Source organism: Bradyrhizobium sp. P5_C12 (assembly GCF_054049735.1).
Genome location: NZ_JBFULU010000046.1, coordinates 1 through 55,439, shown reverse-complemented (window position 1 = coordinate 55,439; position 55,439 = coordinate 1). Strand labels below are relative to the sequence as shown.

Below are 55,439 nucleotides of genomic sequence, written 5' to 3'. Positions count from 1 at the left end.
TGCGCAATTCGCGCCGGGTGAAGCCAGGCCGAACAAGCGTTACTCGTCCCTGACGACGATCATCCGCTAATTCGAACGGCTCACGCCGCCCGTTGGTGGCGATAGTCGTCAAGCACATCCCAGCGTCGTCCCGGCGAAGGCCGGGACCCATAACCACAGGGAGCAGTTTGGCGAAGACTCGTCGTTCGGTACTTCTACCTCACGCAATCGACAGATTCCGCGGTATGGGTCCCGGCCTTCGCCGGGACGACATCGAGGTTGTGGCGAACGTCGTTCTCCTACTCCCCCTGGATCCATTCCGCCACGCCGCGCCAGAGCGTGTCGCGGTGGTCGGGGCGGAAGAAGCCGAAATGGCCGATCGCCTTGGCGCCGATTTCGGATGGCTTCACCGTCAGCACCTCCGGCTTGATCGCGGTGAATCCGCTCACGAGCAGCTCGACCGCCGGTCGCGTCGCCCAGGGATCGTCGGAGAAGCACAGCGCGCGCAGCTCGCCCTTGAAGTTTGCAAAATTCTCCAGCGCCGGCAGCTTGGAATCGAACAGATAGCGCGGGCTGGACACCCACTCGGCCCATTGCAGGAAGACGCCCTTGGGCAGATCCTCGCCAATGCCGGCCCAGCCCGGCGCGTAGCCGAGCGTGTGGGCCAGCGGCACGCCGATAAAATTCATGAAAGCGTAGACGCGATATTTTTCCGGCGATGTCATCAGCCGCCAGGTCGCGGCCTGCGAGGCCAGCAGTATGGCGCGGGAGATCTCGGTGTTGTTCGCCAGCAGCCCCAGCGCCTGGCCGCCGAAGGAATGGCCGACATAGGCGAGCGGCAGGGTGTCGTACCGCTCGCGCATCCAGCGCACCGCGGCGGTGACGTCCAGCGCCGCCCAATCCGACATCGAGGCCTTGAAGCCGACCAGCGATTTCGGCTGGTTGTAGCCGACCATCGCCGGCTGCCGGGAGTCGCCGATGCCGCGATAGTCGTAGGTCAGGACCGCGCAGCCGCGATGGGCGAGATAGGAGGCAAAGCCGCGATAGATTTTTCGCGGCACGGCGGTTGCCGAATTGATCAGGACGGCGTGGCGCTTGGTGCCGCGCGGCAGGAACAGCGTGCCGGTCAGCGCATACCCGTCGGTCGCCGGGAAGCTGATCTCGTCGATGAAAACGTCGTCGCGCGCCGCGTCCATGGGTAGAAGCTGTCCTGGCCTGAGTTTCCTCTGGCTTCCAGCAAATGCGAATTCGGCTTTGCCCGCAAGGGTTTGCAGTGCGAAATGGATTTACAACTGGCGGGCGGGGGCCAGCCTGTGTATAAGGCGGCCCTCGCAACCCACAGATCAGGTTGTGCTTTTTGCTTCACGGAGAGATTGCGATGTCTGAGCGGTGGACGCCCGAGTCCTGGCGCAGCAAGCCGGTGCTACAGGTGCCCGATTATCCCGACGCCAAGGCCCTGGCCGACGTCGAGGCGCAGCTTGCGACCTTTCCGCCGCTGGTGTTCGCGGGCGAGGCGCGCAATCTGAAGAAGTCGCTGGCGCGGGTTGCGGCCGGCGAGGCCTTCCTGCTCCAGGGCGGCGACTGCGCCGAGAGCTTTGCCGAGCACGGCGCCAACAACATCCGCGACTTCTTCCGCGTGCTGCTCCAGATGGCGGTGGTGCTGACCTATGCCGGCGCAGTCCCCGTGGTGAAGGTCGGCCGCATCGCCGGCCAGTTCGCCAAGCCGCGCTCCTCGCCGACCGAAAAGATCAATGGCGTCGAGCTGCCGAGCTATCGCGGCGACATCGTCAACGACATCGCCTTCACCAAGGAAGCGCGCGTCCCGGATCCGCAGCGCCAGCTGATGGCCTATAGGCAGTCGGCGGCGACGCTGAACCTGCTGCGCGCCTTCGCCACCGGCGGCTACGCCAATCTCGGCAGCGTGCATCAGTGGATGCTCGGCTTCCTGAAGGATAGCCCACAGTCCCGCCGCTACAAGGAACTGGCCGACCGCATCTCGGACGCGCTGAACTTCATGCAGGCCTGCGGCCTCGATCTCGAGGCCCATCCCGAGCTGCGCTCCACTGATTTCTACACCAGCCACGAGGCGCTGCTGCTCGGCTACGAGCAGGCCATGACCCGCGTCGATTCCACCACCGGCGACTGGTACGCGACCTCGGGCCACATGATCTGGATCGGCGACCGCACCCGCCAGCTCGACCACGGCCATATCGAATATTTCCGCGGCATCAAGAACCCGATCGGGCTGAAATGCGGTCCGTCGTTGAAGGCCGACGAGCTCTTGAAGCTGATCGACGTGCTCAATCCCGACAACGAGCCGGGCCGGCTGACGCTGATCGGCCGCTTCGGCTCCGACAAGGTCGGCGAGCACCTGCCGAACCTGATCCGCACCGTGAAGCGCGAGGGCAGGGTGGTGGTCTGGTCGTGCGATCCCATGCACGGCAACACCATCACCTCCACGTCGGGCTACAAGACGCGGCCGTTCGACCGCATCCTGTCCGAGGTGAAGTCGTTCTTCGCGATCCACGCCGCCGAAGGCACCCATGCCGGCGGCGTGCATCTGGAGATGACCGGCCAGGACGTCACCGAGTGTCTCGGCGGCGCCCGCGCGATCACGGACGAGGATCTCAACGACCGCTATCACACGGTCTGCGATCCCCGCCTCAACGCCGAGCAGTCCATCGACATGGCTTTCCTGGTGGCTGAACTGCTGAAGCAGGAACGCGCCGGCAAGGCGAGGCCGATGCCGGCCGTCGCGGGGCTCTAAGACCTTGCTGCGGATCTGGAAGGCCACGATCAATTCCCGCAACGGGCTCGCCTTTGCGTTCCGCTCGGAGCAGGCCGTCCGCGAGGAGATCGTTGCGCTCCTGCTGTCGCTGCCGCTGGCCTGGTTCATCGGCTCGACCGCAGTCCGCGCGGTCGAGCTGGTCTGCGCCGTTGCGTTCGTGCTGGTGGTCGAGCTGCTCAACACCGCGATCGAGAAGCTTGCCGACCGCCTGACCTTGGATCACGACAAGCAGATCGGACGGGTCAAGGACATGGGCTCGGCGGCGGTCGGCGTCGCGCTCCTGATGGCCGGTGCGTTCTGGATCTTGGCCGTCATCGAGCGACTGGGTTTTCTCTAAAGCGCTCGCCGCGCTTTGGATTCTTGCTCTAGCCACTGAAATCGGACACGGGGCCGGCCATGACCGAACGTCTCGACGAATTCGCCGTCACGCTGGCCCAGCTCAATCCGACCATGGGCGACATCGAGGGCAACGCCGCGAAGGCGCGCGCGGCGCGCGCGCGGGCCAAGGCCGACGGCGCCGATCTCGTGCTGTTTCCGGAATTGTTCATCGCCGGCTATCCGCCGGAAGACCTCGTGCAGAAACCTTCCTTCCAGGCGGCCTGCCGCGCTGCGATCGAAGGCCTCGCGCGGGAGACGGCCGATGGCGGGCCGGCCATGCTGGTCGGCACGCCCTGGGTCGAGGACGACAGGCTCTACAATGCCTGCGCGCTGCTCGACGGCGGCCGCATCGCCGCGTTGCGCTTCAAATGCAACCTGCCGAACTATGGCGTGTTCGACGAGAAGCGGCTGTTCGCGCGCGGACCTGCTGCGGGTCCGGTCACCGTGCGCGGCGTGCGCATCGGCGTGCCGATCTGCGAGGACATCTGGCTGGAAGAGTCCGAGGACTACGAGAACGTGGTCGAGACGCTGGCCGAGACCGGTGCCGAGATCGTTCTGGTGCCGAACGGCTCTCCTTACGCCCGCGACAAGAACGACGTCCGCCTGTCGGTGGCGGTCGCGCGCGTCACGGAAAGCGGTCTGCCGCTGGTCTATCTCAACCAGGTCGGCGGCCAGGACGAACTGGTGTTCGACGGCGCCTCCTTCGCGCTCAACGGCGATCTCTCGCTCGCAGCCCAGCTGCCGGCATTCGAGGAGAGCGTCACCACGCTGCGCTTCGCCAGGAATGGCGAGGATTGGCGCTGCACCGGTCCGATCGCGACGCAGCCCGAGGGTGACCACGCCGATTACGCCGCTTGCGTGCTCGGCCTGCGCGACTACGTCGCCAAGAACGGCTTTCCCGGCGTGCTGCTCGGCATCTCCGGCGGCATCGATTCCGCGCTGTGCGCGGCGATCGCGGTCGATGCGCTCGGCGCCGACCAGGTGCACGGCGTGATGCTGCCCTATCGCTACACCGCACCACACTCGATCGCCGATGCCGGCGAACTCGCCGGACATTTGGGTATCCGCTACGAGGTTCTGCCGATCGCCGAGGCGGTCAACGGGTTCGAGACCATCCTCTCGGGCATCTTCAAGAACCTGCCGCCTGATATCACCGAGGAAAATCTCCAGGCCCGCACCCGCGGCACGCTGCTGATGGCGATCTCCAACAAGACCGGCCTGATGGTGATGACCACCGGCAACAAGTCGGAAATGTCGGTCGGCTACGCCACGCTCTACGGCGACATGAACGGCGGCTTCAACCCGATCAAGGACATCTACAAGACCCAGGTGTTTCGGCTGGCGGCGCTGCGCAATGCCTGGAAGCCCGACGGCGCGCTCGGGCCTGCGGGCGAGGTCATCCCGCCCGACATCATCACGCGCCCGCCGACGGCGGAGCTGCGCGAGAACCAGGCCGATCAGGATTCATTGCCGCCCTATGACGTGCTCGATGCCATCCTCGAGCGGCTGATCGAGCGCGAGGAGCCGCTCGACCAGATCATCGCCGCCGGCTTCGACCGCGAGACGGTGGCGCGCATCGACCATCTGCTCAACGTCGCCGAATACAAGCGCCGCCAGGCCGCGCCCGGGGTGAAGGTGACGCGCAGGAATTTCGGCCGCGACCGCCGCTATCCCATCACCAACCGCTTTCGCGACAAGGGCGAGCCGCTGCCCGCGCCGGACGACACGTTGGTGTCGCGCGGCAACGGCCGATCTGCGGACGCGTTTGAGGGGTAGCACCGGAGAGAGACGGGCGGTCTTGCCACACACCTATCTGTCATCATCCGCGACCCGGCTACGCCAAGGCTTCGCCGGGGCTGAGGTCCAGGAGCGCCGAAGCTTTAGCGTAGGCGGCAGGCGGATGATCCAGTACTCCGCGGCGGACGTTGCAGAAGCCGACTCCTGCCGCGGAGTACTGGATGCCCCGCCGGAGCCTGTCATCGGGCTCGCCGGAGGCGAGACCCGGTGGCGGGGCATGACAGTGGGGCGAGGCGCGAACTCACATGAGCGCTACGACGGGGTTGCGAAAAACATCACCCGCAGGAAGTGCGTGTACTCGGATTCGAGCACCATGATCGCAACAAATACCATCACCGCTATCGGCGGTGTCAGGATCGCATAGGCCAAGGCCAGCCGCTCCCAGGCCATGTGCATGAAGACGGCGACGATCAGGCCGGCCTTCAACACCATGAACAGCAGGATCAGCGACCACCTCAGATAGCCATGCAGGCCAAAGTAGTCGACGAGGTAAGAGCAGGTGCTGAGGACGAACAACCATCCCCAGACCACGAGATAGAGCTTGATCGGGTGCTGCTGACCCTTGGCGTGCACGGCTCCCGCAGCGACTGCGCCAGACGCCGGAGCGTGGAGATTTCCTTCCATGTGTATTGCCGCGTTTGCCATGCTCCGACCTCACCAAAGATAGAAAAATGCGAAGATGAACACCCACACGAGATCGACGAAGTGCCAGTACAGCCCGGTGATCTCGACGATCTCGTAATAGCCCTTGCGGCTCGTGAAAAAGCCACGCCTCTCGACATCGAAGTCTCCCCGCCAGACCTTGCGCGCGATCGCGATCAGGAAGATCACGCCGATCGTCACGTGAGTGCCGTGGAAACCCGTGATCATGAAGAAGCTTGAGCCGAACTGCGCCGCGCCCCACGGATTGCCCCAGGGACGGACGCCCTCCATGATCAGCTTGGTCCATTCGAACGCCTGCATGCTGACGAAGGTTGCGCCAAATGCCGCCGTGACCAGCATCAGGATTGCGGTTCTCGCGCGATCCCGGCGGTAGCCGAAATTGACGGCCATCGCCATCGTCCCGCTGCTGCTGATCAGGACGAAGGTCATGATGGCGATCAGGATCAGGGGGATGTGGTTGCCCCCGATGTTGAGGGCGAAGACTTCGCTGGGATTCGGCCACGGCACGGTCGTCGACATGCGTGCCGTCATGTAGGAGAGCAGGAAGCAGCTGAAGATGAAGGTGTCGCTGAGGAGGAAGATCCACATCATGGCCTTGCCCCAGGACACGTTCTTGAAGGCACGCTGATCCGACGCCCAGTCGGCCGCGATGCCTGGCCAGCCTTCAAGCCGGGCAGGCACTTGTCCGGTATCTCTCAGCGCGGTCTCGGCCATCTCGTCCCGTCCTTCCTAGCTCAGCAATTGGCGACAGATGTCGACGAAATCGTCGGTCCAGCCCGTCAAGAGACCGAGCAGGACCAGCCATACCAGCAGCAGGAAATGCCAGTAGATGGTGCAGAGTTCGACGCTCAGGCGCACCTCGCTTGTCCTTGCGCCTTGCTGCCATACCTTGGCTGTCGTCCTGCCCAGGGCCACCAGGCCACCGGTCAAATGCAGCCCGTGTACGGCGGTGATCAGGTAGAAGAAGGAGTTGGCCGGATTGGACGCGACGAAGTATCCGGCGACGCGCAATTGTTGCCACGCCAGGATCTGTCCGGCGAGAAACGTGATCGCCGACGCTCCGCCGACGATCAGGCCGACGATGACGCCGTCCATGTCGCTCCGGCGCGCGGCCATGTACGCCCATTGCATGGCGACGCTGCTCAGGACCAGCACGCCCGTGTTGAACCACAGCAGCTTCGGCACCGGCATCGTCCGCCAGTCCACCATGTTCATGCGCATGGAGTAGGCGCTGATGACGAGTGCGAACAACGAGCCGGCAACAGCGAGAAACACGCCAAGTCCGACCTTCGCTGCCGGCCAGGTCATTGTGTCCGTGCCGGGGAAGTCACCGACCGGACCTTCCTCCAGCCAGGGTTTGGCTGTCAGCCGTTGCTGCGAGAGCCACCATCCGACGATGACCGCGATGACAACCAGGAACAGGACAATGGCGCTCACGGAGCAGCTCCCTGAACGGCCCCCGTGCTCGCGGGCGGCACGTTCTGCGGAATGAAGTCCTGCGCCGCGCCCGGGACGCTGTAATCATAGGCCCAGCGATACACCACCGGAAGCTCCTTGCCCCAGTTGCCGTGCCCTGGCGGCGTCTCCGGTGTCTGCCACTCCAGCGACGTCGCCCGCCACGGATTGCCGCCCGAGGGCTTACCCCCGAACAGGCTCCAGGCCAGATTGAACAGGAACACCATCTGGGCGAAGCCCACTGTCAAGGCGACCACGGTGATAAAGGCGTTCAGCGAATGGGCCGACGACGGGATGAACGACGTGTCGCCGAGTTCGAAGTACCGCCGCGGAACTCCGAGCAGCCCGAGATAATGCATGGGAAAGAAGATCAGGTAAGCGCCGAGGAACGTAACCCAGAAGTGAAACTTGCCCAGCACGTCGTTCAGCATTCGCCCCGTGACCTTCGGGTACCAGTGATAGATCGCTCCCAGCACCACCATGATTGGCGCGACGCCCATCACCATGTGGAAATGCGCGACGACGAACATGGTATCCGACAGGGGCACGTCCACGACCACGTTGCCGAGGAAGAGGCCGGTGAGCCCGCCGTTCACAAAGGTGATGATGAAGCCGAGGGCGAACAGCATCGGCACCGTGAGATGGATGTCACCACGCCACAGGGTCAGCACCCAGTTGTAGACCTTGATGGCGGTCGGGATGGCGATGATGAGCGTCGTCGTGGCGAAGAAGTATCCGAAATATGGGTACATGCCGCTCACATACATGTGGTGTGCCCACACGACGAAGCTGAGAGCCCCGATCGCCACGATGGCCCATACCATCATGCGATAACCGAAAATGTTCTTTCGCGCATGCGTGCTGATCAGGTCGGAGACGATGCCGAAGGCAGGCAGGGCAACGATGTAGACTTCGGGGTGACCGAAGAACCAGAACAAATGCTGGAACAGGAGCGGGCTGCCACCGCCATATTTGCTCAGCTGCCCCATCTCGACGAGCGTGGGCATGAAGAAGCTGGTTCCCAGCAGACGGTCGAGCAGCAACATCACCGAGCCAACGAACAGCGCGGGAAATGCCAGCAGCGCCATGACGGTGGCGGTGAAAATGCCCCACACCGTCAAGGGGAGGCGCATCAGGGTCATGCCGCGGGTGCGGCCCTGCAGCACGGTTACCACGTAATTGAGCCCGCCCATGGTGAAGCCGATGATGAACAGGATCAGGGACGACAGCATGAGGACGATGCCCCAATCCTGCCCGGGCGTTCCGGAGAGGATTGCTTGCGGCGGGTACAGCGTCCAGCCGGCGCCGGTGGGGCCGCCGGGCACGAAGAAGGCCGAGGCCAGCACTAGGACCGCGAGCAGGTAGACCCAGTAGCTCAGCATGTTCACATAGGGGAAGACCATGTCCCGTGCACCGACCATCAGCGGGATCAGGTAGTTGCCGAAGCCTCCGAGAAACAATGCCGTCAGCAGGTAGATCACCATGATCATGCCATGCATGGTGATGAACTGGAGGTACTGGTTGGCATCGATAAAGGAGAAGGTGCCGGGAAATCCCAGTTGCAGTCGCATCAGCCAGGATAGAACCAGGGCCACGAGACCGATGGCCGAGGCTGTCAGCGAGTACTGGATGGCGATGACCTTGGCGTCCTGCGAAAAGACGTACCGCGTCCACCAGCTCCTGGGATGGTAGAGCTCGACATCAGGGACTTCGGCAGGCGGAATGTCTGCGATCCTGTCATACGGAATGTCGACCATAGAACTACCTCCTCGGTCGTTTCCACTCGGGCGGCGATGAACGCGCCTTACATGCCAAATCCTTCTTCGAGCGGCATAGTCCTACTCGCTGCCGGGCTTGTACGCCGCCTTCGTAACGTCGCTTCGACCTGACAATTCCGCAAACGTCTTCTGTTGCTCCAGCCAGGCGTGATACTCGCGCTCTTCGTCGACGATGACCTTGGCCCGCATCTGATAGTGAGCAGCGCCGCAGAGCTCCGCGCAGAGAACATCGAACGTTCCGGTTCGGATCGGTGTCATCCAGAAATAGGTCACCATGCCTGGAACCATGTCCATCTTGGCTCGGAATTCGGGCACGTAGAAATCGTGCAGGACGTCGACGGAGCGCAGCAGAACCTTGACCGGCTTTCCGACTTGAAGGTGCAGGTCGCCGTTTTCGATCACGAGGTCGTCTTGCCCATGCCGGTCGTCGCGATTGAGGCCCATCGGGTTGTCGGGGTTGATGTTGCGGACATCGGACGTGCCCAATCGGCCATCCTTGCCGGGGAGGCGGAAGCTCCATTGCCATTGCTGGCCCATGACCTCGACCTCGGTGGCGTCGGCAGGCACCGTCACGAACTGGTGCCAGACGATCAGGCCGGGTGCGAGCATGGCGGCGACGCCGATGCCGGTCCCGACACTGAGCCACCATTCAAGCTTCTTGTTTTCGGGATTGTAGTCCGCCCGTCTTCCCTCCTTGTGGTGGAAGCGGAAGACGCAATAGGCCATGAAGGCGATGACCGCGGTGAAGACGAACCCGGTGATCCAGAACGTGATGTTGATGGTGTGGTCGATATAGGCCCAGTTGGTGGCGATCGGCGTCCACCACCACGGGCTGTAGAGGTGAAACAGCACCGAGCCGATCGCGACCAGAAGCAGTATCAGTGCGACAGCCATCCTGATCCATCCTTGCCATCGAAGGCTGCGGATACGAATCCAGGGCGGAGCTCACGTGTCGCGATGGCGGACTCTTCTAGGATGACATCGATGCCATCGCCGCGCCTATTGCCTCGCCCATTCAACCGGTCGCGATATTCGAGAGAAGATCGCGGCCGCCAATCTTGCGGGCGTCTAGGCTTTTAAAATGATCCCCCGCGAACCCGGCGTCAATAGCATGTCAACACGCTTAGCTGGTGTGGGCGATCCATGCTGCCGTGCACGCAGGCGAGCGTCAGGCGCATTCTCGATGTGATGCATCGCACAAAATATGCGACGCACAATTCACCCAGCCGGGAGCGCTGGTCATTCCAGGTCGCGCGCGCTAAGCTTGGGGCGCAGGTCGCGACGGGTTTCGTCCGGCTAAGCTCCTTCCTCGTTGAGCCTGGAACTGCCGTACTCGGCTCGATCGCGTCTCCCGCACAAGGGCGGATACGCGTGGCCGGAAAGCGCGCCGTTCTCCGCCGCGACTTTCAGCAGAGGAGGGTGTGCATGGCCACTCTTTATTCCGACAAGCTCGTAAAGCGGCACCTGTTCGGTGAGGCGGTCTCTTATCCCATTCGCAAGATCGGCTTGTCCGATTTGAGAGAGGTGCTGCGCCTGGGCTGGGAGGATTTCCAGGCGATGCCGAGTCACGCGATCGTCGTCTGCGTGATCTATCCGGTTCTCGGTCTCGTCCTGTTCAGGATGGTCCTCGGCCATTCGGTCCTGCCGCTGCTGTTTCCGCTGGCCGCCGGGTTTGCCTTGATCGGTCCCTTTGCCGCGATCGGTCTCTACGAACTCAGCCGTCGCCGCGAGCGCGGCGAGGAGGTCGATGCATGGGATGCGATCAAGGTGCTGCGCGCACCGTCCTTCGGCGCCATGCTCGAGCTCGGCGTGCTCCTGCTTGTCCTGTTCGGGGTCTGGATCGGCGTCGCGAACGCGATCTATGTCACCATCTTCGGTCACGCGGCGGCTGCAAGCATTCCTGACTTCGCAAACCGCGTGCTGAGCACGCCGGAAGGATGGTCGCTCATCATTGTCGGTTGCGGTGTCGGCTTCCTGTTTGCGGTCGCGGCCCTGTGCGTCAGCGTCGTATCGTTTCCGTTGATGCTCGATCGGCATGCGACGGCGATCGATGCGATCCGCACATCGCTGCGGGTGGTGGCGGCCAATCCGGTCCCGATGGCGGGGTGGGGGCTGGTCGTCGCGGCGCTGCTCGTGATCGGCTCGCTGCCGCTCTTCGTCGGTCTCGCTGTCGTCCTCCCGGTGCTCGGTCATGCCACCTGGCACCTTTATCGGAGAGTGGTCGAGCCGAATCCGAATCCGCCGGACGAACCGCCGCCCCCGCCGAAGGGCAAGCGCTATGCCGCGGATTTCCCGGCCAATCTCTTCCCGTGGAGCCGCGAGGGCAAGGAGTAGTGGCGAGACCCGGTCAGCGGCGCGGCATGACGGTGGAGCAGGGCTGAGCTACTTCTGCTGCTGCGGCAGGAAGCTCGGCCCGACCGAGCGGATCGGCTTGTTCTCCGAGGACGACGTCGCGGGGCCGGTATCCGCGGGCGGCGCTGCCGCCGGCGCGTTGGCGGTCGCTGGCGGCGGAGCCGTGCCCTTCTTGGCATTGGCAGGCGCAGGCGCGCCCTTGGTGAGCTGCCGCTGCTGCATCTTCTTGGCGCTCTCCTCGGTGACGATGATGTCGCCCTGCTGCTCGGCGGCGGCCTTGTCGTCGACCGATTTCAGCGCGTCGGCCCAGCTCTGACCCGCGGCCTTGCAGGAGCACGACGGATTGAACTCGCTGCGGAATTTGAAGGCGGTCGGCAAAGCCGAGTAGGGCTGGCCGCTGACGGAGACCGCGGAGTTCATGTCCTCGCCGGGATTGCGATAGGTGTAGAGCGAGGCGTCAGCCGCCGGGCACAGCGCCTTGCAGGTTTTCTCGTCGTCGGGGAAGCGCGCCGGCACGGTCGCAAACGAGACCGGGAAATAGGCGCCGTCGCAGCTGCGCACGCACACGGTGCGATAGGTGCCCGATTGCGGGCCGAGATCGGAGGGCGGGACGCCTTGCGGATTATTGGCGTTGTTGCCGCCGAACAAATTGGTCAGGAAGTTGCCGCCCTGCGACTGCGCGGCGTTGGCGTATTGCGGGCCGCAATTGTTCTGCGCGAGCGCCATCAGCACCGAGCGGCGCTGGCTGTCGCGCTCCGGGCTGAAACCGCCGRGACCGCCGCCGCGCAAGCGCTCGAGATTGCCGGTGATCTGGTCCAGATTGGCGCGCATCTGCTGGATCTGGGTGTTGACCGGGCCGCACTGCGCCGACTGGCCGTTGAACAGCGAGAAGAAGCCGGAGGAATCGCAGCCCATGCGCTTGGCCTGCATGGTGACCCGGTCGAGCTCGGCCTGCTGGCGGGTCTGGGACTCCTGATAGCGGCGGATCTGGTCGTCGCGCGCGGGATCGCCGCTCGCCCCGCGATCGAGCCCGGCGAGTTGTCCCTCCAGCCGCGCGCACATCGGGTTCGGCCCAAGCCCGTTTTGGGCCGGCGCCGGTCCGGGCGGGCCGGCCTGCGCAAGAGCGCCCGTGGCAAGCACGAACGTGCTCAGAAGCGCGGCGCAGGCGGAGATGAAGCGAGGACGGGACAGAGACAGAAATTCAGGCATATCCGCCATTCTAGCGAGGTCACGGCCCAGTGTGATTTGGGAGGCCGAAGCGCGCCCTCCAATAGCCGCTTCCTGCGGCATCGTCACGTCGTTTCCGGGGCCAAAGATTGGGCCTAAGGTCCGCCAGCTCCGAGGGAATTCAGCGCTGGCAGGTGATTGCGACATATTCGTCGCAATGGCCATGGGAGCAGTTTGCGCCGGATTTGGGGACGGAGCCGGTAATTTCGTCGGGATCGACCCGGCGGTAGGCCGAGGCCTGGGCAAAATCCCGCGACTGGCAGTAGGTGCGCGCGACCTGCGCGCCGCATTTCTCGCCCTTGGCCAGGCACTGGTCGATGCCGTAGCCGTCGGCCTGGTTGGCGATGATGAAAACGCGGGTCTCGGCGAATGCGCTGGATGCCGCGATGAGGGAGGCACAGGAAACGAGTGCGAGCAGGGGTCGCATGATGCACCGGAGGCTTAAGGGAACCGCCAGCTTCCGAATAAACTCAAAAGGTTAAGGATGATGAACCATCAAGGCGGGGCGGGCCCTGGTTGCGGAGATAAAACGGCATTTTCGCGGCTCTCTTGACGCGGGGCCGCCTCATAGCCCATATGTCGCCGCATGAACGGTCTCCTCGCCATTTGCGCCATTTGCCGCGAGATTACGAGCTAGCGATTCGCTGGCTGGAGCCGTCTTTTCTCAAAACCATTGAGAGCACTGGACGCCCGGCCAACAGCCGATGGGTATCCATATGCAATTGCGTCTTTACGATACGCTGAGCCGGGACAAGCGCACCTTCGTGCCGCTCGATGCGAAGAACGTCCGCATGTATGTCTGCGGACCGACCGTCTACGACTTCGCCCATATCGGCAATGCGCGGCCGGTGATCGTGTTCGACGTGCTGTTTCGGCTGCTGCGCCATCTCTACGGCGAGGCGCACGTCAAGTATGTCCGCAACATCACCGACGTCGACGACAAGATCAACGACCGCGCCGCGCGTGATTTCCCCGGCCTGCCGCTGAACGAGGCGATCCGCAAGGTCACCGAGCAGACCGGCAAGCAGTTTCATGCCGACGTCGACGCGCTCGGTGCGCTCCGGCCGAGCGTCGAGCCGCGCGCGACCGAGCATATCGGCGAGATGCGCGAGATCATCGAAAGGCTCGTCAAAGGCGGCTTCGCCTATGTCGCCGAGGACCACGTGCTGTTCTCGCCGCAGGCGATGAACGCGGCCAATTCCGCCCTGCCGCGCTATGGCGCGCTGTCGAAACGTTCGCTGGACGAGATGATCGCCGGCGCCCGCATCGACGTCGCGCCGTACAAGCGCGACGCGACCGACTTCGTGCTGTGGAAGCCGTCGAAGCCGGGCGAGCCGTCATGGCCGTCGCCGGCCGGCATCGCCGCGCCCGGCCGCCCGGGCTGGCACGTCGAGTGCTCGGCCATGGCCTGGAAGCATCTCGGCGAGCATTTCGACATCCATGGCGGCGGCATCGATCTCGTGTTTCCGCATCACGAGAACGAGGTGGCGCAGACCTGCTGCGCCTTCCACCAGGAGCGCATGGCGAACTACTGGATGCATAACGGCTTCTTGGAGGTCGAAGGCGAGAAGATGTCGAAGAGCCTTGGCAACTTCGTCACCATCCACGAATTGCTCGCGGACTGGCCGGGCGAGGTGCTGCGTCTGAACATGCTGAAGACGCATTACCGCTCGCCGATCGACTGGACCATGAAGTCGCTGGAGGAGAGCGCCAAGACGCTCGATGACTGGTATCGCGTTGCTGCCGACGTCGAGTCCGACAAGCCCGATGCATCCGTGGTCGAGCCGCTGCTCGACGACCTCAACACGCCTCTGGCGATCGCGGCGCTGCACGGCCTGCGTAGCAGCAATGTGGGCGCCCTGGCGGGATCGTTGCGGCTGCTCGGCTTCCTCTCCGAGAGCGCCGCGCAGTGGGAAGGGCGCAAGCAGCAGGCGAGCGGTATCGATGCCAAGGACGTCGAACGCCTGATCGCGGAGCGCGCTGCCGCGCGTGCGCGAAAGGATTTCAAGGAGTCCGATCGCATCCGTGACGAGCTCGTCGCCAAGGGCGTCGTGCTCAAGGACGGCAAGGATGCCGACGGCAAGCCGGTGACGACCTGGGAGCTCGCGTGATGGCACAGGCGTTCCCAAAGCCGGCGTTGCGGCCGTTCCTGCCGGACGACGTGCCGATCCTCGCCGCGATCTTCGCCGCCAGCATCGAGGAGCTGACCGGCGACGACTATAGCGAGGCGCAGCAGGACGCCTGGATGGCGGCGGCGGACGACGAGGCGTTCGGCCGCGACCTCGCTGCCGACCTGACGCTGATCGCGACGCTGGATGGGTCGCCGGTCGGATTCGCGTCGCTCCGCGGCAACGACCACATCCGCATGCTGTATGTGCATCCGGCCGTGGTCGGGCAGGGCGTTGCGACGATGCTGGTCGACGCGCTGGAAAAGCTCGCCGGCGGCCGCGGCGCGACCAGCCTGACGGTCGATGCCAGCGACACCGCGCAGGGCTTCTTCGCCAAGCGCGGCTACTCGCCCAAGCAGCGCAACACCGTCACCGTCAACGGCGAGTGGCTCGCCAACACCACCATGCAGAAGACGCCCGGAGCACCGCAATGAGCAAGGAGCGTCTTTATCTGTTCGACACCACGCTGCGCGACGGGGCGCAGACCAATGGCGTCGATTTCACGCTGACCGACAAGCAAATCATCGCCGCGATGCTGGACGAACTCGGCATCGACTATGTCGAGGGCGGCTATCCCGGCGCCAATCCGACCGACACGGAGTTCTTCGGCACCAGGCCGCAGCTCAATCATGCCCGCTTCACGGCCTTCGGCATGACGCGGCGGGCGGGGCGCTCGGTCTCCAACGATCCCGGCGTGGCCGGGCTTCTGGAAGCAAAAGCCGACGCGATCTGCTTCGTTGCGAAGTCGTCGGCCTATCAGGTGCGCGTCGCGCTGGAGACGACCAGGGAAGAAAACCTCGCCTCGATCCGCGACAGCGTCGCGGCCGCGAAGGCCGCCGGCCGCGAGGTGATGCTCGACTGCGAGCACTTCTTCGACGGCTACAAGGAAGATTCGGGCTTCGCGCTGGCCTGCGCGAAAGCCGCCTATGAGGCCGGCGCGCGCTGGGTGGTGCTGTGCGACACCAATGGCGGCACCATGCCGAACGAGGTCGAAGGCATCGTCACCGAGGTGACGAAGCACATTCCCGGCGATCACGTCGGCATCCACGCCCATAACGACACCGAGCAGGCGGTGGCGAATTCGCTCGCCGCGGTGCGCGCCGGCGCGCGGCAGATCCAGGGCACGCTGAACGGCCTTGGCGAGCGCTGCGGCAACGCCAATCTGTGCTCGCTGATCCCGACCTTGAAGCTGAAGCAGGAATTCGCCGACGCCTTCGAGATCAGCGTCACGCCGGAGAAGCTCGCGACCCTCGTCAAGGTCTCGCGCACGCTCGACGACATGCTCAACCGCATCCCGAACCGGCATGCCGCCTATGTCGGCGAGAGCGCCTTCGTGACCAAGACCGGCATCCATGCCTCCGCCGTGCTGAAGGATCCGCAGACCTATGAGCATGTGTTGCCGGAGCTGGTCGGCAACCACCGCAAGGTGCTGGTGTCCGATCAGGCCGGCCGCTCCAACGTCATCGCCGAGCTCGACCGCGCCGGCATCGCCTACGAGAAGAGCGATCCGAAGCTGACGCGGCTGGTCGAGGAATTGAAGGAGCGCGAGGCGGCGGGCTACGCCTATGAATCCGCCAACGCCTCGTTCGATCTGTTGGCGCGCCGCACGCTCGGCAAGGTGCCGCAATATTTCGAGGTCGAGCAGTTCGACGTCAATGTCGAGCAGCGCTACAACGCGATCGGTGAGCGCGTCACCGTCGCGCTTGCCGTGGTCAAGGTCGACGTCGCCGGCGAGCATTTGATCTCGGCGGCCGAAGGCAATGGTCCCGTCAACGCGCTCGACGTCGCGCTTCGCAAGGATCTCGGCAAGTACCAGAAATACATCGAGGGCCTGAAGCTGATCGATTACCGCGTGCGTATCCTCAACGGCGGCACCGGCGCGGTCACGCGCGTGCTGATCGAGAGCGAGGACGAGAACGGCGACAGCTGGACCACGGTCGGCGTGTCCCCGAACATCATCGACGCCTCGTTCCAGGCGCTGATGGATTCGGTGATCTACAAGCTCGTGAAGTCGGGGGCGCCGGCGTAGGGCAAAGATGTAGCCCGGATGAGCGAAGCGATATCCGGGGCAGTGTACGCTGCGGAGATAGCTTTCCCCGGATGTCGCTTCGCTCATCCGGGCTACGGGAGCGAGGAGGGGGAGCGAGACCAATGATCGACCACATCTCCGTCGGCGTCAGCGACCTTGATCGCTCTGCCGCATTCTACGAAGCCGCGCTCACAGCCCTCGGGCTCGCGCGGCTCGTCACGCGGCCGCGGACGGTCGGCTTCGGCAAGGCCTATCCCGAATTCTGGATCAATCTGCGCGAGGGCATGCAGCGGGTGCCGCCGGAGAGCGGCGTGCACATCTGCCTGCGGGCGAAGACGACAAGCGAGGTCGATGCGTTTCATGCCGCAGCCCTTGCGGCCGGCGGCGCATCCGACGGCGCGCCGGGCATCCGCCCGCACGACCGCGTACGCTATTACGCGGCCTTCGTCGTCGATCCCGACGGCAACCGGATCGAGGCCGTGACGTTTCCGTCGGAGTAGGGCGCTAGAGCTTGCGCGCGACTTCCGGCGCCAGGTTCTTCTCGGCTTCGCCGATCTGGGCCGCGGCCGCCTTCAGCTTCGGCAAAATGTCCTCGACGCGATCGGCCTTGAGGATGTCGATCGAAAGCCCGGCACGGATGAACTCGGTCTGGCGCATATGCGACAGCAGCGAGAACAGCGGCTCCCAGAAATTGTCGATATTGGCGAGCAGCACCGGCTTGGCGTGACGGCCGAGCTGCTTCCAGGTCATCTGCTCGACCAGCTCTTCGAGCGTGCCGACGCCGCCCGGCAGCGCCACGAAGGCGTCGGAGCGTTCGAACATCAGCCGCTTGCGCTCGTGCATGTCGGGGGTGACGATCATCTCCTGCACGCGGGTCAGCGCGTTCTCGCGCATCCGCAGGAAGTCGGGGATGATGCCGGTGACGGTGCCGCCGTGATCGAGCACGGAGGTCGCGACCGCGCCCATCAGGCCGAGCGAACCCCCGCCATAGACCAGGCGGATGTTGCTCTCGGCGAGCGCCTTGCCGAACGCCTTGGCGCCTTCGGTGAAGTTGGGATTGGTTCCGGGACCGGAGCCGCAATAGACACAGACGGTTTTGATCGTGCTCATTGGTGCCATGATGCATTGCAGCGAAGGGGCGTCAAGTCCAATCGGTGATTCGGAGCACCCGGAAATCTACCGGTAAATGGCGACAAACAATCGAGGATTCGCCATCTGGCGGGGTGCGTTCGCCCCCGGAAGCTTCTATATGACAAGCGAAAATCGTTAATCGCAACGCGGCCCGCATCCGGCGGGCCTTCAGGCTTCTTGATGGATCAACCTCATTCGTTCGACGGCCCCGACGTGCCCGAGCCAGCCGGTGGACCGCTGGAGCGGGCCACCTTGATGGGCACGCTGGCGCATCTGTGGCCCTATATCTGGCCGGGCGACCGTTTCGACCTGAAAATGCGCGTGGTCTGGTCGATGGTGCTGCTGCTCGCCGCCAAGCTGATCACGCTGACGGTTCCGTTCAGCTTCAAATGGGCGACCGACGCGCTGACCGGCGCCAATACCGCGCCGGTGCTGCCCGACAACTGGCACCTCTGGGTGATCGCCTCGCCCCTGCTGCTGACCGCGAGCTACGGTGTGATGCGCATCGTGATGGCGGTGCTGACGCAATGGCGCGACGGCATCTTCGCGCGCGTGGCCATGCACGCGGTGCGCAAGCTCGCCACCATCACCTTCATCCACATGCACGAGCTCTCGCTGCGCTTCCACCTGGAGCGCAAGACCGGCGGCCTGACACGCGTGCTCGAGCGCGGCCGCGAGGGCATCGAGGTGATCGTGCGCATGGTGATCCTCCAGCTGATCCCGACCATCGTCGAGGTCTCGCTCTTGATGGCCGTGCTGCTCTGGCAGTTCGACTGGCGCTACGTGCTGGCGACGCTGATCACGGTGGCGGTCTACATGTACTACACCTACATCGCGACCGAGTGGCGGATCGGCATCCGCCGCAGGATGAACGAGTCCGATACCGAGGCGAACACCAAGGCGATCGACTCGCTGCTCAACTACGAAACCGTCAAATATTTCAGCGCCGAGGCGCGCGAGGCGCAGCGTTACGACCGCTCGGTCGCGCGCTACGAGGAGTCAAGCGTCCACTCCTATACGTCGCTCGCCGTGCTCAACACCGGACAGGCCGTGATCTTCACGTTCGGGCTGACCGCGACCATGCTGATGTGCGCGATCGGCGTGCGCAACGGCACCAACACGGTCGGCGATTTCGTGCTGGTCAACGCCATGATGATCCAGCTCTACCAGCCGCTGAATTTCATGGGCATGGTCTATCGCGAGATCAAGCAGGCGATCATCGACATCGAGAAGATGTTCAACGTGCTGGGACGCGAGGCCGAGATCAAGGACGTGGCCGATGCGAAGCCGCTGGTCGTTTCCGCCGGCATCGTGCGTTTCGAGGACGTGCGCTTCGCCTATGAGCCGGCGCGCCCGATCCTCAAGGGTATCAGCTTCGAGGTCCCGGCCGGCAAGACGGTCGCGATCGTCGGTCCCTCCGGCGCCGGCAAGTCGACCATCTCGCGGCTTCTGTTCCGCCTTTACGACATCTCCGGCGGAAGGATCCTGATCGACGGCCAGGACATCCGCGAGGTCACGCAGGCCAGCTTGCGCGCCTCGATCGGCATGGTGCCGCAGGACACCGTGCTGTTCAACGACACCATCCGCTACAACATCCGCTACGGCCGCTGGGACGCGAGCGACGCGGACGTGGAGCAGGCGGCGCGGCTGGCGCAGATCGATAATTTCATCCGCATGGCGCCCAAGGGTTACGAGACCCAGGTCGGCGAGCGCGGCCTGAAATTGTCCGGCGGCGAGAAGCAGCGCGTCGCGATCGCGCGCACCGTGCTGAAGGCGCCGCCGATCCTGGTGCTGGACGAGGCCACCTCCGCGCTCGACACCCACACCGAGCACGAGATCCAGGGCGCGCTCGACCGCGTGGCGAAAAACCGCACCTCGCTCGTGATCGCGCACCGGCTCTCGACCATCGTCGGCGCCGATGAGATCATCGTGCTGGACCAGGGCCGCATCGCCGAGCGCGGCACCCACGCCAGCCTGCTCGCGCAGGGCGGTCTCTATGCCAGCATGTGGAACAGGCAGCGCGAGGCGGAGGCCGCGCGCGAGAAGCTGGCCAGGATCGCCGACAGCAGCGAGGCGCCCAACCGGGAGCCGCCGCCGGTCAAGGACGTCCTCACGACGCCCGCGGCCGCGGAGTGACCTTGTCTCCGGTCCCAACTCTGGCCTAAACAACTCCACCGCGCGAGACGACCCGCGCCATCAACCCCTGAGCGGCAGATAGCGATGTCCATTCTCGATTCGATCCAGCGCCAGATCCCGCCGATCCACAAGGAGGGCTATCCCTTCATCGGCGGCTTTGCGCTGGCAAGCCTCGTCCTGTTCTGGCTGTGGTCGCCGCTCGGGTGGATCGGCACCATCCTCACCGTGTGGTGCGCGCTGTTCTTCCGCGACCCCGTCAGGGTGACGCCGGTGCGCGAGGGGCTCGTGGTGTCGCCGGCCGACGGGCGCGTGTCGATGATCACCATGGCGCTGCCGCCGGCCGAGCTCGGGCTCGGCGACCGGCCGCTGCCGCGCATCTCGGTCTTCATGAGCGTGTTCAACTGTCACGTGAACCGCAGCCCGGTGGCGGGCAGGGTGGACCGCATCGCCTACCGTCCCGGCCTCTTCATCAATGCCGAGCTCGACAAGGCGAGCGAGGACAATGAGCGCAATTCGCTGGTGATCTCGACGCCCACGGCACGGATCGGCGTGATCCAGATCGCGGGCCTGGTTGCCAAGCGCATCGTCTGCTTCGTCAAGGAAGGGCAGACGGTCGGCGCCGGCGAGCGGTTTGGCCTGATCCGGTTCGGCTCGCGGCTCGACGTCTATCTGCCCGTCGGCACCAAGGCGCTGGTCTCGGAAGGGCAGACCGCGATTGCCGGCGAGACGATCCTGGCCGACCTTGCCGAGGATGACCCGAACCGCGCCTATCGCGCCAATTAACCATTAAGTCGGTATAACGGGCCTTCCGCCGCGATGGCGGAGGGGAAAGCGGCTTGCTATATCTCGCCTTAAGGTGAGGACGAGCCACATGACGCCCTATGACTTCAAAGATCCCGACGTGCGCCGCCGGCGGTTCCGCCCGATCCCGGTGCGCATGCTGGTGCCCAACGTCATTACGCTGCTGGCGATCTGCGCCGGCCTGACGTCGATCCGGCTGTCGATCGAGGGGCGGATGTCGCTCGCCGTCTACGCCATCGTGTTCGCAGCCGCGCTCGACGGCATAGACGGCCGCATCGCACGCATGATCAAGGGCCAGTCCAAGTTCGGCGCCGAGCTCGACAGCCTCGCCGACTTCGTCAATTTCGGCGTCGCGCCCGGGCTGATGCTGTATTTCTGGCAGTTGCACGAGCTCGGCAATGCCGGCTGGATCGCCGCCATGGTGTTCGCGATCTCCGGGGGCTTAAGGCTCGCGCGCTTCAACGCCACCATGGACGATCCCAACAAGCCGGCCTTCGCCGCCAATTTCTTCACCGGCGTGCCGGCGCCGGCCGGCGCCATCACGGTGCTGCTGCCGATCTACGTCGCGTTTCTCGATCTCGGTCGGCTGCCCGCAGCGGTGACGGCGGCCTATACGCTGCTGATCGCCTTCCTGATGGTGTCGCGCCTGCCGGTGTTCTCCGGCAAGACCAAGCGCATGCGCGTGGCGCCCGAGCTGGTGCTGCCGGCGTTCGTCGCGGTGATCGTCTTCATCGCTATCCTGATCGCCTATCCCTGGCACGTGCTGTCGATCGGCACGGTGCTGTATCTGCTCGCTTTGCCGCTCGGCTACAAATCCTATCGCGACCAGGCGCGGGCGATGGAAGCCGCTGCGCCTACCGGCGGCGAAGTCCCGTCGCCGCCTTCGGCGCCGACATTGGCGAACCTGTCGGAGCCGCCGCAAGACGACCGGCCCGGACGGCTGCACTGAGCGCAACCTGCGGATATCTGCCATGAGAGCTTGCTGAGTTGGGTCGAGGCCCGATCTCGGCTATATCGCCCTGTGTCGGCGGCATCGCGTCAATCAGCCGCCAATCTGGGAGAGAACGCCGTGACTGATACCGCGACCGGGCCGCTGCCCGCTTCCGTCCTCGAAGCGCTGGGCCGCTATGACACCCCGACGATCTGCAACGCCATGGAGATCGTGGCGCCCGAGCGCCGGCTGATCGGCTACACCACCAAGCAGCTGGTCTGCCCGTTCCCCGACCTGCCGCCGATCGTCGGCTATGCCCGCACGGTCGCGATCCGCTCGGTGCTGAAATCCTCGCTTGCACCGGAAGAGCAGTCCAGGCGCCGCATCGACTATTACGAATATGTCGGCACCGGCCATGGTCCGCGCATCTCGGTGATCCAGGACATCGACGGCCCCGACGTCGGCTATGGCGCGTTCTGGGGCGAGGTGCAGAGCAATGTCCACAAGGCGCTCGGCTGCCTCGGCGTCATCACCGACGGCTCGATCCGCGACATCCCGCAATGGGCCCCGGGCTTCCAGGCGCTCGCCGGTTCGATCGGCCCGTCGCATGCCTGGGTGCATGCCGAGAGTTTTGGCGGCGAGGTGCGCGTCGCCGGCATGACCGTGAAGTCCGACGATCTTATCCATGCCGACCAGCACGGCGCCATCGTGATCCCGCTGAACATCGCCGCAAAACTGCCCGAGGCCGCCGAGCTCTGCGGCCGCCGCGAGACGCCGATCCTCGAGATTGCGCGTAGCCCCGACTTCTCGCTGGAGAAGCTGAAGGCCGCGCTGAAGCGCTCGGCGGAGATTCACTAAGCCAGGGGAGAGGAGGCTCGCACGCTGCCGCAATCAGGGCAGGGATGAATTCCGCTGTGCCCTGATGGCGAGGCCATGGCTGACCTCCCGCCGGTCCGGTCCGGCAAAAAGCGATCATCAAGCCGAGCGGGCAGGATCCGCTTGGCGGAGAACCAATGCCAGCTTCACGCTGGCCGCTTGGGCATCAGGGAATGGCGTCAGCGGAGATGCCGGCCTCGTCTGGCCGGCATTGAGCATGGCATTCCTGGGTTGAAGGCGACTAGCCGCCGGCGCCAGTGTTATACTTCGAGATGGTAAGCGGCCACGCACCGCCCGAAACCGTGTCGAGTTGATCATCCGGCAGCACCTCATTCAGCGCTGCGACCGGGGCCTTCGCCTGTGCGGGATCGCTGGGTTTGATAGTCTCTTGATGTGCCGGATTTGCCTCGGACGTCTTTTCGACCATTTGCAGCTCCTTTGAAGCCAGTCTGGTTGGTGTGACGGAACGTGTGCCGCCGCATTCGATAGGTCCGAGCCGGCGAGAGAAGGTTCAAGGTCCGGCCCGGGACGCGGGCATCCTTGGTTGCCGATCAGCTCGCAAGGCGATCACGTTCGAGTGAGAGATTTTACCTTGTCGTCGTTCAAACTCAAGCAAAGGTTGCGGTACGCGAGGTCCGTGAAGTCCGACGATCTCACCGGCCAGGTGCAGTCGTGATCCCGCTCGACGTGGCCGTAAAGCTGTCCGAAGGCGCCGAGCTCTGCGGCCGCCGCGAGACGCCGATCCCGGAGATCGCCCGCAGCCCCGACTTCTCGCTGGAGAAGCTGAAGGCCGCGCTGAAACGCTCGGCAGAGATTCACTGACGGCGCGACTGCACGATCTACGGCCGCGACGCCGGCCGTGGGTCGCCTTGTTCCGTCAGAAACAGGGCGGCCTGATCCGGCTCGCCGAACATTGCGGCGGCGCATCCGATCAGGGTGAAGCCTCCGGCAAGATCCCACAGGGTAATGCCTTCCACATCGTCCGGGACGTGAAGCAGACGCGCCAGGATGACGGCGAAGGCGGCCTCGACAAAGAGCAGGGCGCTGAACACCGGCAGGACAAGCTCGGGTTCGAGCAGGTGGAGCGCCAGCACCGCGGGAAGCGCGGTGAGAAGACTGAACAGCGTCAACATTGCGTTGGCTCCTGCCATGAGCGTGCCGCAGGGCCACAGAATACTGCATGATCCCTCGTCGCGGATGTGGCGCTGGGCCGCAGTCGGAGGGCGTACGATGAAGATGAATGACAAGACGGTCCTGATCACCGGCTCGACCGACGGCGTCGGCCGCTACGTCGCTCGCCGGCTGGCCGAAGACGGTGCAACGGTCCTGATCCATGGCCGCGACGAAGCGCGCGCCAAGACGCTGATCGACGAAATCGTGCAGGCCGGCCACGCCGCGCCGACTTTTTACCAGGCCGACCTGTCGTCGATGGCAGCTACGCGTGCGCTCGCCGAGGCCGTGAAGCGCGATCACCGGCGTCTCGACGTCTTCATCAGCAACGCCGGCATCGGTTCGCAGAACGACGGTCCGCAACGGCAGGTCAGCGGCGACGGTCACGAACTGCGCTTTGCCGTGAACTATCTCTCCGGCTTCCTGCTCGCTCATCTGTTGTTGCCGCTGCTGAAAACCGCGGCGCCGTCGCGCATCGTCAACGTCGCTTCGCTCGGCCAGCATCCRATCGATTTCGAAGATGTCATGATCACGAAGGGCTACAGCGGATCGCGCGCCTATGCGCAGAGCAAGCTCGCGCAGATCATGTTCACGGTCGATTTGGCTGAAGAGCTCAAGGGCGCCGCCATCACCGTGAACTCCCTGCATCCGGCGACCTACATGAACACGACGATGGTGCGTGCCGGCGGCATCGCGCCGATCTCGACAGTGGAGCAGGGCGGCGCGGCGATCCTGCACCTGGTCGAGGGCGACGACGTCGCGGGCCGAAGCGGCCTGTTCTTCAACGGCATGAACGAGGCGCGCGCCAATCCGCAGGCCTATGATGCCGACGCGCGCAGGCGCCTGCGTGCGCTCAGCCTGGAGTTGACGGGCCTGTCCTAGCGCGCCCGTTATGGTTAGCAAAACGTTGAGATTCGCACCGGCAGCCGGCAAGTCCTGCGGACTTTCGGCGCGCTGCGCCGGCCTGGCGCACCGGCTCAACTTAACCTTTACGCGTCTTTAATCGCGGCCCACTAGGGTTTTCGATGCGGTTCGGGGTTGGACTGCGCCACCGGCCAGGATGGCCGTTGTTGCGTTCGCGTTGGAGTCTCCCATGGATATCATGACGAGCGTTGGGCTCATTGCGGGCATCATCGTCATTACGGCAATGATCTTCATGGGTGGCGACCTCCACATGTTCATCTCCGAACATGCGATGATCATCATCTTCGGCGGCTCGATCTCCGCTACCATGATCCGCTTTCCGCTCAGCGCGCTCATGCACGGCCTTCCGCTCGGCGCCAAGTTCGCCTTCACCATGAGCCGGCTGTCGGCGCACGACCTCGTCGACGAGCTCGCCCGCATCGCCGAGATCGCCCGCAAGCAGGGCCCGGTCGGCCTGGAAAAGGTCGAGACCGACGAGCCCTTCCTCGCCAAGGGCATCCGCTACGTCGCCGACGGCTACGACCTCGATTTCATCCGCGACAATCTCGAGCGCGACCGCGACAACTTCCTCATGCACCTGGACGAGGGCAGCAAGATCTACCGCGCCATCGGCGACTGCGCCCCGGCCTTCGGCATGATCGGCACGCTGATCGGCATGGTGCAGATGTTCGCCAACATGACCGACCCCTCCAAGCTCGGCCCGTTCATGGCGACCGCGCTGCTCGCCACCCTCTACGGCGCGCTTGTGGCGAACCTGTTCTGTCTGCCGATCGCCGACAAGCTGCACGGCAAGCTGCTCGACGAGGAAACCAACCGCACGCTGATCATCGACGGCATCCTGATGATCCGCGACTCCAAGAGCCCGACGCTGGTGCGCGAAATGCTGCTGGCCTACCTGCCGGAGAAGCATCGCCACGCCGAGGGCGAGCCGGTGCCGGCCTGATCGCGCGCACCGGGATCTAGGTCATGGCCAAGAAGAAACGCGGCGATGCGCACGGAGGCGGTCACGGCTGGTTCGTGACCTTCGCCGACCTGATGGGCCTGATGATGAGCTTCTTCGTGATGCTCGTCGCGTTCTCGACGCAGGACGCCAACAAGCTGAAGATCGTCGCAGGCTCGATGCGCGACGCCTTCGGCGTGCAGAGCGAAGCCCGCTACGCCGGCATCGTCGAGTCCGACGGCCTGCCGACGCGGCCGCGGCTGAAGAACGTCGACCACATCCAGCCCGAAGACGCCTCCAACACGCCGACCCCGGACCAGGAGGATCGCGACCGCACCTCGGGCGCGAAGATCAAGGTCGACCGCAATTTCGCGCTCGCGGCCGCCTCGCTGCGCCAGGCCTTGCAGGACATGCCGGAACTGACCGAGATGTCCAAGCACATCATGTTCGAGGAGACCAAGCAGGGCCTCAACCTCGAGATCGTCGACCAGGACGGCCGCTCGATGTTTGCCGACGGCTCCAAGGTGCCCTACGACCGCACCCGCCGCCTGATCGAGAAGCTCGCGATCCCACTCAAGGCGACGCCGCTGCGCGTCTCCATCGCCGGCCACACCGCGGCCGGCTTCGTGCCGACCCGCAGCGATTACGGCGCCTTCGATCTGTCCGCCGACCGCGCCAATGCCGTGCGCCAGATCCTCGAGCGCGAGGGCCTGCCGCCGTCGCACATCTTCGCCGTCGCCGGCAAGGCGGACACCCAGCCGCTGTTTCCGGACGATCCCTCGCTCGCCGCCAACCGGCGTGTGACCATCACCCTGATGCGCGAAGATCCGCCGCTGCCGCCGAATCTGAAGCCCTAGGGCACTTGCGTTACCATTTTACCTGAGGCATGTCGTCGCGAGGGCGACGAACGTGGCCACGCCGTCACAGCATCTGCCGCGGCGCCTGCTATGGTGGGGTGCCGATTGACAGGCGCGCCGGAAGCGTCAAAAGGCGCCGGATCAATTCCAGGGACGAAGCGTTTTCCACCCACATGACGGCGAGCATCACATCGACCGAGACCCAGGACGGGCCGGTCACTTCCGGTTTTTGGTCCCTCACGCTCGGGAGCATTGGCGTCGTTTTCGGCGACATCGGGACCTCGCCGCTCTATGCGTTTCACGAGGCGGTCAGGGGCGCGGCCCATGGCGAGCCGGTGTCGCGGGTCATGGTGCTCGGCGTGCTCTCGCTGATCCTGTGGGCGCTGTTCATCGTCGTCACCGCCAAATACGTTCTGCTGCTGCTGCGCGCCGACAATAACGGGGAGGGCGGCACGCTCTCCCTGATGGCGCTCGGCCAGCGCGCGCTCGGGCGGCGAAGCTGGTTCCTGATGGCGCTCGGCGTGGTCGGCGCCTCCATGTTTATCGGCGATTCCATGATCACGCCGGCGATTTCGGTGCTGTCGGCGGTCGAAGGCCTGAAGCTCGCCACGCCCGCCTTCGAGCACTACGTCGTGCCGCTCACCGTCCTCATCCTGGCGCTGCTGTTCGCGGTCCAGAGCAAGGGCACCGCGCTGGTGGCTTCCGCGTTCGGGCCGGTGATGGTGGTCTGGTTCACCTGCATCGCGCTGATGGGCATCGTTCACATCGCCGACGACCCGACGGTGCTGGCTGCGATCAATCCCTATTACGCGGTGCAATTCCTGCTGTCGCACGGCACGATCGGCCTGGTGACGCTGGGCGCCGTATTCCTGGCGGTGACCGGCGGCGAGGCGCTCTATGCCGATCTCGGCCATTTCGGCCGCAAGCCGATCCAGTCGGCGTGGATGTTCTTCGTGCTGCCCTCGCTCCTGATCAATTATTTCGGGCAGGGCGCGCTGGTGCTGTCCGATCCCAGCGCGATCGAGCACTCCTTCTACCGCATGGTGCCCGAATATCTGGTGCTGCCGCTGGTCGGACTGGCGACCGCGGCGACCGTGATCGCGAGCCAGGCGGTGATCACCGGCGCCTATTCGCTGGTCTATCAGGCGGTGCAGCTCGGCCTCCTGCCGCGCTTCGAGGTGCGCTACACCTCCGAGACCCACGCCGGCCAGATCTATCTGCCGCGCGTGAACCGGCTGCTCCTGATCGGTGTGATGCTGCTTGTGCTGTTGTTCCGCACTCCCAGCAACCTTGCCTCGGCCTACGGCATCGCGGTCTCCACCACCATGGTCGCCGACGGCATCATGGGCTTCATCGTGATCTGGAAATTGTGGAACTGGCGCGCCGCGACGGCTGCGGCGGTGATCATGCCCTTCGTCGTGGTCGACATGACCTTCTTCAGCGCCAATCTGTTGAAGCTGCTCGAAGGCGCCTGGGTGCCGCTGCTGTTCGGCGCGGCCATGGCAGGGACGATCTGGACCTGGCGCAAGGGGACCGGCATTCTGATCCAGAAGACGCGCCGGATCGAGGTGCCGCTCGACGATCTGATCCGGAGCCTGGAGAAGCGGCCGCCGCACATCGTCAAGGGCACGGCCGTATTCCTCACCAGCGATCCGTCATTCGTGCCGACCGCGCTGCTGCACAATCTCAAGCACAACAAGGTGCTGCACGAGCACAATGTGATCCTGACCATCGAGACCGCGCATACGCCGCGGGTTGATCTGTCGGAGCGTTTCCGGATGGAGAAGATCAGCGACAAGTTCTTCAAGGTCCGCCTGCGCTTCGGCTACATGGAGCAGCCGAACGTCCCCAAGGCGCTCGCGATCGCGCGCAAGCAGGGCTGGCAGTTCGACATCATGTCGACGTCGTTCTTCGTGTCGCGGCGGTCGCTGAAGGCGTCGGCGCAGTCGGGCATGCCGCTGTGGCAGGACCACCTGTTCATCGCGCTGAGCCGGTCCGCCAACGACGCCACCGACTATTTCCAGATTCCGACCGGAAGGGTGGTTGAAGTTGGCACGCAGGTCATTATTTGAACGCGATGGGCGGACCCATGCGAATTTCGCATGGCGATGGCCCAGAAACGGGCTAGGCTATGCCGGCAGCGCAGGACTATAAGCCGCGCGCTCTTCCGCCGTTGTGCAGTGAAGCATTTTTAGAGGCCTTCAGGCTCTCCCATGACAAGTGACGTAGCGATTTCCGCCCCGGAAACGACGGCGGCCAATGGGCATGGCGAGGCCCACACCACCGCCCGTTTCGGCGCGCTGACGCTCGGCAGCATCGGCGTCGTCTATGGCGATATCGGCACCAGCCCGCTCTACGCGTTCCGCGAAGCCGTCATGGCGGCCTCGGGCGCGGAGGGGGTGCCGACGCCGGCGGCCGTGCTCGGCGTGCTCTCGCTGATCCTGTGGGCGCTCATCGTCGTGGTGACGCTCAAATACGTCGTGATCCTGCTGCGCGCCGACAACAATGGCGAGGGCGGTACGCTGGCGCTGATGGCGCTGGCCCAGCGCGCGGTCGGCACCGGCGGGGCGACCATCGTCCTGCTCGGCATCATCTCCGGCGCCCTGTTCTACGGCGACGCCGTGATCACGCCGGCGCTCTCGGTGCTGTCGGCGATCGAGGGCATGAAGGACGTCACGCTGCATTTCGAGCCTTACATCGTGCCGCTCACCGTGGTGATCCTGGTCTGCCTGTTCGCCGTGCAGTCGCGCGGCACCGCCCGGGTGGCGGCGTTCTTCGGCCCCATCATGTGCGTCTGGTTCGCGGTGATCGCGGCCGCGGCGATCCATCCGATCATCGAGCAGCCGCAGGTGCTGTTCGCGCTGAACCCGCTCTACGCGGTGTCGTTCATGCTTCACCACGGCATCATCGGCTTCGTGACGCTGGGCGCGGTGTTCCTGGCCGTCACCGGCGCCGAGGCGCTCTATGCCGACCTCGGCCATTTCGGCAAGAAACCGATCCAGGTCGCCTGGCTGTTCATCGTGCTGCCGTCGCTGGCGCTGAACTATCTGGGGCAGGGGGCGCTCGTGCTCAGCGACCCCGGCGCGATCGTGAGCCCGTTCTTCCAGCTCTTCCCGCAAGGTTTTGTTCGCGGCAGCATGGTCGTGCTGGCCACCATGGCGACCGTGATCGCGAGCCAGGCCGTCATCACCGGCGCCTATTCGCTGACGCGCCAGGCGATTCAGCTCGGGCTGCTGCCGCGGTTTGAAATTCGCCATACGTCTGAAGCCCATTCCGGCCAGATCTTCATCCCCCGCATCAACCAGCTGCTGCTGGTCGCGGTGGTGCTCCTGGTGCTGCTGTTCCGCTCCTCCAGCGCGCTCGCCTCGGCCTACGGAATCTCCGTCACCGGGACCATGGTGGTCACGGCGATGATGGGCTTTGTCGTGGTCTGGAAGGTCTGGAAATGGTCGCCGCTCACCGCCGCCGCCCTGATCGTCCCGTTCCTGTTCCTCGACCTGACCTTCCTGTCCGCGAACCTGCTCAAGGTGGTCGAGGGCGGCTGGGTGCCGCTCGCGCTCGGCGCGCTGATGATCATGCTGATGTACACGTGGCGGCGCGGCAGCCGGCTGCTGTTCGAGAAGTCGCGCAAGCTCGAGTTCCCGCTCGCCGACCTCGTGGCGATGCTGGAGAAGCGGCCGCCGCAGCGCGTGCCCGGCACCGCCGTGTTCCTGACCTCGGATCCGCTCAGCGCGCCGACGGCGCTGATGCATAGTCTGAAACACTACAAGGTGCTGCACGAGAAGAATGTCATTCTCACCATCGAGACCGCGCAGACCCCGCGGATCGATCCGGCCGAGCGCGTCAAGCTGGAGCAGATCAGCCCGACCTTCTCCAAGGTGACGCTCAAGTTCGGCTTCATGGAATCGCCCAACGTGCCGAAGGCGCTGGCGATCGCCCGCAAGCTCGGCTGGCAGTTCGACATCATGTCGACCTCATTCTTCCTGTCGCGCCGGGCGTTGAAACCCGCCGCTCATTCCGGCATGCCGCGCTGGCAGGACCGCCTGTTCATCTCGCTCAGCCGTTCCGCCAACGACGCTACCGACTATTTCCAGATCCCGAGCGGCCGCGTGGTCGAGGTCGGAACGCAGGTGACGATTTAGCGCCACCGCTGTCATCGCCCGGCTTGACCAGGCGATCCAGTACTCCGAGACAGTTGTGGTTGAATCGATAGGACGCGGCGTACTGGATTCCCCGCTTTCGCGGGGAATGACACCGAGCGCGTGGTGGGATGCGAAGCAGGAGTTTCAGGCATCCCGAAAGCTGCGCTTCAAGTCGCTGCGATTTAGCTTTAACTTGCGCCGCGCGGCTCAAGCCTTTGTAGCGCTTGATTTTCGCCTGCCGAGAGGCGAGGTTGCGCCCCGTCGGGATCGCCCCGGCTCAAGGCGCGGACGTTGGAGGATGATGTGGCAAACCAGGTACAGGATCTGACCCCGGACGAGGTCTCCAAGGGTGTCGAGGAAGGGCGCTATCTGCTCGTCGACGTCCGCGAGCCGAACGAGGTCGAAGCCGAAGCCTATCCCTACGGCGTCGTGGTTCCGCTCTCGACCTTCGATCCCAAGGCGATCCCGGATCCGCAAGGAAAGCAGGTCGTGTTCGCCTGCCGCTCGGGAAAACGCTCGGTGACGGCCTCGCTCGCGGCGCAGGCGGCCGGCCTTCCCTACGACAAGCATCTGGCCGGCGGCATGTTGGGGTGGAAAGCGGCGGGTCTTCCCAGCAAGGTCGGTGGCTGACCTCGCGATGACGACCAAGAGTTCCTCCCTGAACAAGGTCTTCGCCGACCTTCCCGTCACCATCTTCGAGGCGATGTCGCAGGCCGCGCGCGACAATGCCGCCATCAATCTCGGCCAGGGCTTTCCCGACGATCCCGGGCCTGAGGACATCCGCCGCGCCGCGGCCGACGCCTCGCTCAACGGCTACAACCAGTACCCGTCAATGATGGGCCTGCCGGAGCTGCGCCAGGCGATCGCGACCCATTACGGCCACTGGCATGGCCTCAAGCTCGATCCGATGAGCGAGGTGATGGTGACCTCCGGCGGCACCGAGGCGCTGACCTCGGCCATCCTCGCGGTGGTGCAGCCCGGCGACGAGGTGGTCTGCTTCCAGCCGGTCTATGATTCCTATTTGCCGATCATCCGCCAGGCCGGCGGCATCCCGCGCCTGGTGCGGCTCGAGCCGCCGCACTGGCGGCTGAATGAGGACATGCTGAAAAGCGTCTTCAATTCAAAGACCAAGGCGGTTCTGTTCAACAATCCCCTGAATCCGTCCGCGGTGGTCTATCCGCGCGAGGACCTCGAGCTCTTGGCGCGCTATTGCCAGGAGTTCGATGTCATCGCGATCTGCGACGAGGTCTGGGAGCACGTCACCTTCGACGAGCACAAGCACATCCCGCTGATCACCATCCCCGGCATGCGCGAGCGCACCATCAAGGTCGGCTCGGCCGGCAAGATCTTCTCGCTGACGGGGTGGAAGATCGGCTTCGTCTGCGCCGCGCCGCCGCTGCTGCGCGTCGCGGCCAAGGTGCACCAGTTCCTGACCTTCACCACCGCGCCGAACCTCCAGGCCGCCGTGGCCTACGGTCTCGGCAAGTCCGACGACTACTTCCTGTCCATGCGCAAGGATCTGACGCGGAGCAGGGACCGCCTGACCAAGGGCCTCGAAAGCCTCGGCTTCCCCGTGCTGAAGTCGCAGGGCACCTACTTCCTCACCGTCGACCTGTCGCCGCTCGGGCTCAACGAGAGCGACACCGAGTTCTGCTGGCGGATCGTGAAGGACTACAAGGTCGCGGCGATCCCGGTCTCGGCCTTCTACGAGCAGGACCCCGTGACCTCGGTGGTCCGCTTCTGCTTTGCCAAGAAGGACCAGACCCTCGACACCGCATTGGAGCGGCTGTCGGATGCGGTGCGCCGGAAGAGGTAGATGATGATGAACGTCCGCCGCCCTCGCTTTGGCCTTGGTCTCGCGATCGCCGCAGCGCTGACGTTCCTCTCACAACATGCGGCCGCGGAGGAGCGCGTCGTCAACTTCTACAACTGGTCCAACTACATGGCGCCAGACGTCCTTGAGGCCTTCACCAAGGAGACCGGCATCAAGGTCGTCTACGACACCTTCGACGCCAACGAGACGCTGGAGACGCGCCTGATGGCCGGCAAGTCCGGCTACGACGTCGTGGTGCCGACCGCCTATTTCCTCCAGCGCCAGATCAAGGCCAACATCTTCCAGAAGCTCGACACGTCGAAGCTGCCGAACTTGGCCAATGCCTGGCCGGTGGTGACGCAGCGTCTCGCCATCTACGATCCCGGCAATGTCTACGCCGCCAACTACATGTGGGGCACGACCGGAATCGGCTACAACGTCGCCAAGGTGAAGCAGATCCTGGGCGCGGTCGCGAAGATCGACAGCTGGGACATCGTCTTCAAGCCGGAGAACCTCGCCAAGTTCAAAGACTGCGGCGTGCACATGCTCGACTCCGCCGACGACATCTTCCCGGCGGCGCTGAACTATCTCGGGCTCGATCCGAACTCGACCAAGCAGGCTGACCTCGAGAAGGCCGCCGATGTGGTGGCGAAAGTTCGCCCTTCGGTGCGCAAGTTCCACTCCTCCGAATACCTCAGCGCGCTCGCCACCGGCGAGATCTGCTTCGTGGTCGGCTGGTCCGGCGACATCATGCAGGCCCGCGCCCGCGCGGCTGAGGCCAAAGGCGGCATCGAGATCGGCTACGCCATCCCGAAGGAGGGCGCGCAGATGTTCTTCGACAATCTCGCGATCCCCGCGGACGCCAAGAACGTCAAGGAAGCCTACGAACTGATCAACTATCTCTACCGTCCCGACGTCGCCGCCAAGAACTCGGACTTCCTGTCCTACGCCAACGGCAATCTCGCCAGCCAGAAGCTGGTCGATCCGAAGATTCTAGGCGACAAGAACATCTATCCGGACGAGGCGACGCTCGCAAAGCTGTTCGTCATCACGGCGCGCGAGCCGGCGACGCAGCGGGTGATCAACCGGCTCTGGACCAAGGTGAAGACGGGGCGGTGAGGGGCCGCGGCCGTCATTGCGAGCGAAGCGAAGCAATCCAGAATCTCTCCGCGGTGAGACTCTGGATTGCTTCGTCGCTTCGCTCCTCGCAATGACGGCGTAACTACCGCCACCTGCGGTGCAGCCAGAGCCACTGCTCCGGATGCTCGCGCACCCAGCTCTCCACCACGCTCGTGATCGCCTGGGTCGTGCCCTGGATGTCGATCTTGCCGTCGGCATCGCGCACCGGCTTGATCTCCTCGGTCAGCTCGCCGCGGAAACGGTTGCCGGGCAGGCGGATGATGCGGACGCCGTGGATCGGGCATTCGACTTGGCGCAAGAGGCGCGCCAGCATCGGATTGGCGCGGGTCTTGCGGCCGAAGAAGGTGACCTCGACGCCGCCGGTCAGATACTGGTCGATCAGCATGGCGACGTGCTTGCCGTCCTTCAGCGCCTGTGCGAGCCGCAGCGGCGCGTCGCGACCCGCAGGGATCAGCGTGCCCATGTTGACCTGGCGCATCTCCTGGATAATGCGGTCGGCGGAGGCGATGTTCGGCCGGCGATAGAGGATCGCGGTGTCCAGCCCATGCGCGACGGCGGCGAGCGCCGGCAATTCCCAGTTGGCCAGATGCGCAGCGAAGATCAGCGCGGGCTTGCCGTCGTCGCGGATCTGGTCGAACAGCTCGATGCCGCGCTCGGGCAATTCGATCCGGCTCTTCTCCGGATGATCGCGGTCGTAATCCCAGACTTGGTCCATATGGGCGAATTCGGCGCCGACGCGGCCGAGATTGTCCCAGACGCCCATCAGGATGGTTTCGATTTCTTCCGGCGACTTCTCCGGAAAAGCGGCGGTGAGGTTGGCGCGGCCGATGCGATGCTCGCGCAGGCGCGGGCCGATCAGCTTCACGGCGCGCGCGAAAAAGTCCGAGGTCTTGACCGGATCGAAATAGCGCGTGGTGCGCAGCATGGCGACGGTGGCGGCCCCGATCAGGCTTCCACCGATCGATTTGGCAGCCTCCCGCGTGCGGGCCTTGATGCTCGCAGGTAACTTCGCCATGCGTCCGGTCAGGCCGGTTCGCGGGTCAGGATCAGTGAGGCGTTCTGGCCGCCGAAGCCGAACGAGTTCGACATCACCGCGGTGACGCGGGCGTCGCGCGCCGTGTTGCCGACGACGTCGAACAGGATCGTGGGATCCGGATTCTCGTAGTTGATCGTCGGCGGAATGCGCTGATGCTCCAGCGTGAGCAGCGAGAAGATCGCCTCGACCGCGCCGGCCGCCGAGATGGTGTGGCCGACCATCGACTTGTTGGAGGTGACCGGAATCTTCTGCGCGAGCTCGCCGAACACGGCTGACGTCGTGTTGAATTCCATCTTATCGTTTTCGGGCGTCGCGGTGCCGTGCGCGTTGATGTGGTCGATCTGGTCCGGCGTCATGCCGGCATCGGCCAGTGTCTTGTTCATGCAGCCGATGATCGGCTTGCCATCGGGAGACGAGCGGGTGCGATGGAAGGAATCGGTGAGCTCGCCGCAGCCGGCGATCACGCCGAGGATCTTGGCGCCGCGGGCGGTTGCGGCTTCATAGCTTTCGAGCACCAGGGCGCCGGCGCCTTCGGCCATGACAAAACCGTCGCGGTTCTTGGAGAAGGGGCGGGAGGCCGCCTGCGGCGGATCGTTCTGGGTCGACAGCGCCGAGAGCAGCGAGAAGCGCACCAGCGCTTCCGGGTTCACCGTGCCGTCGGTCGCCACGCACAGCGCGGCGTCGGTCTCGCCGCGGCGGATCGCCTCGACGCCGAGCTGGATCGAGGTCGCGCCCGAGGCGCAGGCCGTCGACAGTGAGATCGGCGAGCCCTTGGTGCCGAAGGTCTCGGCGAGGTAGGCGGCCACCGAGCCGAACATGAAGCGGTGGTGATAGGCGCTGTATTTGCCGCCGCCGGAGATGCGCAGCAAATCGTCGTAGTTGATGTCAGTCTTGCCGACGTCGCGGCCGAGCTCGCGGCGCTGCGGCCACTCGACCTCGACCGGAGCAACGGCGAGGAAGAGGGGGCCCGGGAAATCGCCCTTGGCGCTAATTCCGGCCTGGTCCAGGGCTTCCTCCGTGACGATCTCCGCCATCCGCTCGGAGAGGGCGGTGGAAGAGAAGGGGTCGGCACTGACGAAATCGACGGTGCCGGCCATGGTGGTCCTCAGCCCGTCGACTGGAAAGCGCGTGATGGTGCGGATACCGGATTCGCCGGCGACCAGTTTTGACCAATTGTCGGCCTTCCCGGCGCCGAGCGAGGTCATGATGCCCATGCCGGTGACGACGACGACGGGACGCCCGAGTTTGTCGCGTGGTGCAGTCATGTCGATCCCCCGATAGAGCTAGCTAAACAGCCTCGACCAGCGCCATGCCTTCGCCGCGCCAGTGTCCGGCTCCCACCACGACAATCTGGGTGGGCGCTCCCTGCATTTCAATCTCGGTCCCGGTGGAATCGTTCGGCGGGAACAGGGCGCCGCGCGAGATCGACAGGGCGGCGAGCGCCAAGCCGAGCGGGAATTGCGTCTCCATGGTGTGGCCGAACATGGTGCCGGTTGAACGCACGGGAAAGTCGGAATGGCTCTTCAGGAAGCCGCGCTCTTCGGACGTGGCCGGCTCCGCACCGGTCGCGCCGGTGATGATCGCGCCCTTGCCCTCGCGCCTGGGCAGCTTGGCCCACAGCTTCTCCAGCGTCGCGGCCGTGTCGCCGGGCTGCTTGCGCCTGGCAAGATCGGCGACGACGCTCGACAGCTTCGCGAACGGCTTTGCACCGCGCGCTTCGGCGTGAGCCCTGGACTCCAGCACCAGGAACGCGCCGGCCGAGCCGAGCGCGAAGCCGGCGTGGTCCTTGCGGGCCCAGACCGGGGCGAACTTGTCCTTCAGATTGAAGTCGCCGAATTCGTAGAGGACCAAGAGGTCCTTGCGCTCGCCATTGTGCGAGCCGCCGACCAGCGCAATGTCGCTCTCGCCCGAAGCGATCCGCGCCAGCGCGATCCGCGCGGCATCCGCGCCCGCGACCTCTTCGCCCATGAAGGTGCGCGAGGTGCCCCCTAAGCCGTGCACGATGGCGATGTTGCCGGCGAGCAGGTTGGAGAGCTGGGCCAGGAACAGGGTGGGGCGCAAATCGCTCATCAGCCGCTCGTTGAGGAAGCCGGGGGCGTTCGCCCCCTTGGCCTCGGCCGTGAGCACGCCGCTGTCGACATTGAGATCGCGCTCGCCGCCGCCGGCGGCAACCACCATGTCGATCTTCGACAGAATGTCCTTGTTGCCCTTGATCCCGGCGGAATCCAGCGCCAGCCCCGCGGCATAGGTGCCGATGCGCTGCCACGCTTCCATCTGGCGCTGGTCGCCCTTCTTCGGGATCTGGCTGTCGAAGGTAACAGGCATCAGCGGATGCACGACGCAGGGCGCAAAGCCCTTCTCGTCGACATTGATGCGCCTCTCCTGGAGCGCGGCCCAGTTGGCGTCCAGCCCCTCGCCGAGCGAGGTGGCAAGGCCAATGCCGGTGATCCAGACTTCCGTCTGGCCGGGCTTCGAAGCAGTTTCAGTCATGGCGATACGGCCTGTTGCGGAAAGCCGACGCGCTCGGCGACTTTCGCCATGTATCCGCGCATGTCCGCATTGGGGAAGGGGATCAGCGTGAAAGTGAGCGTCGAATTCGCACGCAGCTTGCCGCCGACCCTGATCTTGGCTTCGGTCATGGCGTAGCCCGAGCCCTCATGGGCGAGGCTCGCCTCGATGCTCATGAGGTCGCCGGGGAACACCGAGCCGCGCACCTTGGCCTCCTTCACGGCGGCGAGAATCGGCATGCGCTCGAATTTCAGCGCGCCGAGCAGCAGCCAGCCCGAAGCCTGCGCCATTGATTCGATCAGCAGCACGCCGGGCATCAGCGGATAGCCCGGGAAGTGCCCCTCGAAGATGGTGCTCTCGTTCGGGACCCGTGCCTCGACGACGATCTTCTTCTCGTCGACGTTGAGGTCGACGATGCGATCGATCATGTGGAAGTATTCGAGTTGCATGACCGCGCGACTACGCGCTCGCGCCCTTGGCCGCGACCAGTTCGTCGATGCGGGCGCACAGGTTCTTCAGCACGAAATACTGCTCGGTGGTCGCCTTGCCGTCGTTGACCTCCTGGGTCCACTTTTCCAGCGGCAGCTTGATGCCGAACTGCTTGTCGATCGCGAACGCGATGTCCAGGAAATCGAGGCTGTCGATGCCGAGGTCATCGATGGCGTGGCTATCCGGCGTGATCGTGTCGCGCGGGATGTCGCAGGTTTCAGCGATGATCGTAGCGACCTGATCGAATGTGGAGGACATCACTAAGCCTTTGATATATTGCGGATATTTGTCAGATGTTCCAGAGTGGCGTGGTGGGCGGGCATCGCGCCCCGAGTGACGCCCTCAAACCCCCCTCTGGCCGGGTCGAAAGCCCGTATATCGGAGCGCCGCCCCGAGTTCAATGGAGCCGGACGGGCGCGGGGGCAGCCTGGGGATGCCTGTTATCGGGGCTCCGAACCGGGCCATCCGGGCGGGGGTGTGCCTAGATGTGCGGCGTCGTGATCTTGACGCAGTCGCGCCGGCCCATCAGCACGCAATCCTGGGTCCGGCGCAGGTCTGCGATGCTGACGGCGAGCCAGATCCCGATCGCCGTCAGCGCGATGGTGAAGGCGAGGGCTGCGATGTTGGCGAGCATGCGGTGGCGGAAATCGTCCGGCTGCGCGCGGGGCTGCTCGTAGCGCGACAGGTCGAGCGGCTCGGGCGTGGCCTGAAGCGGCTGCACGGTACCGCCGCCCCGCCGGACCGACGGGGTGGATGTGGTGCGCGGCCTGAACTGGAGCACGCGATGCTCGTCGTCCGACGCTATGGGCCGCTGGGTTTTCATGGTGCGGGGATCACTCCGAAGCAGCGATTTTTAGATAGCATACGTGACATTGCCGTTGCAGAAAATCTTCTCAACGCACACGTGCATTGCGCTCTCGCACTATCTTGCAGGCAAATGCCGTGAACGGTTCGCGGAACCGGATGTCATCCGCGTGTCAGGGAGCGGGGTGCGTTGCAGCAACAGCCGCGGAGCGGCCCTTAGTCCCGTGAACAGCGGCTTGTGATCACCGCGCACGGGCCGAACGCATTTTGCCGGCGCGGGCCCCATGGCATAATCCGCCCGGGCTGGGCTGCCAGCAGCAACCATGTGAGGGGCTATTCGACCATGACCACCAACGCGCGCGAGCCGAGAGTGCATCCGGTGCCGATCCTGTCGCTGCGGCCGACGCAGATGACGGTCGGCATGCGCGAGGTCAAGGAGAAGCGCAAGCGCTGGCGCGAACATGGCAAGAAGAAGCAATCCGATCTGCTCGGCAGCCACATGATCCCGGTCGTGTACGGACCGGACCTGCGCTACTACGTGATCGACCATCATCATCTTGGCCGCGCGCTGCATGACGAGGGCATCAAGGAGGTGCTGGTGACCGTGGTCGGTGATCTCAGGATGGTCGAGCGCGAGGCGTTCTGGGGCGTGATGGACAACAAGCGCTGGGTCTATCCTTACGACGCCAAGGGCGAGCGCCGGCCGTTCCGCGACCTGCCGAAATCGGTCGTCGACCTCAAGGACGATCCCTTCCGCAGCCTCGCCGGCGAACTCCGCCGCCTGGGCGGCTTCGCCAAGGACACCACGCCGTTCTCCGAATTCCTGTGGGCCGACTATCTGCGCCGAAAACTGACGCGCAAGGCGGTCGACGCCAATTTCGACAAGGCGCTGGAGAAGGCGATGTCCGCGGCCAAGAGCAAGGATGCGATCTATCTGCCCGGCTGGTGCGGGCCGGCGGAGGATGATTAGGCGCGGGAATCTCAGGTAACAGCGATGTGGCCTCATCAGGGCGTTCTCATCTTCACGATGATGGCGGCCATTCCACCGCTCATTGCCATTCTTCGCAGAGATGCCCGGGCGCTGCTCGTCAGCTTGCTGGCCGGCGTCCTGGTGTGGTGGCTGGCCAGCTATTCATACCTCGTGCCGGTCGCGATCCTGCTGCTGATGGTTTCGTTCGGATTGGTTTGCGGCGGATTGAGCTCGCGTCTGCCAGCACTCCCGGGAGAGGCGGCTCTATGGATGCGCACCGTCATTCTCTATTCGCTGTTCTTCGCGATCACCGGATACGCACTGAAGCTGTCGCTCACCTACAATTGGGCTCCGCCCAGGATTCTCGCAGAGCCGCTGGCTTCGCCGTTAAGTGACCGCGATGGACCGATGACGGCGGCCTTGAATGCGCGGTTTCCCGACGGGACGGATGAGGCGGTGTTGAAAGCAGCTCTGCTCAACGACGGTTTCACGGATGTCGCTCAGCCGCGCCCATTGTGCAGGTTGCCGGAAACGCGGTCAGGATCGATCAGCTACTACGGTCCGTGCCCCGCAGGCACGCGGGAGATGACATACGAGTACACGCAATTCAACCTAGTCTGCGGGTCCACGCGCATCTCCGTCAAATGGTCGGTCGACCCCGGTGGAAAAGTCGCGAGATTGCAGGGGACCGGATACACCCCGTGCTTCTAGTGAGCGGACGGCCAATTGCGGGCGCTCACATCAGTCGCGCTGGAATATCTTGGCGCCGGGATAAGCGCGCCGCGCGTAAGTGACGACCAGCGCACGGTCCTGGGTTGCCAGGAAGGGCGTTCGGATCTGGCACGAGCCGATGATCAGGTGCCATAGACCATTGAGCTTCTGAATGACGACTTTCATTTGAGTGTTCCTCGACGACTTCGCACTCCAGCACATGCTGCCTGTCGCAGCCGTGTTGCGATTCACGATCGTGATCCCTGGCGCGAAATTCCCGGCCAGGCTCGCGCCCGCGGCAGGACAACGGCGACTATTATTAGTTGGTTACGGCATGCGGCCCCGCGAGCCGGATCTCATCACAGCCGCTTGAGCGAAGTCATTTTCCTCGCCGATGAAACCGTCCTGAAACAGAGCCACCCCATCTGTGTGGGATAGTCGAGCTCACACAGGAGGCCGAAATGCGCCGTCTGGTTTTCGTAATTGCCTTGCTCGCGGTCGCCACAGCAGGAATCTCGGCATCGTTTGCCGCAGTTCGCCACGCCAAGACGCTGACATTCTCCGAGCGCTTTGCTCCGGCGCTCGAGTTGATGGCGAAGCGCTAGCGGTATAGCGCTGCGCAGTTGCTGGTACGCAACGGCGGGACGATCACTTCTGGCCCTGCAGGTCGGGTGAGGACAGCAGGCGCTCCATCTCTGCGGCTTCCTCGGCGTCGCGCGCCTTCTGCAGCAGTGTGCGGCGCTCGGTACCGGCCGGGAGCTTCCTGGCGGCGGCGCGGGCCTCCTGGGTAAACTTGTTCAGGCGCTCCTGAAGCGACAGCGCCGGTCGTGTACGATTGCGTTTCTTGGTCATGGCCTGGCCTTTCCGGCGTGAAGCCAACCATGCGGATGCAAGCCGCGTCCTTAACTTTTGTTGGAACCGGACGGACGCATCGCGGGTTTCATTGCGGTGGCGTCCCGGCGCCATGGTCCCAATCCATGTCAACGGAGCGACCTCGCGTGCCCGGCGATACGATCCGCGCTGCGCTTGTCAGGCGTTTGCGCATCTCTTCCGGTATTTCGGAGGAGGATGTCAGAGACATCGAAGCCCTTCCGATCGCGGTGCGACAGTACCCGGCGGAGACGCCGGTTGTGCGTGATGGCGAGCGGGCGACCGAATGCTGCCTCATCGTCGAGGGATTTTGCGCGCGCTCCAAGACGATTGCGAGCGGCAAGCGCCAGATCCTTTCCTTGCACATTCCCGGCGAGATCCCCGACCTGATGAGCCTGTTCCTGCACGTGATGGACCACGACCTCTCGACGCTGACGCCGTGCACGCTGGGCTTCATCGCTCACGACACGCTGCGACGATTGCACCGTCGCAATCCGGGCGTTGCCGAGATGTTTTGGCGGGACACGCTGATCGACGCCGCGATGTTTCGCGAATGGATCGTCAATGCCGGCCAGCGTCCGGCGCCCGCACGGCTCGCCCACGTCATCGTCGAGTTGCGCGAGCGTCTCAGGATCATCGGCCGGGTGGACGGCGCCAGTTTCGACATGCCGCTGACGCAGGAGCAGATCGGCGAAGCGCTGGGGATTACCGCGGTCCACGCCAATCGCGTGATCAAGCAATTGCGTGAGGAGGGCATCGTCGAGCTGCACCGCGGCCGCGTCACGGTGCTCGACGAATCCCGATTTCTGGAGCTCGCCGATTTCGACGACCGTTATCTGCACCAGTCGCCGACGCTTTGAGTCGCTTGACGCCCGATTCGCTTCGGCGCCGGGCGGCGCGGACAGGCGGGCGTGGCTCGCTTCACATCCTGCGACCTGGCGGCACGCAGCCACTTGATATGCCGCAAATCCAATCCGGTGCAGGCCGCTAAGGTCGCCGTGCATGATCGGCGAACCAGCATTGCGCCCGATGTCGATGGGCCAATGGGGCTCCGGTCATGCCGACCTGGAGACATGACGATGAGCCTGATCCTTCGCATTCTGTTTGTCATCGCCGGAGCCGTCACCGCGCTGTTCGTCGCGCGGGACGCCCTGAACTTCACGATCATCCAGACCTTCGTCGCCATCCTGCTCGTGACCGCCGCCGTCGGTGTCGGAAGTCTCTGGAGCCTGCGGCGGAAGACGTGAGCGCCCCGGAGAGCATGAGGCCGGCCGGGCTGAGCGAAGCCGGTCACGCTTGGCGCCGGCCTGCTGGTGCTGACCGTGCTCGAATTGCTGAAGCCGGTTTGGGGGCAGCGGCTTCGGTTCTAGCGACGATCGTTCAAATTTTCCCGCGGCATCTCCGATTCGCGCGGTTCCTGCTTGCCGCCAAGCATCCGATGCAGCCGGCGCTCGATGCGGCGGCCGACCGTGAGCAGGACGAAGGCCAGCGCCACCGCGACGGCGACGATCTTCCATTGTCCAACGCCGCAGGCGATGCCGAGGCAGGCGGCGAGGAAGGTGCAGGCGGCGCTGGTCAGGCCGCGCACCCGAAATCGGTCGCTCTCGTGCACGATGACGCCGGCGCCGAGAAAGCCGATGCCGGTGAGGATGCCCTGGATGACACGGCTTGCGGCATCGGTGATCTTGCCCGGCTCGGCGAACTGCACCGCCAGCAGCACGACGGTGGCGGTGGAGAGGCCGACGATGCCGAGCGTCTTCAGTCCGATCGGCTTGCCGTGCAGGTCGCGGTCGAGCCCGATCGCACCGCCGGCGAACGTCGCAACGCCGAGGCGCAGCAGGATTTCGGGCCAGTCGAGCTCGGTCATTGCTCGTCGATCACTGCTTGTCGTTATGTCTTGGGCAGGCGTCCCATCAGGTAAAACTCGTCGTTCGGACGCATGCCGGTGAAATTCGCGAGCCGGTTCGACAGCGCGAAGAAGGCCGAGATCGCGGCGATGTCCCAGATGTCGTCGTCGCTGAAGCCGTGCGGGGCAAGCGCCGCGAAATCGTCCTCCGCGATGCGCTGCGCATCCGCCGAGACCTTCATCGCGAAATCGAGCATCGCCTTCTGCCGCGGCGTGATGTCGGCCTTGCGGTAGTTCACCGCGACCTGGTCGGCAATCAGCGGGTTCTTGGCGCGGATCCGCAGGATCGCGCCGTGCGCGATCACGCAATACTGGCACTGGTTGGCCGCCGAGGTTGCTACCACGATCATCTCGCGCTCGGCCTTGGTGAGCCCGCCGTCCTTCTCCATCAGCGCGTCGTGATAGGCGAAGAACGCGCGGAACTCGTCGGGACGGTAGGCCAGCGTCAGGAACACGTTCGGCACGAAACCGCTCTTCTCCTGCACGGCGAGGAGCCGGGTGCGGATGTCGTCTGGCAGCGTGTCGATGGCGGGTGCGGGGAAGCGTTGCGCGGCGGTTTTTGTCATGAGCATGGATTCCGGCTTGGGGCCGGCAACCATAGTCGATGCGGGCGGCGGGCTCAACGCGCCACACGCTCAGTGTCATCGCCCGATTTAATCGGGCGATCCTGTATTCCAGAGACGGTTGTGGTTCAATCGAGAAGCCGCGGCATACTGGATGCCCCGGTCAAGCCGGGGCATGACAGCGGAATTTGCGGAAGCGGTGTCCGTTCCTTACCGCAGCGGCTTCTTCAGCAGCGAGAAGCGGTCGGGATCGAGGCCCATCGAGGGTTGCAGCATCGGCGCTTCGGCGCTCGCGAGCGTCTTGCTGGGCGGTGCCGCGAACACCGGATCATTCGGCACGTCGCGCTGCGAGGTGGCGCCGCGCCAGCGCTCGAGCACGGCGCCGACGAAATGCATGTCATGGCCGGAGGTGACGGAGGGCACGCTGCTGATGGTGGCTTCGCCGCGCGGCAATTGGTGCGGCGGCACCTCCTTGAAGCGCAGCCGGGTCGGCAGCGCGACGCCTTCGCCGAACGCCAGCACCTCGCGGGTGCCAAGCGAGGGCACGAAGGACAAGAGGTTCGCAGCCGCGTCCGACACCGCGGCGCGCAGCAGCGCCTGGTCGCGGTCGTTGGCAAGACGCATCGTGAACAGCGTGTTGCACTGGGAGATGATGGTGGCGTCGAGCTCGGCCGGACGCTGGGTGATGAGCCCGAGATAAACGCCGTATTTGCGGCCTTCCTTGGCGATGCGCGATACCGCCTTGCGGGTCGGTCCGAAGCCGACATTGCGGTCGGCGGAAGCGTAGCGGTGCGCCTCCTCGCAGACGAACAGCATCGGCGAGACGCCGTCGCTCCACAGGCCGAAGTCGAAGGCCATGCGGCACAGCACCGAGACCACGGAATCGATGACCTCGGCCGGGAAGCCGGCGAGCTGCATCACCGTCATCGGCTTGCCGTTGGCGGGCAGGCGAAACAGATGGCTGATCACCTCGGCCATAGTGTCGCCGCCGACATTGGCGTTGTCGAACATGAAGGCATAGCGCGGGTCGTTGCGGACCGCCTCGATGCGCGAGATCAGCTTGTGATAGATGATGCGCGAGGAGCGGTTTTCGAGCTTGCCCATGCGCTCGTCGATCAGCGAGATCAGGTCGACCAGGCGGTACGGCACCGGCGTGTCGACGGTGAAGCCGATCTGCTTGGGATCGACGCGCTTCAGGCCGAGGCGGTCGGAGTTCTGATACTGCGTGTAGATGCCCTTGGCGATCGGGATGACCTCGGCAAGGACGTCGAGCTCCTCGGGCACGCCGGCGCGGCCGCCGAACAGCACGTCGACGATTTCCTCGAAGTTGAACAGCCAGAACGGCAGCTTCAGGTTTCGCGGGTTGAGCACCAGCGCGCGGTCGCCGAAGCAGCGGCCATATTCGTTGTGGACGTCGAGCAGGAAGATTCGCAGGTTCGGGCGCGCCTTGAGGATCTCGTTGAGCAAGAGCGACACGCCGGTCGATTTGCCGACGCCGGTCGATCCCAGCACCGCGAAATGCTTCGACAGCATCTCCTCGACGTCGACATAGGCGACGACCGAGCGGTCCTGCTGGAGGAACCCGACATTGATCTGGTCCGATCCGGTCGGCGCGTAGATCGTGCGCAGCTCCTGGCTGGTGATCAGGTCGACGGAATCGCCGATGGTCGGATAGTTGGTGACGCCGCGCTGAAACTTGGCCTTGTCGGCGGCATTGAGGATTTCACCGAGCAGGTCGACGGAGGCGATGGCGATGTAGTCGGAGTTCGAGAGGTTCTCGCAGGAGACCTCGGTGATCATCGCGACGATGACCGAGCTGGCGCAGCGGATGCTCACGAAACGGCCGACGGTGGCCCGCACCTCCGAGATCGGCAATTGGCTTTCCGCCAAAAGCCCGACCCGGGCGAGCGATCCGCGAACCGAAATCACGCGTCCAAAGGATGTCACGATGGATGAACCTGGCAAGAAAGAGGGGCTTTGCTCCAGACTATGCGGCCGTCGCTGCACAAACGGTTAAACGCCAGGCGCGGCTGCTTCGTTAAATCCGCGACAATTCGGCTCGCACATTTGTCCCTGATGCATACTTGCGGACGGAACGGCCGGAAAATGCCGCTCCTCCAGGCCGACAGGCCGAAATGTCCTTAAGGAAGATTTTACCATTCGGGCAGCCGGTCCGGGCCTCCGGGCCAGCGAAAGCGGCGCCGACGCTGCGCCGAGCCCGCGAAGAGCGCGGTTTGATTTGTTGACGGGACCTAATCATTTGTACATTAGTACAAATGAACCGGCGGCCGTCAGTATCGCCTGGGTGCGCGCGCATCGTTGTGCTCGGTGCCCGATTGCGCGATCCGGTGAGGCGGATCGCAGCCAAGCCTTCGAGGAAACCGCCTTGGAGGAAACCGCCTTGGAGGAAGCCATGCAGCCCGAACCGATCCTGGATCTCGCTCATCTCGGCCACATGGAACTGCTGACCCCGAAGCCCGACGAGAGCCTGAAATTCTTCGTCGACGTCATGGGCATGACCGTCAGCGGGCAGAAGGGCGAGTCGGTCTATCTGCGCGGCTGGGACGATTACGAGCGCTATTCGCTGAAGCTCACGGCGTCGAAGACGTCAGGCATGGAGCACATGGCGCTACGCGCGCGCAGCCAGCAGGCGCTGGAGCGGCGCGTCGCGGCGCTGAAGGGCTCGGGCTTCGATATCGGCTGGATCGACGGCGACATGGGGCAGGGGCCGACCTTCCGCTGCCGCGATCCCGACGGCCACATCGTCGAGCTCTATTACGAGACCGAATGGTATCAGGCGCCACCGGAGCTAAGACCTGCGCTGAAGAACCAGGCGCAGCGTTTTCCCGCCCGCGGCGTCAACGTCCGCCGCCTCGACCATCTCAACTGCCTCGCCGTCGACATCAAGGCCAACCGCGAGTTCTTCGAGAACTATCTCGGCTGCCGGCTCACCGAGCAGATCGTGCTCAACGACGGTCGGGAAGCGGCGATGTGGTTGACGATGTCGAACAAGAGCTACGACTTCGCCTATTCGCTCGATCATTCCGGCACGCCCGGCCGCTTCCACCACGTCACCTACGCGCTCGACAGCCGCGAGGAAATCCTGCGCGCCGCCGACATCTTCCTGGAGAACGGCATCCACATCGAGACCGGCCCGCACAAGCACGCGATCCAGCAGACCTTCTTCCTCTATGTCTACGAGCCCGGCGGCAATCGCGTCGAAGTCGCCAATGCCGGCGCGCGCCTCATCCTCGCGCCGGACTGGAAGCCGATCGTGTGGACGGAAGAGGAGCGCAAGAAGGGCCAGGCGTGGGGCTTGAAGACGATCGAGTCCTTCCACACCCACGGCACGCCGCCGGTGGAGGCGAAGAAGCACGCGTAGTGTTGTATCTCTGACGCTTCAATCATGCAGTGTCATTCCGGGGCGACGCGAAGCGGCGAGCTATGATGCGCAATTGCGCATCTGAGAATCCATAACCCCGGCTGGTGATTATGGATTCCGGGCTCCCTGCTACGCTCGGGCCCCGGAATGACACTAATGTGCTGAGCTGCGCACGCGCGCGATCGTTTCGCGCAGGCCCGTCCAGGCCGGCTTGTCRGGCGCGAACTGCTTGCGCAGGAAGGTGACGAGCTCTTCGATCTGCGCGTCGCTCATGCTGTCCTTGAACGCCGGCATGTAGCCGAGGTCGCTCGAGACGGGCTCGGTGATGCCGTGCAGGATCACCTGCACGAGATTGTCCGGCGCTCGGCTGTGCAGATTGCTGTTGAGCGCAAGCGAGGGCCGGCTTCCGAACAGCGGCAGGCCGCCGACCTCGTGACAGACGGCGCAGGCGCCCTGATAGAGCCGCGCGCCGGTTGAGGCGGCGGTGGTGACTTGCGTTGCGCTCTCAAGCCTGGCGGCAAGCGTATCCGGCGCCTCGGTGGCAGCGTCGTTGAACGAATTGAGATAGACGGCCATCGCGCGAATGTCCTGGTCGGGCAGGGCCGTGAGATCCCTGACGACCGGCGCCATCGGGCCGGCCGCGACGCCGTGATAGCGCGAATTGCCGGCGCGCAAATAGGCGAACAGCTCGTCCTCGCTCCACGGGATCGGCGCCTGCGAGAGCGAGGTCAGCGGCGGCGCCTCCCAGCCTTCGGCGAAGCCGCCGGCGAGGTAGGCATTGCGCTGCTCGGCGCCGAGCGCATTGCGCGGCGAATGGCAGCCGCTGCAATGGCCGAGGCTCTCGACCAGATAGGCGCCGCGATTCCACAGCTCGGATTTTGCCGGATCGGGCTTGAACTCACGCGTCTGGTGAAACAGCGCATTCCATCCCGCGAGCAGCGGGCGGAGATTGAACGGGAAGGCGAGTGTGTTTGCAGGCTGCGTGGCGCGCACCGCGGGCTGAGCCATCAGGTAGGCGTAGAGCGCCTGGAGATCGGCTTCGCTCGTCTTCGAAAAATGCGTGTAGGGGAAGGCGGGATAGAGCTGGCGCCCGTCGCGATGAAGCCCGTCGCGCATCGCGCGCTCGAACGCGGGATAGGACCAGGCCCCGATACCGGTCTCGACGTCGGGCGTGATGTTGGTCGCGTAGATCGTGCCGAACGGGGTCTCCAGCGCGCGGCCGCCGGCGTTGAACGCGCCACCGATCGTGGTGTGGCACTCCGCGCAATTGCCGAGCGCGGCAAGCTGCTCTCCGCGGGCGATGGTCGCTGCGGAATAGACCGACGCATCGGGCCGCGCGATCGGTGCGATGGCACGCCCGGGCAGCAGTGCCGCGCCGATGCCGATTGCGGCGGTGCAGACCGCCGCAATCGTCGCAAAGATGCCGGCGCGCCTGGCGAACGGATTCTGCCAGATGCGAGACGGCGGCGCAGCGGGAGCGGGGAGTGCCTGCGGCGTCGCCTGGGCATCGCCGTGCAATCCCTTGAGGATACGCTCGGGCGTGAACGGCGGCTCGCGGAAACGCACGCCGGTCGCATCGAAGATCGCATTGGCGATCGCCGCCGCGCTCGGCACCGAGGCGGACTCGCCGACGCCGAGCGGCGGCTGGTCCGGTCGCGGCAGCATCAGCACGTCGATCTTGGGCACATCGGGGAAGGGGATGATCGGATAGGCGCCCCATTCGCGCGCCGCCACCGCGCCGCGCTCGAACGAGACCTCCTCCATCAGCGCGCGGCTGGTGGATTGGATCACGTTGCCGTGGATCTGGTGCCGCACACCGTCCGGATTGATCATCAGGCCGGAGTCCTGACCCGCGACGACGCGTGTCACGCTGACATCGCCGGTCGTCTTGTTCACGGCGACGTCGGCGACCCAAGCCGACCACGCCGCGCCAAAGCCTGGAAACTTGCTGTGGACATAGAGCGCGTAGGCAAAGCCGCGTCCGTGCACGACCTCGCCGTCTTTCTCCTCGCGGACCGGTCGTGGCGTCCAGCCCGCGCGCTCGGCGACCGCATTGACGAGATCGACGGCGCGCTGGTCCTTCAGATAGCGCAGCCGGTATTCGATCGGGTCGACGCCGGCCTCGGTCGCGAGCTCGTCGATATAGGATTCGTGCGCAAAGGTGTTCGGCAGCGCCGAGACGCCGCGGAACCAGGACGCGCGCACGATCGGTGCCATGTCATGGGCGACGACGCGCATGTGGTCGTAGTCGTAAGGCGGGATCGCGGTGCGGTCGCCCATCTGGAGGACGTCGGGCTCGGATGAAATTCGCCCGGTGAGCAGGAGCGCCAGCGTCGGCGCGGCATTCGAGGGGTAGCGCGTGGCGAGATCGTAACCGGCGACGCCGCCGTCGGCGTTCAGGCCGCCATTGACGTCGATCAGCTGTGCGGTGCCTTTCGGCTCCCAGGCGTGCTCCTGCTCGCGCGTCAACTGCACGCGCACGGGCCGGCCGACCGCGCGCGACAAGAGCAGCGCGTCCGCGGTGACGTCATCGGCGCAGTTGCGGCCGTAGCAGCCGGCGGCCTCGAGCCGGATCAATTCGATCTCGTTCTCGGGACGCTCGATCAGCAGTGCGAGATCGCCGCGCAGCACGTGCGGATTCTGCGTGCCCGACCAGACGCGGATGTTGCCGTCCCTGAAGTCGGCGACCGCGCAGGAGGGACCGATCGAGGCATGCATCTGATACGGCCAGACATAGGTGCGCTGCATCGGCCTGGCCGCGCCTGATATCGCCGCATTGACGTCGCCCTTGTCGATCAGCGTGCGCGGCGTCGACGGATTGGCGCGTAGCGCCGTCTCGACGTCGGCGAGATCGGGCAGGGTGGGCGTCGGCTTCCAGCTCACCTTGAGCTGCGCCGCCGCCAGAATCGCATTCTCCTCGCGCTCAGCGACCACGCCGACGAAATCGCCGATGCGCACGACCGCGACGAGGCCGGGAATATTGCCTACCGAGGATTCGTCGACCGCGATCAGGCTGGTGCCGACGAACGGCCCGGCGTCGACGCCGGCGTAGGGGGGGCGCACCACGCGTCCGTGCAACATGCCGGGGACGCGGATGTCGTGCACGAAGGTCAGTTCACCCGTGGCTTTGGCCGGCAGATCGACGCGCGGGACCGACTGGCCGACGATGGCGTAGTCGCCGACCGGCTTGACCTGCACGTCGTCGGCAAGCTCGAGACGAATGGTCTCGCCGCCGAGCAGTTCGCCGTAGCTGACGCTGCGGTTGTGCCCGCGCACGAGGCCGTCCTCGACGCGGAGATCGGCAAGGGGCAACTCCAACCGCTCGACGGCGCGCGCGATCAAGAAGTGCCGCGCTTGCGCGGCGGCCTTGCGCAGCGGTTCGGCGGTGATCTGGATGGTTTCGCTGGCGATCGTCGGGCCCTGGTTCGGCACCACGGCGGTATCGCCGAGCACAACGACGACGCGGGCAAAGGAGACATCGAGCTCTTCGGCGACGATCTGGCCGAGCGCGGTGCGGATGCCGGTGCCGAGATCGACATGGCCGTTATAGGCGGTGACCGAGCCATCCGCGGTGATCCGGACGAAGGTCTCGGATGTGATCTCGTCCACGGTGCGGACGACGACGAGCGAACCCGATGGCCGCTCAGCTCCGTTCGGATGCGGGGAGGCCATCAATCACCGGCCTCGGCGAGCTGGTTCGATGCGCGCATCACGGCGCGCAGGATTTCGACATGGGTGCCGCAACGGCAGAGATTGTAACGCAGCGCCGCCAGCGCCTCCTGCTCGGTGGGCTGCGGGTTGATCGCGAGCAGCGCCTTGGTGGTCATGATCATGCCGTTGAGGCAGTAGCCGCATTGCGCGGCCTGCTCGTCGATGAAGGCCTGCTGCACCACGTCCGGCTTCTCGCGCGTGCCGAGTCCTTCGAGCGTCACGATGTCGCGTCCGGTGCAGCCGCTGATCGGGATGACACAAGAACGTGCCGCGGCGCCGTCGATCAGGACAGTACAGGTGCCGCATTCGCCGAGACCGCAACCGTATTTCGGACCGTTGAGCGCGAGGTCGTTGCGCAGCACATAGAGCAGCGGCGTCTCTCGCGCCGCCGCGACGTCGTGGATCCTGCCGTTCACGGTGAGGCGGATCGGTGTCTGCGTCATCCTCGTTCCCAGATCGACTCGTTAAGCGCCGCGGACCAACGGTTCGCAAAAATTCTACGTCGTGACGATACCGTTTGTACACAAACGTGCAAGCCGGCATGCCGCAGTGCAGCGCGATTGCCCGGTTTGTGGACAGAGCGGGGAGGCAAATGAGGTTTTATTCGGCAGCCGCATCTTTTCGCGCGCGCCGCCGCTTGACAGCCCTCGGGAGCGCGCGCAACATCGTTCGTATACGAATGATAAGCCCCTGTGATCCGCTGGCCTGCACATGGTGACTGAAACGACGAGCGCTGCCACCGACAAGATCCGCTGCGATGCCTGTCCGGTGATGTGCTACATCAAGCCGGGCGCGGCGGGCGCCTGCGACCGCTATGCCAACCACGACGGCAAGCTCGTCCGCGTCGATCCGCACATCATCCTCGAACGCACGGTGTCGCAGGGCGGCAAGCTGGTGCCGTTCAGCCGCACGGAAGACTGGGACGGCAAGCTCGTCCACGAGCCCTCGACCTTCGTGACCGCGATCGGTGCGGGCACCACCTATCCCGATTACAAGCCGGCACCGTTCATCGTGTCGTCCGAGGTCGACGGCGTCGACATGGTGACGGTCGTCACCGAGGGCATCTTCTCCTATTGCGGCATCAAGGTGAAGATCGACACCGACCGCTATCTCGGGCCGGAGACCGCGACCGTGCGTGCGCAGGGCGAGGCGGTCGGCCACGTCACGACCAGCGAATACGGTTCGCAGATGCTGTCGCTCGGCGGCGTGCATCATCTCACCGGCGGCTCCAAGAAGGAGGGCCGCGTCACCTGCGACACGCTGATGGATCTCGCCAACTGCAAGGCGGTCGAGCTCACCATCGACGGCGGCGCGAGCGTGGTGGTGCAGGCCGGCCAGCCGCCGATCGTGAACGGCACGAAAGAAGAGCGCATGCGCGTCGGCTGCGGCTCGGCGACGATCGGCATGTTCGCCAAGCAATGGCACGGCAAGGTCGACGAGGTCGTCGTGGTCGACGACCACATCACCGGCGTGCTCAGCGAGCATCAGGCCGGCAAGCTGCTCGACATCGCCGACACCGGCATCAAGATGAAGGGCCGGCGCTCGACGCCCGGCCGCTATTTCCAGGTCGCCGATCCCGGCACGGGGTGGGGCGGCACCAACATCTCCGATCCGCTGGCGATTCTCGGGCCGTTCGATGCGAAGGAGGCCAAGGCGGGCCTCTCCATGCTGATGGTCTCAACGACCGGCGAGCATTCGTCCTATTACGTGCTCGACGAGGCCTTGAAGCCAGTCGAGACCGAGATGCCGGCCGACCTTAAGTTTTCGGTGGAGCGCATCCAGGAGAATTGCGAGCCGGCGCTGTGCACGGTGTTGTTCATGGCGGGCGCCGGCGGCTCGCTGCGTGCGGGTGTCACCGACAATCCGGTGCGGCTGACGCGCTCGGTGAAGGATGCGCTGACGCGCGTCACCAGCGGTGGCGCGCCGGTCTATGTCTGGCCGGGCGGCGGCATCACCTACATGGTCGACGTGACGCAGATGCCGGCCGGCGCGTTCGGTTACGTGCCGACGCCGGCGCTGGTCGCGCCGATCGAGTTCACCATGAAACTGTCCGATTACGCCGCGCTCGGCGGACACATGGACCATGTGAAGCCGCTCTCCGAGGTGCGGGGCGGTGACGATGTCCGTCAGCTGCCCTGGCAGGGCCCGATCCCGGGGCGTCGCGCATGAAGCGGCTCCCGCAAATCGCATTGCTGTCTGATGGCCGGCGGCTGCATTTGCAGGATGGTCCGATTGATCTGATCGTGGAGGCGAGGGGGCGCGAGCACGAGGTGCGCGCGGCCTATGAGGCGGCTGCCCGGCGCTTCACCGGCCTGCTTGACGAGCTCTGCGCGGAACTGACGGAATTGCGGATGGCCGCCGAGGTAGCGCGCACTCCGCTCAGGGGCGTCGTGGCGCGCCGCATGCACGCTGCCGTCGCGCCCTATGCCGCCGGTGGCTTCATCACGCCGATGGCAGCGGTGGCGGGAAGTGTGGCGGAGGAAATTCTGGCGGCAATGCTGAATGCGGCGTCACTCGATCGGGCCTATGTCAACAATGGCGGCGATATCGCGCTGCATCTCGGCGCGGGTGAACATTTTTCGGTCGGCCTGATGGACAGGCCCGACCGCGACGGCGTGATGCGGACCATGAGGGTCGAGGCCGATGATCCCGTGCGCGGCATCGCGACCAGCGGACGCCACGGCCGCAGTTTTTCGCTCGGCATTGCCGATGCCGTGACGGTGCTCGCGGCAACGGCAGCGCAAGCCGATGCGGCGGCGACGATGATCGCCAACGCGGTCGATCTGCCCGGGCATCCGGCCATCCTCCGCCGGCCCGCCAACGAGTTCCAGCCCGACAGCGATCTCGGCGCGCGTCTCGTCACCCGCGATGTCGGTGAATTGTCGCGGGTCGAGATTCGCAAGGCGCTGGAATCTGGCGCGGAATGTGCACGGCAATTGTTCGGTCGCGGGTTGATCGAGGGTGCCGTGTTGCAGCTTTGTGGTGATATGCTTGTCATCGGAACAAAAGATATTGAGCGGCAACGATCGCGCCCGTCTGTGCTGGAGAACGCGGTTCATGCCTGAACAGGGACGAGCCCAAGGGAAACAATCATGAGCGCGATCATCCGCAAGATCGTCACCGTCGTCGAAGAGACGCAGATGGAGATGGGCCGCCAGGTGTCGCCGCCGACCCGGCGCGCCGCGGCGATCGCCGTGATCGAAAATCCCTTTGCCGGAAAATATGTCGAGGACCTTTCGCCGCTGATCGCGATCGGCGAGGAGCTCGGCGAGCTCCTGTCGAAGCGTGCGGTGGCCGCGCTCGGCATCGAGGGCTCCAAGGCGCAGAGCTATGGCAAGGCGGCGGCCGTCGGCGAGAACGGCGAGCTGGAACATGCGGCGGCGATTCTTCACCCGAAGATGGGCGCGCCGGTGCGGAAAGTGTTGAGCAAGGGCGCGGCGCTGATCCCGTCGTCGAAGAAGCGCAGCGGACCCGGCACGACGCTCGACATTCCCCTTGGTCACAAGGACGCAGCCTTCGTGCGTAGTCACTTCGACGGCATGGAAGTGCAGATCAACGACGCGCCGCGCGCCAACGAGATCATGGTCGCGGTCGCCGTCACCGACAGCGGCCGTCCGCTGCCGCGCGTCGGCGGGCTGACGGTTGCGGAGGTCAAGGGCGAAGACGGTTTGAGATAGAGTTTGAACCGGGGAGGCGGGCACAGCTTCTCCGACAAGATCACGCTGAAGACGTAGAGAGTTCAAAACTGGAGGTTGGGATGCGAGCGAGAAACTATTTTGTGGGCGCGGCCTTCGCGCTTCTGGCTGGCGGCATGGCTCATTCGGCCGTGGCGCAGGAGATCAAGATCGGCGAGATCAACAGCTACTCGCTGCTGCCGGCCTTCACCGAGCCCTATCGCAAGGGCTGGCAGCTCGCGGTGGAAGAGATCAACGCGGCCGGCGGCATCAACGGCAAGAAGCTGGTCGTCGTCTCCAAGGACGATGGCGGCAAGCCGGCCGACGCGCAGACCGCGGCCAACGAGCTGGTTTCGAGCGAGGGCGTTGCCATGCTCACCGGCACGTTCCTGTCGAACATCGGTCTGGCCGTCAGCGACTTCGCCAACCAGAAGAAGGTGTTCTTCCTCGCGGCCGAGCCGCTGACGGACGCGGTGACCTGGTCGAAGGGCAACAAGTACACTTTCCGCCTGCGCCCCTCCAACTACATGCAGGCCGCGATGCTGGTGGAAGCAGCCAGCAAGCTGCCCGCAAAACGCTGGGCGACGATCGCGCCGAACTATGAATATGGCCAGTCGGCGGTTGCCGTATTCAAGAAGCTGATGTCGGAGAAGCGGCCGGACATTCAGTGGGTCGACGAGCAATGGCCGCCGCAGGGCAAGATCGACGCCGGCCCGGTGGTGCAGGCGGTTGCCGCGGCCAATCCGGAAGCGATCCTCAACGTCACCTTCGGCGCCGACCTCGTGAAGCTCGTGCGCGAAGGCAACACCCGCGGCCTGTTCAAGGGGCGCGAGGTGGTGTCGTTCCTCACCGGCGAGCCGGAATATCTCGATCCGCTCAAGGAGGAGACGCCGGAGGGCTGGATCGTCACCGGCTATCCCTGGTACTCGATCAAGACGCCCGAGCATGACGCGTTCCTGAAGGCCTACCAGGCCAAGTACAACGACTATCCGCGCCTCGGCTCGATCGTCGGCTACCAGACCATCAAGGCTGCTGCGGCGATCCTCGCCAAGGCCGGCTCGACCGATCCGGAGAAGCTGATTGCCGCAGCCGAAGGCCTCTCGATGCCGTCGCCGTTCGGCGAGATCACTTTCCGCAAGATCGACCACCAGTCGACGCTCGGGGCCTATGTCGGCAAGACCGCGCTGAAGGACGGCAAGGGCGTGATGGTGGACTCCGTCTACAAGAAGGGCTCGGACTATCTGCCGAGCGACGCCGAAGTCGAGAAGCTGCGCCCGAAGGATTGATCTCTTTCTTCTCCCTCTCCCCGCCTGCGGGGAGAGGGTTGGGGTGAGGGGGAG

At 64.9% G+C, this 55,439-nt stretch carries 55 protein-coding genes and 1 pseudogene (1 of these 56 running past the window's edge); 32 read left to right on the top strand and 24 right to left on the bottom strand.

Annotation, left to right across the window (positions count from 1 at the left end):
* Positions 1-70, top strand: partial view of a hypothetical protein gene (locus ACXJMY_RS30510; protein WP_456623051.1) — the end only. 194 nt of this gene lie to the left of the window's left edge; the window shows 70 of its 264 coding nt (coding positions 195-264); its start codon lies beyond the left edge, outside the window; its stop codon occupies positions 68-70.
* A gap of 208 nt (positions 71-278) precedes the next feature.
* Here ACXJMY_RS30510 and ACXJMY_RS30505 read toward each other — a convergent pair whose 3' ends face one another.
* On the bottom strand, positions 279-1,175 hold the full coding sequence (locus ACXJMY_RS30505; protein ID WP_456623050.1) for an alpha/beta hydrolase family protein: 897 nt from the start codon (positions 1,173-1,175) through the stop codon (positions 279-281).
* A 182-nt stretch (positions 1,176-1,357) separates the two neighbouring features.
* On the opposite strand from ACXJMY_RS30505, the gene ACXJMY_RS30500 reads away from it, so the two are divergent.
* The 3 genes from ACXJMY_RS30500 to ACXJMY_RS30490 are packed head-to-tail and all read left to right on the top strand — an operon-like array spanning position 1,358 to position 4,921.
* A complete protein-coding gene (locus ACXJMY_RS30500) occupies positions 1,358-2,746 on the top strand; it encodes a class II 3-deoxy-7-phosphoheptulonate synthase (protein WP_456623049.1) in 1,389 nt (462 codons plus the stop codon).
* A gap of 4 nt (positions 2,747-2,750) precedes the next feature.
* Positions 2,751-3,104 (top strand): diacylglycerol kinase, encoded by a 354-nt coding sequence (locus ACXJMY_RS30495; RefSeq protein WP_456623048.1) that lies wholly within the window; start codon positions 2,751-2,753, stop codon positions 3,102-3,104.
* Positions 3,105-3,163: 59 nt separating this feature from the next.
* Complete coding sequence (locus tag ACXJMY_RS30490; protein ID WP_456623047.1) at positions 3,164-4,921, top strand: NAD+ synthase; 1,758 nt, start codon at positions 3,164-3,166, stop codon at positions 4,919-4,921.
* Positions 4,922-5,194: 273 nt separating this feature from the next.
* On the opposite strand, the gene ACXJMY_RS30485 is transcribed toward ACXJMY_RS30490, so the two are convergent.
* The 5 genes from ACXJMY_RS30485 to ACXJMY_RS30465 form a co-directional block, all read right to left on the bottom strand.
* Positions 5,195-5,587 carry a cytochrome C oxidase subunit IV family protein gene (locus tag ACXJMY_RS30485; RefSeq protein ID WP_456623046.1) on the bottom strand — a complete coding sequence of 131 codons (393 nt, stop codon included), beginning with the start codon at positions 5,585-5,587 and terminating at the stop codon, positions 5,195-5,197.
* 9 nt (positions 5,588-5,596) lie between these two features.
* Positions 5,597-6,319, bottom strand: a complete 723-nt coding sequence (locus tag ACXJMY_RS30480; protein WP_456623045.1) for a heme-copper oxidase subunit III family protein — start codon at positions 6,317-6,319, stop codon at positions 5,597-5,599.
* A 15-nt stretch (positions 6,320-6,334) separates the two neighbouring features.
* A complete protein-coding gene (locus ACXJMY_RS30475; RefSeq protein WP_456623044.1) occupies positions 6,335-7,042 on the bottom strand; it encodes a cytochrome c oxidase subunit 3 in 708 nt (235 codons plus the stop codon).
* Complete coding sequence (locus ACXJMY_RS30470; RefSeq protein WP_456623043.1) at positions 7,039-8,817, bottom strand: cbb3-type cytochrome c oxidase subunit I; 1,779 nt, start codon at positions 8,815-8,817, stop codon at positions 7,039-7,041. Before ACXJMY_RS30470 ends, ACXJMY_RS30475 begins: the two co-directional genes overlap by 4 nt.
* An 81-nt stretch (positions 8,818-8,898) precedes the next feature.
* The gene (locus ACXJMY_RS30465; protein ID WP_456623042.1) at positions 8,899-9,732 is read right to left on the bottom strand and encodes a cytochrome c oxidase subunit II; all 834 of its coding nucleotides are present in this window, start codon (positions 9,730-9,732) and stop codon (positions 8,899-8,901) included.
* A gap of 531 nt (positions 9,733-10,263) precedes the next feature.
* Between ACXJMY_RS30465 and ACXJMY_RS30460 the strand changes: the two genes are divergently transcribed.
* Entirely contained in the window at positions 10,264-11,172 is a 909-nt protein-coding gene (locus tag ACXJMY_RS30460) for a DUF2189 domain-containing protein (protein WP_456623041.1), read from the top strand.
* Positions 11,173-11,220: 48 nt separating this feature from the next.
* Here ACXJMY_RS30460 and ACXJMY_RS30455 read toward each other — a convergent pair whose 3' ends face one another.
* On the bottom strand, positions 11,221-12,408 hold the full coding sequence (locus ACXJMY_RS30455) for a DUF2865 domain-containing protein (protein ID WP_456623040.1): 1,188 nt from the start codon (positions 12,406-12,408) through the stop codon (positions 11,221-11,223).
* Between the two features lie 130 nt (positions 12,409-12,538).
* A complete protein-coding gene (locus ACXJMY_RS30450; RefSeq protein ID WP_456623039.1) occupies positions 12,539-12,844 on the bottom strand; it encodes a hypothetical protein in 306 nt (101 codons plus the stop codon).
* Between the two features lie 289 nt (positions 12,845-13,133).
* On the opposite strand from ACXJMY_RS30450, the gene cysS reads away from it, so the two are divergent.
* The 4 genes from cysS to ACXJMY_RS30430 all read left to right on the top strand — a co-directional run bounded on the left by cysS (position 13,134) and on the right by ACXJMY_RS30430 (position 17,114).
* Positions 13,134-14,528, top strand: coding sequence for a cysteine--tRNA ligase (cysS, locus tag ACXJMY_RS30445; RefSeq protein WP_456623038.1), 1,395 nt, complete (start codon positions 13,134-13,136; stop codon positions 14,526-14,528).
* A complete protein-coding gene (locus tag ACXJMY_RS30440; protein ID WP_456623037.1) occupies positions 14,528-15,019 on the top strand; it encodes a GNAT family N-acetyltransferase in 492 nt (163 codons plus the stop codon). The genes cysS and ACXJMY_RS30440 overlap by 1 nt, the downstream gene beginning before the upstream one ends.
* On the top strand, positions 15,016-16,614 hold the full coding sequence (gene cimA / locus ACXJMY_RS30435) for a citramalate synthase (RefSeq protein WP_456623036.1): 1,599 nt from the start codon (positions 15,016-15,018) through the stop codon (positions 16,612-16,614). The genes ACXJMY_RS30440 and cimA overlap by 4 nt, the downstream gene beginning before the upstream one ends.
* 122 nt (positions 16,615-16,736) lie before the next feature.
* Positions 16,737-17,114 (top strand): VOC family protein, encoded by a 378-nt coding sequence (locus tag ACXJMY_RS30430; protein ID WP_456623035.1) that lies wholly within the window; start codon positions 16,737-16,739, stop codon positions 17,112-17,114.
* 4 nt (positions 17,115-17,118) lie between these two features.
* On the opposite strand, the gene ACXJMY_RS30425 is transcribed toward ACXJMY_RS30430, so the two are convergent.
* Positions 17,119-17,724, bottom strand: coding sequence for an LOG family protein (locus tag ACXJMY_RS30425; RefSeq protein WP_456623034.1), 606 nt, complete (start codon positions 17,722-17,724; stop codon positions 17,119-17,121).
* 201 nt (positions 17,725-17,925) lie between these two features.
* Here ACXJMY_RS30425 and ACXJMY_RS30420 point away from each other — a divergent pair, with 201 nt between their 5' ends.
* From ACXJMY_RS30420 to ACXJMY_RS30405, 4 genes and pseudogenes are all read left to right on the top strand, one after another.
* The gene (locus ACXJMY_RS30420) at positions 17,926-19,881 is read left to right on the top strand and encodes an ABCB family ABC transporter ATP-binding protein/permease (RefSeq protein WP_456623033.1); all 1,956 of its coding nucleotides are present in this window, start codon (positions 17,926-17,928) and stop codon (positions 19,879-19,881) included.
* A gap of 57 nt (positions 19,882-19,938) precedes the next feature.
* Positions 19,939-20,664, top strand: a pseudogene (locus ACXJMY_RS30415) (phosphatidylserine decarboxylase); the annotation flags it as partial.
* Between the two features lie 88 nt (positions 20,665-20,752).
* Positions 20,753-21,631, top strand: a complete 879-nt coding sequence (locus ACXJMY_RS30410; RefSeq protein ID WP_456623032.1) for a CDP-alcohol phosphatidyltransferase family protein — start codon at positions 20,753-20,755, stop codon at positions 21,629-21,631.
* A gap of 120 nt (positions 21,632-21,751) precedes the next feature.
* Positions 21,752-22,471 carry an RraA family protein gene (locus tag ACXJMY_RS30405; RefSeq protein ID WP_456623031.1) on the top strand — a complete coding sequence of 240 codons (720 nt, stop codon included), beginning with the start codon at positions 21,752-21,754 and terminating at the stop codon, positions 22,469-22,471.
* A 259-nt stretch (positions 22,472-22,730) separates the two neighbouring features.
* On the opposite strand, the gene ACXJMY_RS30400 is transcribed toward ACXJMY_RS30405, so the two are convergent.
* A complete protein-coding gene (locus tag ACXJMY_RS30400; RefSeq protein WP_456623030.1) occupies positions 22,731-22,916 on the bottom strand; it encodes a hypothetical protein in 186 nt (61 codons plus the stop codon).
* A 245-nt stretch (positions 22,917-23,161) separates the two neighbouring features.
* On the opposite strand from ACXJMY_RS30400, the gene ACXJMY_RS30395 reads away from it, so the two are divergent.
* Positions 23,162-23,311, top strand: coding sequence for a hypothetical protein (locus ACXJMY_RS30395; RefSeq protein WP_456623029.1), 150 nt, complete (start codon positions 23,162-23,164; stop codon positions 23,309-23,311).
* Positions 23,312-23,328: 17 nt separating this feature from the next.
* Here the strand turns inward: ACXJMY_RS30395 and ACXJMY_RS30390 are convergent, their stop codons facing one another.
* The gene (locus tag ACXJMY_RS30390; RefSeq protein WP_456623028.1) at positions 23,329-23,622 is read right to left on the bottom strand and encodes a hypothetical protein; all 294 of its coding nucleotides are present in this window, start codon (positions 23,620-23,622) and stop codon (positions 23,329-23,331) included.
* A gap of 97 nt (positions 23,623-23,719) precedes the next feature.
* On the opposite strand from ACXJMY_RS30390, the gene ACXJMY_RS30385 reads away from it, so the two are divergent.
* The 8 genes from ACXJMY_RS30385 (at position 23,720) to ACXJMY_RS30350 (ending at position 33,454) form a co-directional block, all read left to right on the top strand.
* Positions 23,720-24,541: an SDR family NAD(P)-dependent oxidoreductase gene (locus ACXJMY_RS30385; protein ID WP_456623027.1), complete on the top strand. Its 822-nt coding sequence runs from the start codon at positions 23,720-23,722 to the stop codon at positions 24,539-24,541.
* 211 nt (positions 24,542-24,752) lie between these two features.
* Positions 24,753-25,526, top strand: coding sequence for a motility protein A (locus ACXJMY_RS30380; protein WP_456623026.1), 774 nt, complete (start codon positions 24,753-24,755; stop codon positions 25,524-25,526).
* A gap of 23 nt (positions 25,527-25,549) precedes the next feature.
* Entirely contained in the window at positions 25,550-26,380 is an 831-nt protein-coding gene (locus ACXJMY_RS30375; RefSeq protein ID WP_014496126.1) for an OmpA/MotB family protein, read from the top strand.
* Between the two features lie 173 nt (positions 26,381-26,553).
* Complete coding sequence (locus ACXJMY_RS30370; protein WP_456623025.1) at positions 26,554-28,452, top strand: potassium transporter Kup; 1,899 nt, start codon at positions 26,554-26,556, stop codon at positions 28,450-28,452.
* 141 nt (positions 28,453-28,593) lie between these two features.
* Positions 28,594-30,522 (top strand): potassium transporter Kup, encoded by a 1,929-nt coding sequence (locus tag ACXJMY_RS30365; protein WP_456623024.1) that lies wholly within the window; start codon positions 28,594-28,596, stop codon positions 30,520-30,522.
* 303 nt (positions 30,523-30,825) lie between these two features.
* Positions 30,826-31,152, top strand: a complete 327-nt coding sequence (locus tag ACXJMY_RS30360) for a rhodanese-like domain-containing protein (protein ID WP_166816950.1) — start codon at positions 30,826-30,828, stop codon at positions 31,150-31,152.
* A 7-nt stretch (positions 31,153-31,159) separates the two neighbouring features.
* Positions 31,160-32,338, top strand: a complete 1,179-nt coding sequence (locus ACXJMY_RS30355; RefSeq protein ID WP_456623023.1) for an aminotransferase — start codon at positions 31,160-31,162, stop codon at positions 32,336-32,338.
* A 3-nt stretch (positions 32,339-32,341) separates the two neighbouring features.
* A complete protein-coding gene (locus ACXJMY_RS30350) occupies positions 32,342-33,454 on the top strand; it encodes a polyamine ABC transporter substrate-binding protein (protein WP_456623054.1) in 1,113 nt (370 codons plus the stop codon).
* 103 nt (positions 33,455-33,557) lie between these two features.
* Here ACXJMY_RS30350 and ACXJMY_RS30345 read toward each other — a convergent pair whose 3' ends face one another.
* From ACXJMY_RS30345 to ACXJMY_RS30320, 6 genes are all read right to left on the bottom strand, one after another.
* Positions 33,558-34,490, bottom strand: coding sequence for a lipid A biosynthesis lauroyl acyltransferase (locus ACXJMY_RS30345; RefSeq protein ID WP_456623022.1), 933 nt, complete (start codon positions 34,488-34,490; stop codon positions 33,558-33,560).
* Positions 34,491-34,498: 8 nt separating this feature from the next.
* Positions 34,499-35,776: a beta-ketoacyl-ACP synthase gene (locus ACXJMY_RS30340; protein ID WP_456623021.1), complete on the bottom strand. Its 1,278-nt coding sequence runs from the start codon at positions 35,774-35,776 to the stop codon at positions 34,499-34,501.
* 22 nt (positions 35,777-35,798) lie between these two features.
* Positions 35,799-37,001, bottom strand: a complete 1,203-nt coding sequence (locus tag ACXJMY_RS30335; protein WP_456623020.1) for a beta-ketoacyl-ACP synthase — start codon at positions 36,999-37,001, stop codon at positions 35,799-35,801.
* Positions 36,998-37,468: a 3-hydroxyacyl-ACP dehydratase FabZ family protein gene (locus tag ACXJMY_RS30330; RefSeq protein WP_456623019.1), complete on the bottom strand. Its 471-nt coding sequence runs from the start codon at positions 37,466-37,468 to the stop codon at positions 36,998-37,000. Before ACXJMY_RS30330 ends, ACXJMY_RS30335 begins: the two co-directional genes overlap by 4 nt.
* Positions 37,469-37,478: 10 nt before the next feature.
* A complete protein-coding gene (locus tag ACXJMY_RS30325; protein WP_007592476.1) occupies positions 37,479-37,766 on the bottom strand; it encodes an acyl carrier protein in 288 nt (95 codons plus the stop codon).
* Positions 37,767-37,989: 223 nt separating this feature from the next.
* Positions 37,990-38,331, bottom strand: a complete 342-nt coding sequence (locus tag ACXJMY_RS30320; protein WP_456623018.1) for a hypothetical protein — start codon at positions 38,329-38,331, stop codon at positions 37,990-37,992.
* A 324-nt stretch (positions 38,332-38,655) separates the two neighbouring features.
* Between ACXJMY_RS30320 and ACXJMY_RS30315 the strand changes: the two genes are divergently transcribed.
* Together ACXJMY_RS30315 and ACXJMY_RS30310 are read left to right on the top strand one after the other, a co-directional pair.
* Positions 38,656-39,282 carry a ParB-like protein gene (locus ACXJMY_RS30315; RefSeq protein WP_456623017.1) on the top strand — a complete coding sequence of 209 codons (627 nt, stop codon included), beginning with the start codon at positions 38,656-38,658 and terminating at the stop codon, positions 39,280-39,282.
* Between the two features lie 24 nt (positions 39,283-39,306).
* The gene (locus tag ACXJMY_RS30310; protein WP_456623016.1) at positions 39,307-39,993 is read left to right on the top strand and encodes a hypothetical protein; all 687 of its coding nucleotides are present in this window, start codon (positions 39,307-39,309) and stop codon (positions 39,991-39,993) included.
* Positions 39,994-40,023: 30 nt separating this feature from the next.
* On the opposite strand, the gene ACXJMY_RS30305 is transcribed toward ACXJMY_RS30310, so the two are convergent.
* Positions 40,024-40,179, bottom strand: a complete 156-nt coding sequence (locus tag ACXJMY_RS30305) for a hypothetical protein (protein ID WP_456623015.1) — start codon at positions 40,177-40,179, stop codon at positions 40,024-40,026.
* A gap of 275 nt (positions 40,180-40,454) precedes the next feature.
* Here ACXJMY_RS30305 and ACXJMY_RS30300 point away from each other — a divergent pair, with 275 nt between their 5' ends.
* Positions 40,455-40,598, top strand: coding sequence for a hypothetical protein (locus ACXJMY_RS30300; protein ID WP_196236573.1), 144 nt, complete (start codon positions 40,455-40,457; stop codon positions 40,596-40,598).
* 43 nt (positions 40,599-40,641) lie between these two features.
* Here the strand turns inward: ACXJMY_RS30300 and ACXJMY_RS30295 are convergent, their stop codons facing one another.
* The gene (locus tag ACXJMY_RS30295) at positions 40,642-40,845 is read right to left on the bottom strand and encodes a hypothetical protein (protein ID WP_456623014.1); all 204 of its coding nucleotides are present in this window, start codon (positions 40,843-40,845) and stop codon (positions 40,642-40,644) included.
* 146 nt (positions 40,846-40,991) lie between these two features.
* Between ACXJMY_RS30295 and ACXJMY_RS30290 the strand changes: the two genes are divergently transcribed.
* Both ACXJMY_RS30290 and ACXJMY_RS30285 read left to right on the top strand, forming a co-directional pair.
* The gene (locus tag ACXJMY_RS30290; protein WP_456623013.1) at positions 40,992-41,723 is read left to right on the top strand and encodes a Crp/Fnr family transcriptional regulator; all 732 of its coding nucleotides are present in this window, start codon (positions 40,992-40,994) and stop codon (positions 41,721-41,723) included.
* Between the two features lie 219 nt (positions 41,724-41,942).
* On the top strand, positions 41,943-42,110 hold the full coding sequence (locus ACXJMY_RS30285; RefSeq protein ID WP_456623012.1) for a hypothetical protein: 168 nt from the start codon (positions 41,943-41,945) through the stop codon (positions 42,108-42,110).
* Between the two features lie 119 nt (positions 42,111-42,229).
* Here ACXJMY_RS30285 and ACXJMY_RS30280 read toward each other — a convergent pair whose 3' ends face one another.
* The 3 genes from ACXJMY_RS30280 to ACXJMY_RS30270 all read right to left on the bottom strand — a co-directional run bounded on the left by ACXJMY_RS30280 (position 42,230) and on the right by ACXJMY_RS30270 (position 45,279).
* Positions 42,230-42,730, bottom strand: a complete 501-nt coding sequence (locus ACXJMY_RS30280; protein WP_456623011.1) for an MgtC/SapB family protein — start codon at positions 42,728-42,730, stop codon at positions 42,230-42,232.
* Positions 42,731-42,753: 23 nt separating this feature from the next.
* Positions 42,754-43,335, bottom strand: coding sequence for a peroxidase-related enzyme (locus ACXJMY_RS30275; RefSeq protein WP_456623010.1), 582 nt, complete (start codon positions 43,333-43,335; stop codon positions 42,754-42,756).
* Positions 43,336-43,542: 207 nt separating this feature from the next.
* A complete protein-coding gene (locus tag ACXJMY_RS30270; RefSeq protein WP_456623009.1) occupies positions 43,543-45,279 on the bottom strand; it encodes an ATP-binding protein in 1,737 nt (578 codons plus the stop codon).
* A gap of 466 nt (positions 45,280-45,745) precedes the next feature.
* Here ACXJMY_RS30270 and ACXJMY_RS30265 point away from each other — a divergent pair, with 466 nt between their 5' ends.
* Complete coding sequence (locus ACXJMY_RS30265; RefSeq protein ID WP_456623008.1) at positions 45,746-46,714, top strand: catechol 2,3-dioxygenase; 969 nt, start codon at positions 45,746-45,748, stop codon at positions 46,712-46,714.
* 153 nt (positions 46,715-46,867) lie between these two features.
* Here the strand turns inward: ACXJMY_RS30265 and ACXJMY_RS30260 are convergent, their stop codons facing one another.
* Complete coding sequence (locus tag ACXJMY_RS30260; protein WP_456623007.1) at positions 46,868-50,386, bottom strand: molybdopterin cofactor-binding domain-containing protein; 3,519 nt, start codon at positions 50,384-50,386, stop codon at positions 46,868-46,870.
* The gene (locus ACXJMY_RS30255) at positions 50,386-50,868 is read right to left on the bottom strand and encodes a (2Fe-2S)-binding protein (protein ID WP_456623006.1); all 483 of its coding nucleotides are present in this window, start codon (positions 50,866-50,868) and stop codon (positions 50,386-50,388) included. The genes ACXJMY_RS30260 and ACXJMY_RS30255 overlap by 1 nt, the downstream gene beginning before the upstream one ends.
* 268 nt (positions 50,869-51,136) lie before the next feature.
* On the opposite strand from ACXJMY_RS30255, the gene ACXJMY_RS30250 reads away from it, so the two are divergent.
* The 4 genes from ACXJMY_RS30250 (at position 51,137) to ACXJMY_RS30235 (ending at position 55,385) form a co-directional block, all read left to right on the top strand.
* Positions 51,137-52,594 carry a 6-hydroxynicotinate reductase gene (locus ACXJMY_RS30250; RefSeq protein ID WP_456623005.1) on the top strand — a complete coding sequence of 486 codons (1,458 nt, stop codon included), beginning with the start codon at positions 51,137-51,139 and terminating at the stop codon, positions 52,592-52,594.
* Complete coding sequence (locus ACXJMY_RS30245; RefSeq protein WP_456623004.1) at positions 52,591-53,490, top strand: UPF0280 family protein; 900 nt, start codon at positions 52,591-52,593, stop codon at positions 53,488-53,490. The genes ACXJMY_RS30250 and ACXJMY_RS30245 overlap by 4 nt, the downstream gene beginning before the upstream one ends.
* 27 nt (positions 53,491-53,517) lie before the next feature.
* Positions 53,518-54,102 carry an amino acid synthesis family protein gene (locus ACXJMY_RS30240; RefSeq protein WP_456623003.1) on the top strand — a complete coding sequence of 195 codons (585 nt, stop codon included), beginning with the start codon at positions 53,518-53,520 and terminating at the stop codon, positions 54,100-54,102.
* 80 nt (positions 54,103-54,182) lie between these two features.
* Positions 54,183-55,385, top strand: a complete 1,203-nt coding sequence (locus ACXJMY_RS30235; protein ID WP_456623002.1) for an ABC transporter substrate-binding protein — start codon at positions 54,183-54,185, stop codon at positions 55,383-55,385.
* Positions 55,386-55,439 lie beyond the last annotated feature (54 nt).

Excerpts from the sequence above, each read along its gene's own strand:
- ACXJMY_RS30250 (WP_456623005.1), top strand. The coding sequence starts at position 51,137 with ATGGTGACTGAAACGACGAGCGCTGCCACCGACAAGATCCGCTGCGAT.
- ACXJMY_RS30350 (WP_456623054.1), top strand. The coding sequence starts at position 32,342 with ATGATGAACGTCCGCCGCCCTCGCTTTGGCCTTGGTCTCGCGATCGCC.
- ACXJMY_RS30315 (WP_456623017.1), top strand. The coding sequence starts at position 38,656 with ATGACCACCAACGCGCGCGAGCCGAGAGTGCATCCGGTGCCGATCCTG.
- ACXJMY_RS30485 (WP_456623046.1), bottom strand. The coding sequence starts at position 5,587 with ATGGCAAACGCGGCAATACACATGGAAGGAAATCTCCACGCTCCGGCG.
- ACXJMY_RS30370 (WP_456623025.1), top strand. The coding sequence starts at position 26,554 with ATGACGGCGAGCATCACATCGACCGAGACCCAGGACGGGCCGGTCACT.
- ACXJMY_RS30340 (WP_456623021.1), bottom strand. The coding sequence starts at position 35,776 with ATGACTGCACCACGCGACAAACTCGGGCGTCCCGTCGTCGTCGTCACC.
- ACXJMY_RS30505 (WP_456623050.1), bottom strand. The coding sequence starts at position 1,175 with ATGGACGCGGCGCGCGACGACGTTTTCATCGACGAGATCAGCTTCCCG.
- ACXJMY_RS30425 (WP_456623034.1), bottom strand. The coding sequence starts at position 17,724 with ATGAGCACGATCAAAACCGTCTGTGTCTATTGCGGCTCCGGTCCCGGA.
- ACXJMY_RS30335 (WP_456623020.1), bottom strand. The coding sequence starts at position 37,001 with ATGACTGAAACTGCTTCGAAGCCCGGCCAGACGGAAGTCTGGATCACC.
- ACXJMY_RS30390 (WP_456623028.1), bottom strand. The coding sequence starts at position 23,622 with ATGTTGACGCTGTTCAGTCTTCTCACCGCGCTTCCCGCGGTGCTGGCG.
- ACXJMY_RS30460 (WP_456623041.1), top strand. The coding sequence starts at position 10,264 with ATGGCCACTCTTTATTCCGACAAGCTCGTAAAGCGGCACCTGTTCGGT.
- cysS (WP_456623038.1), top strand. The coding sequence starts at position 13,134 with ATGCAATTGCGTCTTTACGATACGCTGAGCCGGGACAAGCGCACCTTC.
- ACXJMY_RS30450 (WP_456623039.1), bottom strand. The coding sequence starts at position 12,844 with ATGCGACCCCTGCTCGCACTCGTTTCCTGTGCCTCCCTCATCGCGGCA.
- ACXJMY_RS30285 (WP_456623012.1), top strand. The coding sequence starts at position 41,943 with ATGAGCCTGATCCTTCGCATTCTGTTTGTCATCGCCGGAGCCGTCACC.
- ACXJMY_RS30470 (WP_456623043.1), bottom strand. The coding sequence starts at position 8,817 with ATGGTCGACATTCCGTATGACAGGATCGCAGACATTCCGCCTGCCGAA.
- ACXJMY_RS30440 (WP_456623037.1), top strand. The coding sequence starts at position 14,528 with ATGGCACAGGCGTTCCCAAAGCCGGCGTTGCGGCCGTTCCTGCCGGAC.
- ACXJMY_RS30295 (WP_456623014.1), bottom strand. The coding sequence starts at position 40,845 with ATGACCAAGAAACGCAATCGTACACGACCGGCGCTGTCGCTTCAGGAG.
- cimA (WP_456623036.1), top strand. The coding sequence starts at position 15,016 with ATGAGCAAGGAGCGTCTTTATCTGTTCGACACCACGCTGCGCGACGGG.
- ACXJMY_RS30375 (WP_014496126.1), top strand. The coding sequence starts at position 25,550 with ATGGCCAAGAAGAAACGCGGCGATGCGCACGGAGGCGGTCACGGCTGG.
- ACXJMY_RS30325 (WP_007592476.1), bottom strand. The coding sequence starts at position 37,766 with ATGTCCTCCACATTCGATCAGGTCGCTACGATCATCGCTGAAACCTGC.
- ACXJMY_RS30380 (WP_456623026.1), top strand. The coding sequence starts at position 24,753 with ATGGATATCATGACGAGCGTTGGGCTCATTGCGGGCATCATCGTCATT.
- ACXJMY_RS30400 (WP_456623030.1), bottom strand. The coding sequence starts at position 22,916 with ATGGTCGAAAAGACGTCCGAGGCAAATCCGGCACATCAAGAGACTATC.
- ACXJMY_RS30490 (WP_456623047.1), top strand. The coding sequence starts at position 3,164 with ATGACCGAACGTCTCGACGAATTCGCCGTCACGCTGGCCCAGCTCAAT.
- ACXJMY_RS30465 (WP_456623042.1), bottom strand. The coding sequence starts at position 9,732 with ATGGCTGTCGCACTGATACTGCTTCTGGTCGCGATCGGCTCGGTGCTG.
- ACXJMY_RS30310 (WP_456623016.1), top strand. The coding sequence starts at position 39,307 with ATGTGGCCTCATCAGGGCGTTCTCATCTTCACGATGATGGCGGCCATT.
- ACXJMY_RS30365 (WP_456623024.1), top strand. The coding sequence starts at position 28,594 with ATGACAAGTGACGTAGCGATTTCCGCCCCGGAAACGACGGCGGCCAAT.
- ACXJMY_RS30345 (WP_456623022.1), bottom strand. The coding sequence starts at position 34,490 with ATGGCGAAGTTACCTGCGAGCATCAAGGCCCGCACGCGGGAGGCTGCC.
- ACXJMY_RS30280 (WP_456623011.1), bottom strand. The coding sequence starts at position 42,730 with ATGACCGAGCTCGACTGGCCCGAAATCCTGCTGCGCCTCGGCGTTGCG.
- ACXJMY_RS30420 (WP_456623033.1), top strand. The coding sequence starts at position 17,926 with ATGGATCAACCTCATTCGTTCGACGGCCCCGACGTGCCCGAGCCAGCC.
- ACXJMY_RS30300 (WP_196236573.1), top strand. The coding sequence starts at position 40,455 with ATGCGCCGTCTGGTTTTCGTAATTGCCTTGCTCGCGGTCGCCACAGCA.
- ACXJMY_RS30320 (WP_456623018.1), bottom strand. The coding sequence starts at position 38,331 with ATGAAAACCCAGCGGCCCATAGCGTCGGACGACGAGCATCGCGTGCTC.
- ACXJMY_RS30275 (WP_456623010.1), bottom strand. The coding sequence starts at position 43,335 with ATGACAAAAACCGCCGCGCAACGCTTCCCCGCACCCGCCATCGACACG.
- ACXJMY_RS30430 (WP_456623035.1), top strand. The coding sequence starts at position 16,737 with ATGATCGACCACATCTCCGTCGGCGTCAGCGACCTTGATCGCTCTGCC.
- ACXJMY_RS30500 (WP_456623049.1), top strand. The coding sequence starts at position 1,358 with ATGTCTGAGCGGTGGACGCCCGAGTCCTGGCGCAGCAAGCCGGTGCTA.
- ACXJMY_RS30240 (WP_456623003.1), top strand. The coding sequence starts at position 53,518 with ATGAGCGCGATCATCCGCAAGATCGTCACCGTCGTCGAAGAGACGCAG.
- ACXJMY_RS30245 (WP_456623004.1), top strand. The coding sequence starts at position 52,591 with ATGAAGCGGCTCCCGCAAATCGCATTGCTGTCTGATGGCCGGCGGCTG.
- ACXJMY_RS30265 (WP_456623008.1), top strand. The coding sequence starts at position 45,746 with ATGCAGCCCGAACCGATCCTGGATCTCGCTCATCTCGGCCACATGGAA.
- ACXJMY_RS30235 (WP_456623002.1), top strand. The coding sequence starts at position 54,183 with ATGCGAGCGAGAAACTATTTTGTGGGCGCGGCCTTCGCGCTTCTGGCT.
- ACXJMY_RS30330 (WP_456623019.1), bottom strand. The coding sequence starts at position 37,468 with ATGCAACTCGAATACTTCCACATGATCGATCGCATCGTCGACCTCAAC.
- ACXJMY_RS30480 (WP_456623045.1), bottom strand. The coding sequence starts at position 6,319 with ATGGCCGAGACCGCGCTGAGAGATACCGGACAAGTGCCTGCCCGGCTT.
- ACXJMY_RS30410 (WP_456623032.1), top strand. The coding sequence starts at position 20,753 with ATGACGCCCTATGACTTCAAAGATCCCGACGTGCGCCGCCGGCGGTTC.
- ACXJMY_RS30255 (WP_456623006.1), bottom strand. The coding sequence starts at position 50,868 with ATGACGCAGACACCGATCCGCCTCACCGTGAACGGCAGGATCCACGAC.
- ACXJMY_RS30305 (WP_456623015.1), bottom strand. The coding sequence starts at position 40,179 with ATGAAAGTCGTCATTCAGAAGCTCAATGGTCTATGGCACCTGATCATC.
- ACXJMY_RS30355 (WP_456623023.1), top strand. The coding sequence starts at position 31,160 with ATGACGACCAAGAGTTCCTCCCTGAACAAGGTCTTCGCCGACCTTCCC.